The organism is Phytohabitans houttuyneae, assembly GCF_011764425.1.
Classification (GTDB): domain Bacteria; phylum Actinomycetota; class Actinomycetes; order Mycobacteriales; family Micromonosporaceae; genus Phytohabitans; species Phytohabitans houttuyneae.
In genome coordinates this window covers 227289-284153 of the sequence record NZ_BLPF01000003.1, presented here as the reverse complement: position 1 = coordinate 284153, position 56865 = coordinate 227289, and the positions used below count along the sequence as shown (strand labels likewise).

At 73.1% G+C, this 56865-nt stretch carries 54 protein-coding genes and 1 pseudogene (2 of these 55 running past the window's edge); 27 read left to right on the top strand and 28 right to left on the bottom strand.

Annotation, left to right across the window (positions count from 1 at the left end; translation table 11 throughout):
• The 8 genes and pseudogenes from Phou_RS36310 to Phou_RS36275 form a co-directional block, all read right to left on the bottom strand.
• A protein-coding gene (locus tag Phou_RS36310; protein WP_173065730.1) for an FAD-dependent oxidoreductase crosses the window boundary here: on the bottom strand, positions 1 to 650 show its 5' end (the start). 1066 nt of this gene lie to the left of the window's left edge; 650 of the gene's 1716 nt are visible here — the first part of the coding sequence; the start codon lies at positions 648 to 650; its stop codon lies off the left edge, out of view.
• Positions 647 to 1981: an NtaA/DmoA family FMN-dependent monooxygenase gene (locus tag Phou_RS36305; protein ID WP_173065727.1), complete on the bottom strand. Its 1335-nt coding sequence runs from the start codon at positions 1979 to 1981 to the stop codon at positions 647 to 649. Before Phou_RS36305 ends, Phou_RS36310 begins: the two co-directional genes overlap by 4 nt.
• Positions 1978 to 2796 carry an ABC transporter ATP-binding protein gene (locus Phou_RS36300; protein ID WP_173065725.1) on the bottom strand — a complete coding sequence of 273 codons (819 nt, stop codon included), beginning with the start codon at positions 2794 to 2796 and terminating at the stop codon, positions 1978 to 1980. The genes Phou_RS36305 and Phou_RS36300 overlap by 4 nt, the downstream gene beginning before the upstream one ends.
• Positions 2786 to 3556: pseudogene (locus Phou_RS36295) on the bottom strand (ABC transporter ATP-binding protein); the annotation flags it as partial. The gene Phou_RS36300 and the pseudogene Phou_RS36295, both read right to left, overlap by 11 nt.
• Before the next feature lie 99 nt (positions 3557 to 3655).
• A complete protein-coding gene (locus Phou_RS36290) occupies positions 3656 to 4519 on the bottom strand; it encodes an ABC transporter permease (protein ID WP_173065721.1) in 864 nt (287 codons plus the stop codon).
• A gap of 1 nt (position 4520) precedes the next feature.
• Entirely contained in the window at positions 4521 to 5477 is a 957-nt protein-coding gene (locus tag Phou_RS36285) for an ABC transporter permease (RefSeq protein ID WP_173065718.1), read from the bottom strand.
• Entirely contained in the window at positions 5474 to 6976 is a 1503-nt protein-coding gene (locus tag Phou_RS36280; RefSeq protein ID WP_173065714.1) for an ABC transporter substrate-binding protein, read from the bottom strand. Before Phou_RS36280 ends, Phou_RS36285 begins: the two co-directional genes overlap by 4 nt.
• A 13-nt stretch (positions 6977 to 6989) precedes the next feature.
• Positions 6990 to 8318: an LLM class flavin-dependent oxidoreductase gene (locus tag Phou_RS36275; protein WP_246274130.1), complete on the bottom strand. Its 1329-nt coding sequence runs from the start codon at positions 8316 to 8318 to the stop codon at positions 6990 to 6992.
• Positions 8319 to 8590: 272 nt separating this feature from the next.
• On the opposite strand from Phou_RS36275, the gene Phou_RS36270 reads away from it, so the two are divergent.
• Genes Phou_RS36270 through Phou_RS36260 form a run of 3 tightly spaced genes read left to right on the top strand, consistent with a single transcriptional unit; the run spans position 8591 to position 10481 of the window.
• Entirely contained in the window at positions 8591 to 9481 is an 891-nt protein-coding gene (locus tag Phou_RS36270; RefSeq protein WP_173065711.1) for a LysR substrate-binding domain-containing protein, read from the top strand.
• The gene (locus tag Phou_RS36265; protein ID WP_173065708.1) at positions 9481 to 9978 is read left to right on the top strand and encodes a cupin domain-containing protein; all 498 of its coding nucleotides are present in this window, start codon (positions 9481 to 9483) and stop codon (positions 9976 to 9978) included. Before Phou_RS36270 ends, Phou_RS36265 begins: the two co-directional genes overlap by 1 nt.
• A gap of 20 nt (positions 9979 to 9998) precedes the next feature.
• Positions 9999 to 10481, top strand: a complete 483-nt coding sequence (locus tag Phou_RS36260) for a GNAT family N-acetyltransferase (RefSeq protein ID WP_173065705.1) — start codon at positions 9999 to 10001, stop codon at positions 10479 to 10481.
• A 442-nt stretch (positions 10482 to 10923) separates the two neighbouring features.
• On the opposite strand, the gene Phou_RS36255 is transcribed toward Phou_RS36260, so the two are convergent.
• Positions 10924 to 11127 (bottom strand): hypothetical protein, encoded by a 204-nt coding sequence (locus Phou_RS36255; RefSeq protein ID WP_173065702.1) that lies wholly within the window; start codon positions 11125 to 11127, stop codon positions 10924 to 10926.
• A 26-nt stretch (positions 11128 to 11153) separates the two neighbouring features.
• Positions 11154 to 11507, bottom strand: a complete 354-nt coding sequence (locus Phou_RS36250; RefSeq protein ID WP_173065699.1) for an MFS transporter — start codon at positions 11505 to 11507, stop codon at positions 11154 to 11156.
• 203 nt (positions 11508 to 11710) lie between these two features.
• Here Phou_RS36250 and Phou_RS36245 point away from each other — a divergent pair, with 203 nt between their 5' ends.
• On the top strand, positions 11711 to 12046 hold the full coding sequence (locus Phou_RS36245) for a hypothetical protein (RefSeq protein WP_173065696.1): 336 nt from the start codon (positions 11711 to 11713) through the stop codon (positions 12044 to 12046).
• Here the strand turns inward: Phou_RS36245 and Phou_RS36240 are convergent.
• Complete coding sequence (locus Phou_RS36240) at positions 11979 to 13133, bottom strand: acyltransferase family protein (protein ID WP_173065693.1); 1155 nt, start codon at positions 13131 to 13133, stop codon at positions 11979 to 11981. The two genes, Phou_RS36245 and Phou_RS36240, sit on opposite strands and share 68 nt — an antisense overlap.
• A 108-nt stretch (positions 13134 to 13241) precedes the next feature.
• Here Phou_RS36240 and Phou_RS36235 point away from each other — a divergent pair, with 108 nt between their 5' ends.
• Positions 13242 to 14402, top strand: coding sequence for a hypothetical protein (locus Phou_RS36235; RefSeq protein ID WP_173065690.1), 1161 nt, complete (start codon positions 13242 to 13244; stop codon positions 14400 to 14402).
• Positions 14403 to 14416: 14 nt separating this feature from the next.
• On the opposite strand, the gene Phou_RS36230 is transcribed toward Phou_RS36235, so the two are convergent.
• Positions 14417 to 15085 carry an endonuclease/exonuclease/phosphatase family protein gene (locus Phou_RS36230; RefSeq protein ID WP_173065687.1) on the bottom strand — a complete coding sequence of 223 codons (669 nt, stop codon included), beginning with the start codon at positions 15083 to 15085 and terminating at the stop codon, positions 14417 to 14419.
• A 206-nt stretch (positions 15086 to 15291) separates the two neighbouring features.
• Between Phou_RS36230 and Phou_RS36225 the strand changes: the two genes are divergently transcribed.
• Positions 15292 to 15726 (top strand): hypothetical protein, encoded by a 435-nt coding sequence (locus Phou_RS36225; RefSeq protein ID WP_173065684.1) that lies wholly within the window; start codon positions 15292 to 15294, stop codon positions 15724 to 15726.
• Positions 15727 to 15781: 55 nt separating this feature from the next.
• On the opposite strand, the gene Phou_RS36220 is transcribed toward Phou_RS36225, so the two are convergent.
• Positions 15782 to 16369 (bottom strand): TetR/AcrR family transcriptional regulator, encoded by a 588-nt coding sequence (locus Phou_RS36220; protein WP_173065681.1) that lies wholly within the window; start codon positions 16367 to 16369, stop codon positions 15782 to 15784.
• Between the two features lie 81 nt (positions 16370 to 16450).
• Between Phou_RS36220 and Phou_RS36215 the strand changes: the two genes are divergently transcribed.
• Complete coding sequence (locus Phou_RS36215; protein WP_173065678.1) at positions 16451 to 17260, top strand: class I SAM-dependent methyltransferase; 810 nt, start codon at positions 16451 to 16453, stop codon at positions 17258 to 17260.
• 15 nt (positions 17261 to 17275) lie between these two features.
• Here Phou_RS36215 and Phou_RS36210 read toward each other — a convergent pair whose 3' ends face one another.
• From Phou_RS36210 to Phou_RS36200, 3 genes are read right to left on the bottom strand one after another with little or no spacing between them, the layout of a single operon-like run.
• Positions 17276 to 17839, bottom strand: coding sequence for a hypothetical protein (locus tag Phou_RS36210; protein ID WP_173065675.1), 564 nt, complete (start codon positions 17837 to 17839; stop codon positions 17276 to 17278).
• A gap of 18 nt (positions 17840 to 17857) precedes the next feature.
• Complete coding sequence (gene ligD / locus Phou_RS36205) at positions 17858 to 18823, bottom strand: non-homologous end-joining DNA ligase (protein WP_246274129.1); 966 nt, start codon at positions 18821 to 18823, stop codon at positions 17858 to 17860.
• A 31-nt stretch (positions 18824 to 18854) separates the two neighbouring features.
• Positions 18855 to 19316 carry an ATP-binding protein gene (locus tag Phou_RS36200; protein WP_173065672.1) on the bottom strand — a complete coding sequence of 154 codons (462 nt, stop codon included), beginning with the start codon at positions 19314 to 19316 and terminating at the stop codon, positions 18855 to 18857.
• 222 nt (positions 19317 to 19538) lie between these two features.
• Between Phou_RS36200 and Phou_RS36195 the strand changes: the two genes are divergently transcribed.
• Positions 19539 to 20105 (top strand): hypothetical protein, encoded by a 567-nt coding sequence (locus Phou_RS36195; RefSeq protein ID WP_173065670.1) that lies wholly within the window; start codon positions 19539 to 19541, stop codon positions 20103 to 20105.
• Between the two features lie 48 nt (positions 20106 to 20153).
• Here Phou_RS36195 and Phou_RS36190 read toward each other — a convergent pair whose 3' ends face one another.
• The 4 genes from Phou_RS36190 to Phou_RS36175 form a co-directional block, all read right to left on the bottom strand.
• Positions 20154 to 21197: a chymotrypsin family serine protease gene (locus Phou_RS36190; RefSeq protein WP_173065667.1), complete on the bottom strand. Its 1044-nt coding sequence runs from the start codon at positions 21195 to 21197 to the stop codon at positions 20154 to 20156.
• Positions 21198 to 21336: 139 nt separating this feature from the next.
• Positions 21337 to 22356: a zinc-dependent alcohol dehydrogenase gene (locus Phou_RS36185; protein WP_173065664.1), complete on the bottom strand. Its 1020-nt coding sequence runs from the start codon at positions 22354 to 22356 to the stop codon at positions 21337 to 21339.
• 7 nt (positions 22357 to 22363) lie between these two features.
• On the bottom strand, positions 22364 to 23002 hold the full coding sequence (locus Phou_RS36180) for a response regulator transcription factor (RefSeq protein WP_173065659.1): 639 nt from the start codon (positions 23000 to 23002) through the stop codon (positions 22364 to 22366).
• Positions 22999 to 24162, bottom strand: coding sequence for a sensor histidine kinase (locus tag Phou_RS36175; RefSeq protein WP_173065656.1), 1164 nt, complete (start codon positions 24160 to 24162; stop codon positions 22999 to 23001). Before Phou_RS36175 ends, Phou_RS36180 begins: the two co-directional genes overlap by 4 nt.
• A gap of 131 nt (positions 24163 to 24293) precedes the next feature.
• Here Phou_RS36175 and Phou_RS36170 point away from each other — a divergent pair, with 131 nt between their 5' ends.
• From Phou_RS36170 to Phou_RS36160, 3 genes are all read left to right on the top strand, one after another.
• The gene (locus tag Phou_RS36170) at positions 24294 to 26375 is read left to right on the top strand and encodes an MMPL family transporter (RefSeq protein ID WP_173065653.1); all 2082 of its coding nucleotides are present in this window, start codon (positions 24294 to 24296) and stop codon (positions 26373 to 26375) included.
• A 177-nt stretch (positions 26376 to 26552) separates the two neighbouring features.
• A complete protein-coding gene (locus Phou_RS36165; protein ID WP_173065650.1) occupies positions 26553 to 27140 on the top strand; it encodes a hypothetical protein in 588 nt (195 codons plus the stop codon).
• The gene (locus tag Phou_RS36160; protein WP_173065647.1) at positions 27137 to 28138 is read left to right on the top strand and encodes a helix-turn-helix transcriptional regulator; all 1002 of its coding nucleotides are present in this window, start codon (positions 27137 to 27139) and stop codon (positions 28136 to 28138) included. Before Phou_RS36165 ends, Phou_RS36160 begins: the two co-directional genes overlap by 4 nt.
• On the opposite strand, the gene Phou_RS36155 is transcribed toward Phou_RS36160, so the two are convergent.
• On the bottom strand, positions 28041 to 29288 hold the full coding sequence (locus Phou_RS36155; RefSeq protein ID WP_218579423.1) for an MFS transporter: 1248 nt from the start codon (positions 29286 to 29288) through the stop codon (positions 28041 to 28043). The genes Phou_RS36160 and Phou_RS36155 overlap by 98 nt on opposite strands.
• Before the next feature lie 95 nt (positions 29289 to 29383).
• Between Phou_RS36155 and Phou_RS36150 the strand changes: the two genes are divergently transcribed.
• On the top strand, positions 29384 to 30835 hold the full coding sequence (locus Phou_RS36150; RefSeq protein WP_173065644.1) for a basic amino acid/polyamine antiporter: 1452 nt from the start codon (positions 29384 to 29386) through the stop codon (positions 30833 to 30835).
• Positions 30836 to 30852: 17 nt separating this feature from the next.
• Positions 30853 to 32097 carry an arginine deiminase gene (locus Phou_RS36145; RefSeq protein ID WP_173065641.1) on the top strand — a complete coding sequence of 415 codons (1245 nt, stop codon included), beginning with the start codon at positions 30853 to 30855 and terminating at the stop codon, positions 32095 to 32097.
• On the opposite strand, the gene Phou_RS36140 is transcribed toward Phou_RS36145, so the two are convergent.
• Both Phou_RS36140 and Phou_RS36135 read right to left on the bottom strand, forming a co-directional pair.
• The gene (locus Phou_RS36140) at positions 32091 to 33713 is read right to left on the bottom strand and encodes a hypothetical protein (protein WP_173065638.1); all 1623 of its coding nucleotides are present in this window, start codon (positions 33711 to 33713) and stop codon (positions 32091 to 32093) included. The two genes, Phou_RS36145 and Phou_RS36140, sit on opposite strands and share 7 nt — an antisense overlap.
• Before the next feature lie 26 nt (positions 33714 to 33739).
• Positions 33740 to 34621: a hypothetical protein gene (locus Phou_RS36135; RefSeq protein WP_173065635.1), complete on the bottom strand. Its 882-nt coding sequence runs from the start codon at positions 34619 to 34621 to the stop codon at positions 33740 to 33742.
• A gap of 108 nt (positions 34622 to 34729) precedes the next feature.
• Between Phou_RS36135 and Phou_RS36130 the strand changes: the two genes are divergently transcribed.
• From Phou_RS36130 to Phou_RS36095, 9 genes are all read left to right on the top strand, one after another.
• Positions 34730 to 35890, top strand: coding sequence for a CapA family protein (locus Phou_RS36130; RefSeq protein WP_246274128.1), 1161 nt, complete (start codon positions 34730 to 34732; stop codon positions 35888 to 35890).
• A gap of 729 nt (positions 35891 to 36619) precedes the next feature.
• Positions 36620 to 38188 carry a DUF2892 domain-containing protein gene (locus Phou_RS36125; protein WP_173065629.1) on the top strand — a complete coding sequence of 523 codons (1569 nt, stop codon included), beginning with the start codon at positions 36620 to 36622 and terminating at the stop codon, positions 38186 to 38188.
• Positions 38188 to 38685, top strand: coding sequence for a GNAT family N-acetyltransferase (locus Phou_RS36120; RefSeq protein ID WP_173065626.1), 498 nt, complete (start codon positions 38188 to 38190; stop codon positions 38683 to 38685). The genes Phou_RS36125 and Phou_RS36120 overlap by 1 nt, the downstream gene beginning before the upstream one ends.
• A 41-nt stretch (positions 38686 to 38726) precedes the next feature.
• Positions 38727 to 39269 (top strand): RNA polymerase sigma factor, encoded by a 543-nt coding sequence (locus Phou_RS36115; protein ID WP_173065623.1) that lies wholly within the window; start codon positions 38727 to 38729, stop codon positions 39267 to 39269.
• A 20-nt stretch (positions 39270 to 39289) separates the two neighbouring features.
• Positions 39290 to 40105, top strand: coding sequence for a zf-HC2 domain-containing protein (locus tag Phou_RS36110; RefSeq protein ID WP_173065620.1), 816 nt, complete (start codon positions 39290 to 39292; stop codon positions 40103 to 40105).
• On the top strand, positions 40102 to 40296 hold the full coding sequence (locus Phou_RS53550) for a hypothetical protein (protein ID WP_246274127.1): 195 nt from the start codon (positions 40102 to 40104) through the stop codon (positions 40294 to 40296). Before Phou_RS36110 ends, Phou_RS53550 begins: the two co-directional genes overlap by 4 nt.
• A complete protein-coding gene (locus Phou_RS36105; protein WP_246274126.1) occupies positions 40260 to 40937 on the top strand; it encodes an ABC transporter ATP-binding protein in 678 nt (225 codons plus the stop codon). The genes Phou_RS53550 and Phou_RS36105 overlap by 37 nt, the downstream gene beginning before the upstream one ends.
• 34 nt (positions 40938 to 40971) lie before the next feature.
• A complete protein-coding gene (locus Phou_RS36100; RefSeq protein ID WP_173065617.1) occupies positions 40972 to 42579 on the top strand; it encodes a hypothetical protein in 1608 nt (535 codons plus the stop codon).
• Between the two features lie 166 nt (positions 42580 to 42745).
• Positions 42746 to 43279: a hypothetical protein gene (locus Phou_RS36095; protein WP_173065614.1), complete on the top strand. Its 534-nt coding sequence runs from the start codon at positions 42746 to 42748 to the stop codon at positions 43277 to 43279.
• A gap of 730 nt (positions 43280 to 44009) precedes the next feature.
• Here the strand turns inward: Phou_RS36095 and Phou_RS36090 are convergent.
• Entirely contained in the window at positions 44010 to 44741 is a 732-nt protein-coding gene (locus tag Phou_RS36090; protein ID WP_173065611.1) for a hypothetical protein, read from the bottom strand.
• Positions 44742 to 44819: 78 nt separating this feature from the next.
• Between Phou_RS36090 and sulP the strand changes: the two genes are divergently transcribed.
• The 5 genes from sulP to Phou_RS36065 all read left to right on the top strand — a co-directional run bounded on the left by sulP (position 44820) and on the right by Phou_RS36065 (position 54459).
• Complete coding sequence (gene sulP / locus Phou_RS36085) at positions 44820 to 46493, top strand: sulfate permease (RefSeq protein WP_173065608.1); 1674 nt, start codon at positions 44820 to 44822, stop codon at positions 46491 to 46493.
• A 305-nt stretch (positions 46494 to 46798) separates the two neighbouring features.
• Positions 46799 to 47323 (top strand): GNAT family N-acetyltransferase, encoded by a 525-nt coding sequence (locus Phou_RS36080; protein WP_173065605.1) that lies wholly within the window; start codon positions 46799 to 46801, stop codon positions 47321 to 47323.
• A 387-nt stretch (positions 47324 to 47710) separates the two neighbouring features.
• On the top strand, positions 47711 to 50995 hold the full coding sequence (locus Phou_RS36075) for a tetratricopeptide repeat protein (protein ID WP_173065602.1): 3285 nt from the start codon (positions 47711 to 47713) through the stop codon (positions 50993 to 50995).
• A gap of 390 nt (positions 50996 to 51385) precedes the next feature.
• Positions 51386 to 54130, top strand: coding sequence for a SpoIIE family protein phosphatase (locus Phou_RS36070; RefSeq protein WP_173065599.1), 2745 nt, complete (start codon positions 51386 to 51388; stop codon positions 54128 to 54130).
• Positions 54131 to 54273: 143 nt separating this feature from the next.
• Positions 54274 to 54459, top strand: a complete 186-nt coding sequence (locus tag Phou_RS36065; RefSeq protein WP_173065596.1) for a hypothetical protein — start codon at positions 54274 to 54276, stop codon at positions 54457 to 54459.
• 43 nt (positions 54460 to 54502) lie between these two features.
• On the opposite strand, the gene Phou_RS36060 is transcribed toward Phou_RS36065, so the two are convergent.
• From Phou_RS36060 to Phou_RS36045, 4 genes are all read right to left on the bottom strand, one after another.
• The gene (locus Phou_RS36060) at positions 54503 to 55183 is read right to left on the bottom strand and encodes a class F sortase (protein ID WP_173065593.1); all 681 of its coding nucleotides are present in this window, start codon (positions 55181 to 55183) and stop codon (positions 54503 to 54505) included.
• Positions 55173 to 55778 (bottom strand): hypothetical protein, encoded by a 606-nt coding sequence (locus Phou_RS36055; protein ID WP_173065590.1) that lies wholly within the window; start codon positions 55776 to 55778, stop codon positions 55173 to 55175. The genes Phou_RS36060 and Phou_RS36055 overlap by 11 nt, the downstream gene beginning before the upstream one ends.
• Positions 55779 to 55870: 92 nt before the next feature.
• Positions 55871 to 56176 (bottom strand): hypothetical protein, encoded by a 306-nt coding sequence (locus Phou_RS36050; RefSeq protein WP_173065588.1) that lies wholly within the window; start codon positions 56174 to 56176, stop codon positions 55871 to 55873.
• Positions 56177 to 56264: 88 nt separating this feature from the next.
• On the bottom strand, positions 56265 to 56865 hold the 3' portion of the coding sequence (locus Phou_RS36045; RefSeq protein ID WP_173065585.1) for an LPXTG cell wall anchor domain-containing protein. 104 nt of this gene lie beyond the right edge of the window; only the last 601 of its 705 coding nucleotides appear in the window; the start codon falls outside the window, past its right edge — the gene reads right to left on this strand; it ends in the stop codon at positions 56265 to 56267.

Sequence of the window (56865 nt, the reverse complement as noted above, 5' to 3'; positions counted from 1 at the left end):
GTGCGCACCACGAGGCGGAACATCTTCTCCTCCGCGTGGTCGCCTTCGCGGTGGATGCCGGCCAGGTGGCGCACGGTGCTGCTGCCCCCGTCGGCCCCGATCACGTACGCCGAGCGGATGACCCGGGTGGCGCCGGACGCGCGGGACACCACGGTGGTCTCCACCGCGTCGCCGGTGTCCCGCAGCGCCTCGACGAACCATCCCCCGGCGACCGTGACGCCCCGTTCGCCGAGGTGGTCCAGGAACACCTGCTGCAGCGCCGTCTGCGGCCGCCGGATCGGCGGGTGCAGTGAGTGCCGGCGGGCGCCGCGCTCGCCGAAGCCGCGGACCTGCCGGGAGCCGAGGTCGTGCCCGACGAGGGAGGTGACGACGCGGATGCCGCGGTTCCACTCCGGCGGGAAGGTCCACGCCTCGCGCACCCGCTGCAGCACGCCCCAGCGGCGGAAGTGCTCGACCACGCGGGGCGAGTGGCCCATCGCGCCGGCCCGCACCAGCGTGGCCCGGACGGCGGCGTCCACGACCGCGACGTCCACGCCGCGCCCGGCCAGCTCGACCGCCGCGGACAGCCCCACCGGCCCGGCGCCGACGACGAGCACGGAGACGTCCTCGGGCGGTACGGCGACCGGAAACTCCACGTCGCGCAGGCTCATCGCAGCGCCTCCGCCCTCGTCCAGCGGTTCTGCGGTACCGGCAGTCCGAGGTTGCCGCGCAGCGTGTCCGACTCATACTCGGTGCGGAACCGGCCGCGGGCCTGCAGCAGCGGGACCACGTCCGCGATGAACCGGTCCAGGTCCTCGTGGGTGCGGAAGCCGAGGTTGAGGCCGTCGAACGCGCCGGCCCCGAACCAGCTCTCGATGGTGTCCGCGACGGTGCGCGGGTCGCCGGTGAACGGGGACGGCCGGTACTCGGTGAACGCGAGGACCGTCTCGCGCAGCGTCAGACCGTCCTCGCGGGCCCGCCGCACGATCTCGGTGCCGCGGGTACGGCCGCTGCGCTCGGCGTGCGCGGCCACGTCGGGGAAGGGCGCGTCGAGGTCGTGCTGGGAGAAGTCGTACGCGCCGAAGGCCCGGCCGAACGCGGCCAGCTTGCGCGGGAAGTCGTTGTCCGCGTCGAAGATCTCCCGGGAGAGGCGGTGCGCCTCGGCGTCGGTACCGGCGATGACCGGCTGGGCGCCGAGGAAGATGAGGATGTGGTCGGGGTCGCGGCCGAGCGCGGCGGTGCGGCGCTTGATGTCGGCGTAGTAGTCGCGGGTCGACTCCAGCGTGCCGCCGGGCGCGTAGATGCCCTCGGCGACGTGCGCGGCCAGGTTGCGCCCCTCCTCGGAGACGCCGGCCTGGAAGATGACCGGCTGCCCCTGCGGGGAGCGGGAGATGTTCAGCGGCCCGGCCACCTTGAAGTGCTCGCCCTCGTGGTGCAGCGGGTGCAGCTTGGCCGGGTCGAGGAAGACGTCCCGCGCCACGTCGGCGGGAAACGCGTCGTCCTCGTAGGAGTCCCACAGTCCACGTACGACGGTGACGTGTTCCAGGGCCCGCCCGTACCGGGTCGCGTAGTCGAGGTGCTCGTCGAGGCCGTAGTTGCGGGAGGTGCCGGTGTCGAAGCTGGTGACGACGTTCCAGCCGGCCCGGCCGCGGCTGATGTGGTCGAGCGAGGCGAAGCGGCGGGCCACGTTGAACGGCGAGTTGTACGTGGAGCTGAGCGTGCCGACGAGCCCGATGTGTCGGGTGTGGACGGCCACCGCGGACAGCAGCGTCAGCGGCTCCAGGCGGTTGAGGTAGTGCGGCGGGTACGTCGCGTCGATGAACTGGCTGTCCACGATGAACAGCGCGTCGAACTTGGCGTGCTCGGCCGCCTTGGCCTGCGCGATGTACCAGTCGATGTCGATGCTCGCGTTCTTCGGGACGCGCGGGTCCTTCCACAGGCTGTGCTGCCCGGGTCCCCCGACGCCGTAGGCCCGCAACGCGAGCCGGATCTGGCGGGTCATGCTGGTCCTCCGATGGTTTTCAGCAGCTCGCGGAGCTCCTCGCGCTGGGCGCGGCTGGCCGCCGCGCTGCGCAGTGTCGGTGCGGAGCCGACGAGCAGCCGGGTGTACGGGTGCCGCGGCGCGTTGACGACCGCGCGGGCCTGGCCGGTCTCGACGATCTCGCCCTGGTAGAGCACGGCGATGCGGTCGGCGACCCCGGCCACCGAGCCGAGGTCGTGCGAGATGAACACGAGCGAGGTGCCCGCGTCGCGCAGCTCGTTGAAGAACTCCAGCGCCCGGACCCGGTTGGCCGCGTCGAGCGCGCTGACCGGCTCGTCCAGGATGATGACGCGCGGGTCGGTGACCAGCGCGCGGGCGACCGTGACCCGCTGCCGCTGGCCGCCGGACAGCTCGCCGGGCAGCCGGGACAGCAGCTCCTCGTCCAGGTGCACCCGGGCGGCCAGCTCGCGGGCCCGCGCGGCCGCCTCCCGCGGCGACCGGCCACGGATCAGCAGCGGCTCCACGATGGACTGTTCCACCGGCAGGTCCGGGTCGAGGCTGCGCAGCGGGTCCTGGAAGACGTACTGCACGACGCCGCGGCGGCGCAGCGACCGCCACTGGCCGGGCCGGTACCGGGTGAGGTCCTCGCCGGCGACGACGATCCGGCCGCGGTGCGGGCGGACGAGCCCGACGATCGCGCGGGCCAGTGTGGACTTTCCGGAGCCGGTCTCGCCGATGACGCCGACCGTCTCGCCCGGCGCCACCGAGAGGCTCGCCTGACGAAGGGCCTGGGTTCGGCCGTAGCGGACGTCCAGGCCGGACACCTCAAGCAACATGGTCCAGCTCCCGCTCAGTGCCTGCCTCGCTCCGCCGCTCGGCGCTCGTCCGCCGTCGTGGTTGCGGCCCGTAGCCTCCCGTCTCCCGCTCTATGAACCGGTCCAGGCCGTACCGCTCGTGCTGGTCGATGAGCAACCGGGTGTACTCGTGCCGCGGCTCGTAGAGGATCCGCTCCACCGGACCCTGCTCGACGACCTCGCCGGCCCGCAGGACGAGCACCTCGTCGCAGAGCTGGGCGACGACCGCGAGGTCGTGGGAGACCACGATGAGCGCCAGCCCGGTGCGCTCGCGCAGGTCGGCGAGCAGGTCGAGGATCTCGGCCTGCACGGTCACGTCGAGCGCGGTGGTCGCCTCGTCGGCGATCAGCAGCCGCGGGTCGGCCGCGATGGCGGTCGCGATGAGGACCCGCTGGAGCATGCCGCCGGACAGCTCGTGCGGGTACTGCCGGTACACCCGCTCGGGGTCGCGCAGCCGGACCGCGCCGAGCAGCTCGACCGCCCGCCGCCTCGCGTCGCGGCGGCTGGCGCCCTTCTTGACCCGGACCACCTCGGCGATCTGGGTGCCCACCTTGAGCGACGGGTTGAGGTACGAGGCGGGGTCCTGGAAGACCGCGCCGACGGTGGCGCCGCGCAGCGCGGTCCAGTCCCGCTGGGTGAGCCTGGCGGTGTCGCGGTCGTCGAGCTCGATCTCGCCGCCGGCGAGGCTGAAGTGTTCCGGCAGGATGCCGAGCACCGCGCGGCAGGTGAGGGTCTTGCCGCTGCCGGACTCCCCACGATGCCGACCGCCCGGCCCGGCGCGAGCGAGAAGGAGACGCCGTGCACGAGGTCCCGACCGCTGACGCCGTCGTGTATCCGTACGTCACGCAGCGACAGAAGAGCCATCAGACACCTTCCTTGAGTTGAGCAGCGCCCGCCCGGCCTCGCCGGTGACGTCGCGGATCGCGTCGGCGAGCAGGTTGCAGGCCCAGACGGTCGCCATGATCAGGGCGGTCGGTGCGAGCGGCGCCCACGGCTGGAAGCTCAGGTAGCCCAGCTCGGAGGCGAGCACGCCGCCCCAGGTCGGCGCCGGCGGCTGCACGCCGATGCCGAGGAACGTCAGGCTGGAGACCACGACGAACCCGACGCCGGTGGTGTTGGCGAGTGCCACCGCGATCGGCGGCAGCACCTTGACCCACACGTGCTTGCGCACCACCCAGCCGACCGAGGCGCCCGCGACGATCGCCGCCTCGACGTACTGGGAGCGGGCCACCGACAGCGTGGCGGCGCGGGCGACCCGGTAGAACAGCGGGGAGACCATCACGCCGACCACGAACATCGCCTGCGGGATGCCGTTGCCCAGCAGCGCGGTCACCGCGACCGCGAAGACCAGGAACGGCAGCGCGATGAGCGTGTCCGCCAGGCGCAGCGTCACCCACTCGAAGGCGCGTCCGAAGTAGACGGACAGGATGCCGGGGATGACGCCGACGACGAGCGCGATGAGCGCGACCTGTACCGCGCCGAGCATGCTGACCCGGGAGCCGTCGAGCAGCCGGCTGAGCACGTCCCGGCCGAGGTAGTCGGTGCCGAGCAGGTGCGCGCCGGACGGGTTGGCGAGGATGTCCGTGGTGCCTTCGAGCGGGTCGTACGGTGCCAGGATCGGGCCGAAGATCGCCAGGAGCGCGACGGCGGCGAGGATGCCGGCGGCGATCCGGCCGGAGGTCAGCGTCAGGACGCGGCGGACCATGTCACACACCTCTCGCCGAGGCCGGCGCCACCCGCGCGAGCACGACGTTGACCAGCAGGTTGAAGACGACGACGAGCACGATCGAGACGACCAGCACGCCCTGGACGGCCGGTACGTCGCCGCGCTGCGCGGAGTTGGCGGCGAACTGGCCGAAGCCCGGCATGCCGAAGATCGCCTCGGTGACGACCGCGCCGCCGAGCAGGTTCGGAAACTTCAGGCCGAGCACCGCGAGCGAGGGGCCGACGCCGTTGCGCAGCACGTGCCGGAAGAAGATCCGGCGCGGGCTGAGGCCGCGCACGACGGCGCCGGTCACGTAGTTCTCCCGGTACGCGGCGACGAGCCCGGCCCGCAGCTGCCGGGCGACGTCGGAGACGGTGTCGAAGCTGAGCGCGATCGCCGGCAGCGTGATGTGCGCGAGCCACACGCCGATCCCCCGCTCCGCCGGCGCGTAGCCGGCGGAGGGGAACCAGCCGAGCCCGACGGCGAAGATCCCGACGAGCACGATGCCGACCACGAACGACGGCATGACCGAGATGAACGTCATGAACCCGGTGATGGCGCGGTCCACCCACGTGGTGCGGCGCAGCGCCGCGAGGACGCCGAAGCCGAACCCGAACACCACGCCGATCACCAGCGCCAGCCCGGCGACGGAGAGGCTGATGACCGCCCCCTCGGCCAGCAGCCGGGAGATGTCCGCGCCGTTGTACCAGCTCTTGCCGAGGTCGCCGGCGAGCATGTCGCCGAACCAGTCGAGGTACTGGGTCAGGAACGGCCGCTCCAGCCCCCACTGCTGCTCGATCTGCGCGATGGCCTCGGGGGTTGCCGACTCGCCGAGCTGCAGGCTCGCCGGGCTCAGCCCGCTGAGGGCGCGCAGCGCGAACGTCACGAACGTGGCGACCAGGAAGACCGGTACGAAGATCGCGACCGAGCGGGCGAGGATGGACAGCGCCTTGCTCACGGCTCTACCTTCAGGCCGGTCCAGTGGATCTGACCCGGGATCGGGGTGAGCGCGGAGACCTTCTTGCTCTTGACGAAGATGTTCGGCTGCGAGTACGTGAACACCAGCGCCCTGCTCTCCAGCCCGGCCCGGGTGGCGGCCCGCAGGTTCGCCTCGTAGTCCGGCGACTCCAGCGGGGTGCTGCGGGCCAGCGACACCGCCTTCTCAAAGCCTTCCGGCTGGTAGGGCGAGCTGAGGTTGAGCGGGCCCTGCGGTCCGAAGTGGGCGGTGAGCGTCTGCACCGGCGACTCGCGGCCGGTCGTGCCGTACAGCGAGAGCGTCAGGTCCTTGGCGAAGAACGGCTTCTCCCAGTTGGGGTCCACCTTGATGGTGATGTCGAAGCCGACCGCGTTGAGCTGCGACTGGACGATCTCCGAGGCGGTCGCGTACGTCTGGCCGGCGATGACCAGGTCGAGCTTGATCTGGCCGGGCGCGTAGCCGGCCTCGGCGAGCAGCTGCCTGGCCTTGGCCGGGTCGTACGGGTACCGGTCGGCGGACTGCTTGTCGTAGGCGAGGTACTCGGGTGGGAACGGCTGGTCGGTCGCCTTCCCGTACCCAAAAGTGATCTTGTCGACGAACTCCTGGCGGTTTGTCGCGTGGCGCACCGCGTCGACGACCTTGGGGTTGGTGAACGGCGCCTTGTTGACGTTGATGCTGATGTTGGAGGCGTTGAAGCCGGGCTGGAAGACCACGTCGAGCCCGGCCGCCTGGGCCGCCTTGACCTGGCTGGCGGTGAGGTTCGCGAAGTCGTACACGCCGGTCTTGAGGCCGGAGACGATCGTGGCCGCGTCCGGCGTGGTCTGCAGCTCGACCCGGTCGATGTGGATGTTGGCGGCGTCCCAGTAGTCGGGGTTCTTCTTCAGGTACACGTGTGAGCCGGGCACCAGCTCGGTGACGACGAACGGGCCGGCGCCGACCGGCGACTGGTCCAGCTTGGCCGGGTCCAGGGCCGCCTTCGGGCTGGTGATCTGCGCGACGCGCTCGCCGAGCAGCAGCGGGATCTGGTAGTCGACCTGGGTCAGCTGGACGACCACGTCGAGGTCTCCCTGCGCGGTCACCGACTTGATCGAGGTGAGATCGCCGTCCAGGGCGGAGTTCTTCTGGGTCTTGGCGCGTTCGAGGTAGGCCTTGACGGCGGCGGCGTTGAGCGGCTCGCCGTCGCTGAACTTCAGGCCCGGCCGCAGGTGGAAGGTGACCTGGTCGCCCTTGTCGTTGTAGTCCCAGCTCTCCGCGAGGCTGGGTACCGCCTTGCCGTGCTCGTCGATCTCGGTGAGCGAGGCGTACGCGAGCGAGAGGATGCGGAACTGCGCGCCGCTGCCGCTGACCACCGGGTCCCAGTGCGCCGGCAGCGTCACCGCCCACCGCAGCGTCGACTCGCCGGCCGCGCCCGCGCTCTGGCCCGCGCAGGCGGAGAGCCCGAGGGCGATCGCGGCGAGCACGGCCAATGCCTTCCGTCTCATTTGGACACTCCTGTCAGGCGCGCGGCCGTGTGGATGTTCTCGGGATGGGCAGGCCGAGGTTGCCGCGGAGCGTGGTGGCCTCGTACTCGTCGCGGACCACACCGCGCTCGCGCAGGATCGGCAGTACGCCGCCGGTGAAGCGGGCGAACTCGCTGGGCGCGTTGACGGTGATGTTGACGCCGTCGAAGGCGCCGGCCTCGAACCAGCGCTGGATCTCGTCGGCGACCGTGCGGGGAGAGCCGACGAACGGCGAGCGGCGCGAGTCGAGCGTGTGCTGCACGACCTCGCGCAGCGTGTACCCGTTCTCCCGGGCCAGCTTCTTGATCCGCTCGGCCTGGGTGCGGAAGCTGCGGTCGCCGAGGTCGCCCAGTTCCGGGAAGGGCGCGTCGAGGTCGTACCGGGAGAAGTCGTGCCAGCCGAACGGGCGGCCGAGCTCCTTCAGCGCGCGGTGGAAGTCCTTGCCGCCGCGCACCGCGCGCTCCTTGTCACGCGCCTCCTCGTCGGTGTCGGCGATGATCGGGCTGATCCCGGGCACGATCAGCACGTGGTCGGGGTCGCGCCCCTTGGCCGCCGCGCGCGCCTTGATGTCCTGGGCGAACGCGCGGCCCTGCTCGACCGTCTGCGCGTGCGTGAAGATCGCTTCGGCGATCGTCGCGCCCAGGTCGCGCCCCTCCTCGGAGTCACCGGCCTGGAAGATGACCGGCTGGCCCTGCGGCGAGCGCTGGATGTTGAGCGGCCCGACGACCGAGAAGTGCTCACCGATGTGGTTCAGCGGGTGCTGCTTGGTCGGGTCGAAGAAGACACCCCGCTCCTTGTCCCGCGGGAACGCGTCGTCCTCGTACGAGTCCCACAGCCCCTGCACGACCCGCACGTGCTCCAGCGCCCGGCCGTACCGGGTCGCGTAGTCGTAGTGCTCGGCCCGGCCGTAGTTGCCGGCGGTGCCGCCGTCGCCGGTGGCCACGACGTTCCAGCCGGCGCGGCCGCCGCTGATCACGTCCAGCGACGCGAGGCGGCGGGCCACGTTGAACGGGTCGTTGTACGAGGTGGTGAGCGTGCCGACCAGCCCGATGTGCGTGGTGTGCACGGCCAGTGCCGACAGCAGGGTCAGCGGTTCGAGGCGGTTGAGGTAGTGGTGCGGCGAGTCCGGGGTGATGAACTGGCTGTCCACGATGAACACGTGGTCGAACTTGGCGGCCTCGGCCTCCTGCGCCCGGGCGATGTACCAGCGGATGTCGACGCTGGCGTCGCCGGGTATCTCCGGGTCCAGCCAGGTGTGGTGCTGGCCGGGCCCGCCCACGCCGAGGAGGACGGCGCCCAGCTTGAGTTGTCTACGGATAGTCACGGCAAAGCCGCCCTTCGTGGTCGATGAGGGTGCGCGACAGCCCCGTGACCTGGGGCGTGCCCGAGGTCACGGCAAGGAGATGAGGGATGCCGTCAGCGACAGAGGGTCGCGGCGATGCGGCCTTGGTCGAGCCAGCGGCGGCTGGTTAGCGTCACTGCGGGGCGCCGGCTCATGCCACTGAGTATGTGTGCGCCGGGGCGGCGGCGTCCAACGAGAGATCGTGATGTGGATCCATTAGCGCAGGTGATGTAATTCCTAGTAAACTGATAGGCATGACCAGGAATCTCGGCATCGTCCCGCTCCGGAGCTTCGTCGCCCTCGCGGACTGCGGCGGCTTCCAGCGCGCGGCCACCTCGCTGCACCTGACCCAGGGCGCGGTGAGCCAGCACGTGCGCCGGCTGGAGGAGTCGCTGGGCCGCACGCTGGTGGAGCGGCAGGGCCGGGGCTCCCGGTTCACCGCCGACGGCGAGGCGTTTCTGGGCCACGCGCGGCGCATCCTCAGCGTGCACGACGAGACGCTGCGCGAGTTCGGCGTCGAGCCCGGCCGCACGCTGGTCATCGGCTCGACCGAGCACGCCGCGGCCCAGCTGCTGCCCGAGCTGGCCTCGTCGCTGAACGACACGTTTCCGCACTGCCGCATCCGGTTCCGCATCGACCGGGGCGCCCAGCTGCGCTCCCGCCTCACCGACGGCCGCATCGACCTGGCGCTGCTGCTCGGCCCGGCCGAGGAGCCCGACGCGCGCACGGTCGGCGAGCTGGAGCTGACCTGGTACTCCGCGCCGGGCTGGACACCGCCGCCGCGCGGCGAGCCGGTGCCGCTGGTCGCCTTCGACGCGCCGTGCGCGCTGCGCACGCGGGCGCTGGACACCCTGGCCGCGCACGGCGTGGCCGCCGAGGTGGGCTGCGAGGCCGCGCACCTGGCCGGGGTACAGGCGGCGGTCCGCGCCGGCCTCGGCATCGGGCTGATGGCCACGCTGGGCAAGAGCCCCGAAGGGCTTGTCGCGCGCCACGACCTCCCGCTCGCCCAGCCGCTGCCGCTGTCGGTGACCCCGCGCCGGGGGCTGCCGGCCGACCTCGCCTCCGGCGCCGCCGAGTCGCTGACCCGCCTGCTCGCCACCGGGCCCGCCAGCTCCGGTCCGCTACCGCTGTTAGGAGCCGCCTGATGCCTCCCCTGCACGTGCCCGCGATCCGTACCCCCAGTGGGGTCCTGCTGCCCACGGACATCGACCCGTTTCACCGCCGGCTGCACCGCATCGCACCGGCCGGGCTCGTCGACCAGACCTCGCAGACCTCCGGCATGAGGCGCCGGGAGGCGATCAGCGGCAAGACGGTCGGCGCCCGCCACCTCTGGATGGGACAGACCCACGTGCCGGGCGCCACCAACTCCGGCAACCACCACCACGGCGCCTCGGAGACCGCCATTTTCGTGGTATCCGGCACGCCCGCGTTCGTCTTCGTCGACCTGGAGGGCGACGAGCCGGTGGAGACCCGGATACAGACCGGGCCGGGCGACTACATCTTCGTGCCGCCCTACGTGCCGCACCGCGAGGAAAACCCCGACCCGGACATCGAGGCGGTCGTGGTGATCGCCCGCACCACCCAGGAGGCGATCGTGGTCAACCTCGACGGCCTCGACTGGTCCGAGGTCACCCTCGACTGACCGGCGGGTACCGTCGCGGGGTGCGCCTTTCGCCGCTCACCGCCGGGCACCGGGACGCGGTGCTGGCCTTCGAGACCGCCAACCGGGCGTACTTCGCCGCCTCGGTGCCGGACCGCGGCGACGGCTTCTTCGCCGGCTACCCGGCCCGGCACGCGGCGCTGCTCGCGATGCAGGCGGCCGGCACCGACCGCTTCCACCTGCTGGTCACGGACGCGGGCGAGATCGCCGGCAGGTTCAACCTGACGAGCATCGCCGGCGGCGAGGCGGAGGTCGGCTACCGCGTGGCCGAGGCGTTCGCGGGGCGCGGCGCCGCCACCGATGGCGTGCGGCAGCTGTGCGAGCTGGCCCGCTCGGCGTACGGGCTGCGCCGCCTGCGCGCGGACACGTCACCGGACAACCACGCCTCCCGGGCGGTGCTGCTGCGCAACGACTTCACGTTCCTCGGCGAGAGCACCGTGGACGGCGTGCCCACCCACCGCTTCGCCCGCAACCTGACGTCCTAGACCCAGGGCCTAGAGACCGTTCGCGGTCGCTATGCCCGCGGTTGCCGCCTCACCCTCCGCGGTCGCCCAGCTCAACCCAGGAGCCCGCACCGGCAGATCTTGGCAAGTTAGCGTCGAAATATCGCGCAAACTCACCAAGATCTCGAAGCTCACACCGCCCGCACCTGATCGGCAGTCACAGACCGCGACGACGGCGCCGAACTGCGGGTAGAGGAAGATCAGAGGCTTCTGCGGCGCGGACACTGCGAGCTGGGAAGAGACCGGAAGCTGTCGCGCGGGAAGTAAACCCGACTCCGAAGTCGAGCGACGCTAGGTCTCCACGATCTGCGGGAGCGGGGTGAGCTGGGCGACCGCGGAGGGTGAGGCCGCGGGAGCAACGGTCCGGACCACGACGGGCGTCGCGGTAGCCCGGATCTGGTTCGGTTTGGGTCTTTTGAATCGGCTACCGGCGGGCTGGCACGTCGCCGTAGTCGCCGGCCACTGCGGCGAGTTCGGCGTTGGCCGAGGTGTCGAAGTCGGAGACCGGGCGCTCGTGTGCCCGGTCGTGCTTGTAGGCCACGCCGTGCACGAGCGCGATCGCCGCGGCCACCGCACCGCCGACGGCCACCACCGCGAACGACAGCGTGTACCCGTCGAGGCTCGGCACCTCGGTGCCGGCGATGACGTGGCTGGTCAGCAGCGAGGCGCGCCCATCACACCGCTGTATATCAGTACGTCGTATACGTGGCCGTTGGAGATCGTCAGGTACAGGAAGCTCGCCGCGACCAGCAGGGAGCCGATCGCCAGCGTGTACGCGGTGCCGAGGCGGCGCTCGAAACGGCCGGCGAGCGTGGAGAACAGCATCATGCCGAACGTGCTGGGCAGCAGGTACAGGCCGACGTCGAGGACCGAGCCGCTCAGCCCGTACCCGACCTGGTCCTTGGGGGTCTGCACGAAGTTGGAGATCAGCTCGACGAGCACCCACACCGCGCAGAGCGCGGCCGCGGCGGCGAACAGGCCGACGTGCGGCCCGAGCCCCAGCCCCACGAGCTGCCCTCGCTGATCGCCAGCAGCAGGCAGACGAGCCAGGCGGCGAGCACGACCGCGCCGAGCACGTCGGGCCGGCCGCCACGCTCTTCGACCGCATGGTCGACGACTTCCGGCACGCCGCCGAGCGCGGGATCCTGCCGAAGTAGCGTTACCCTGTCCCTGGCCGGCGGGTCGCAGCCCCTTCACGCGGAGGGTCGCCGATGACCGGAAAAGATCCCCACATCCACGTCGAGCGCCGGGTGGCGCGTTCCGGCGGTGCGGTGCGCGGGCTGCTCGCGTCCACGTTCGGCCTGGTGGCTGACTCGCCGAGCACGGTGACGACGGGTTGCGGCATCGACGTGCCGTACGCGATGACCTCCCAGCGCCCGGAAAGCGTGACGTGCCTTGCCTGCCGGGAGCACGCGCACCGCGAGCACCTGCGCTTCGCCGAGCAGATCGAGATGTTGAGCGGCATGCCCGGCTCCCCCGTCACCGCCGCCCAGGCAGCGCGGGCGGCTGAGCAGCACCGCGACCTGGCGGCCCGTTACGCCCGCTGAGGCCCGACGGGGCCGGGACGGTGCGCACCGCCGCGTCCGCCGAGCGGATGCGCGCGAAGCTGGCGGACAGGCCGTCCCGCAGCGCCCGGGCCAGCGGCCGCTCGACAAGGCGGTGCACGGCGTGGCTCGCGAGCAGGACACCGGCCACCACGGCGGCGAGCAGGACCCACGGCGGCATCCGGCCGGCCAGGCGGGCGATCGCGCGCAGGCCGATCTCGTGGTGCAGCAGGTACACCGGGTAGGTGAGCGCGCCGACCGTCACCATGCCGCGCCAGCGCAGCCACGAGAAACCGCCCAGCGCCACCGCCACCATCACCGCGAAGAAGGCGAGCATGACGGCCACGCTGGCCGGGTACGAGGCGGCGCCCTGCCGGACCGCGTCCCGCTGCGCCAGGCACACCATGGAGATCGCCACCGAGGCGGCGAGCATCCCCCACAGCAGCAGGTCGGGCCCGAAACGGTGGATCAGATAGAGCGTGATGCCCGCGACGAACAGCGGCGCGTAGGACGGCTCCACCACCGCGCGGAGAAAACCCGATCCGGTGTACATCGCGAACAGCGCGACCACCGTCCACACCAGACAGAAGAGCACCACCCGCCGGTACGTCACGCCGAAGTACACGACGATCGCGAACAGCAGGTAGAACTTCAGCTCGACGAAGAGCGTCCAGTACACGCTGTCGACCGGCGGTACGTTCAGGAACTGCTGGAGCATGGTCAGGTTGATCAGCACGTGCGAGGGCTGCGGCCGCTCCCGGGCCAGCGGTTCGAGGCTGACCGCGGCCGCCGTTAGCAGGACCGCGCACATGTAGGCGGGCATGAGCCGGCTGACGCGCGAGACGAAGAACCGGGACAGGGAACGGCCCCAGCTGCTCATGCAGATCACGAAACCGCTGATCACGAAGAATGCCTCGACGCCCAGCCAGGCGTACTGGAGCGGGTCCGCAACGACCTCGAAGGCCGAGCTGTCGCCGCTCCAGACCTCGGGGTGGGTCGGGATGAAGTGGTACCCGACGATCGCCATCGCCGCCGCGAAGCGCAGCAGGTCCAAAACGTACAGCCGTCCGGCGCTCTGCTCGATCCCCACCGTTTCCTCAGACCTCCGTGATCCCCACGGGAGGATACGGGACAGGGCGCCGGTGCTCATTTATGCTTGTCGACTGACCGTGCGTAGCTGACGCCCGTGGAGGCGACGATGCCGGCTCCCAGCGAAACACCGGACCAGGCCGAGCCGCGGCCGGCGACCGTGACGGCGTACCAGCAGACGTTCGACCTCGGTGCCGACCCGGCCGCGCTGGAGGCGGCGGCCGACGCGGTGCGCGCGTTGGGCGCGGAGGCCGGGACGGCGCGGGAGACGCTGGACACCGCCGCCGGCCAGATCGAGACCGAGGGCGCGTGGCTGGGCGAGACCGCGGATGCGTTCCAGGCCCGCCGCCGCAAGCTCGGCGGCGACCTCGGCCTGGTGTCGGACGCGACCGGACGAGCCGCCGAGACACTCGACTACGTCGCGGCCATCCTGCGGCTCGGCCAGGCTCAGCTCGACGAGCAGCGGGCGAGGCTGTCGGCGGTCACCCACACCGAGCATGAGGCGACCTCGTGGCATCCGTCCGTGCCCGAGGGACCGAGGCTTGTCTTCGAGCCCGCCGACGAGACGGAGGCGGCGCTGGTGTCCGACGCGATGCGCGCCGCCGGCGACATCCGTACCAGCGTGGATGAGCAGCTGCAGGCGCAGGCCGCCGCCCTGCGGCGGATCCTGACCGGCTCGGCCGTCCCAGATCCGCTCGTCGGCAACGACCCGGGCCTGTCCGCGATCAGCGACACCTGGCGCCCGCAGGCGGTCCGGGTCCTCAACCTCAACGTGGGCCAGGGCTTCGGAAACGTGCCGTGGGGCTCCCCGTTCGGCGACGAGGAGGCCGGCGACGGCACCGACCCCGGCGACATCGACGAGATCGGGCAGATCATCGCGGACACTGACGCTAACGTGATCACGCTTCAGGAGATGTTCAAAGGCAACGCGGAAGATCTGCAAAAGTGGCTGAACGAAAACACCGACGGCCAGTGGCAGATGCACTTCGAGAAGGCCGAGCACAAGATGCAGTTCGACGACTCCCCCAATCCGTGGCGGAATGAGAGCGGCATGAACGACTTCGGCAACGTCGTGCTTGTCCGCGAGGGCGGCGGAGTGGGCGAGGCGATACCGCGCGAACCGACCGAGCTGCAGGAGCCCGGCTGGGGCGACTACGTCGACGTGACCGGGCACCGAAACCCGCACGGTCCGCCGACCTACGACGTCGACGTCGGCTCGCATCCGGAAGGGCGCGTGCTGCAGCACACCGAGGTGCCGATCGAGGAGTAGCCCGGCCCGCCCGCCTACGGCCAGGCGGGAGCGATGGCGAGGTTTACGACGATGCCGTCGTGGTCCGAGGGGCCGCCGTCGACCTCCTCGGCGGGGCCGGTGGCCACCACGCCCGGGCTGGCGTAGACCTTGTCGATCGCGTTGTCGTGGGACGAGGTGGCGAGCGGGTTGCCGTCCGCGTCGACGGAGACCTCGACCCAGCCCATGCCGGTCAGCCGGTCGAGCTCCGGTGGGGTCTCGGTGTTGAAGTCGCCCGCGAAGATGGTCGGGCCGAGGGCCGGCTCGATGGCGTTGACGGCGTCCTCGGCCTGCTCCTGGCGCCGATCGCCGGACTTGGAGTCCAGGTGCGTGTTGAAGACGTCCAGCGAGCCGGAGCGCAGGCCGGTCGCGCAGATCTCGTCGGCCGACTCCGCGTCCATCTGCTCGAACGTGTGCAGCACGACGCCGAGCCGGCTCCAGTCGGCCTCCAGCGACGTGCGCAGGAAGCCGGTCGCGGTGCTCGCCTCGGTCGCCGTCTCCTGCCAGGCGGTGTGGCAGAAGGAGCCGCTCGCGGTGTTGCCGAACGCGCTGGCCGCGACCGAACCCGACTCGTCGCTCGCGCCGCGACTGCCGTTGATGGCGTTAGCCGCGACGCCGACCTGGCCGATCAGCCAGCGAACGCGCTCGACGTCGATGTGCGTCACAGTGATGACGCTACCCGCTCCGGAGCAGGAAGTCACTCGCCGATAATTGTTACTCGAAAATTGGTAAACAATGGCTCGACTTCGTTATCGCGCATATGCAGCTACAGATTTACGCAGCCACTCTATCGTTAATAGCACACACCCAAGAAAGGCGCATCAGTCGAACGAACCTGTCGACAGGAATTGACATCCATCACACTGTCGCCATGAATTCAAGAAGCAGCGCCCTCCGGCGCCTCCTTCTCGTCGCCACAGCCGCCGTCGCCGGCGCGCTGATGGGGCTGGCCCCGGCGGCGACGGCGAACGCCGCGACGGCGACGTTCCAGCCGGGCGTCAGGGCCCAGATCCCCGTGCTGACCTTCGTGGTCACCAACGACACCAGCGAGCCCGACTACGACTGGCGGGTGGAGTTCGACCTGCCGGCGGACACGTGGCCGGGACCGTGGCCGTCCCCGCAGGTGCGGATCGCCATCGTGAACACCGCGACCGGCCGCCACATCACGGTCAGCCGGGCGTCCAGCGACCCGTACCCGATCCGGCCTGGAGCGTCCTTCCAGTTCACCCTTCCCATGCGCGGCACGGGCCTGCCCACCAACTGTCTGGTGGACGGCACGGTCCCGTGCACGCAGATCACGCCGTAACGCGCACAACCGTGGTGCCCGGCCGGGCCGGGCTGGCCGGGCACCACGCGAGCCGTCAGCGGATGGCGCCGGCCAGGACCGTAGTGACGACCTTGCGGACGGCACCGGTCTCCGGCGCGCTGCCCTTCCACTCGGTGAAGAGCAGGTGCGCGGCGCCGATCAGGGTGGGCGCGAGCGCGTCGACGTCGGCGTCGGCCGCGATCCGGCCCAGGCCGCGCTCGGCGGTCAGGTAGTCGGCGATCATGGCGGTGCCCTCGCCGACCAGGGGGAACCGGGCGGTGCCGGCCCGCCGCAGCCGGGCGCGCAGCTCGTCCCGCGCGACGACAAGGACCACGATGCCCACCATCACCGGCTCGAGCAGGGTGATCAGCGCGTCGGTCAGGTTGTCGACGACGGCGCCGGTGCCGGCCGCGTTTCGCAGCGCGGTGGCCTGCGCGCCGACCCGCGCGATGCGGTCGAGCACGAGCTCGGCGAGAAAGTCGTCGAAGTCGGCGAAGTGCCGGTGCAGCACGCCCTTGGCGACTCCCGCCTCCTCGGTGACCGCGCGGCTGGTCAGCCCGGCGGCCCCGGCGCGCAGCAGCACCCGCTCGGCGGCGTCGAAGAGCCGCTGGCGCGGGTCACGCAGCGCCACCCCGGTCGGCACGGCCTCTCCTTCCCACGCCTGACGGCCACCGCGAAACACTAGCCCCTATCCTAGTGGGCGCTTGCCCACTAGAGTGGGCACATGCCCACTGCACCCGCGTCCCGCCCCGAACCGCACCGGCACCGGCGCATGGCGGAGTCCTTCGGCGTCGACCCCGAGCGTTATGACCGCACCCGCCGGCCGTACCCGGCCGCGATGGTCGAGCGCATCCTGGCCGCCGCACCGGGCCCGGACTTTCTCGACGTCGGCTGCGGCACCGGCATCGTGGCCCGCCAGCTCGCCGCGGCCGGCCGCACGGTGCTCGGCGTCGAGCCCGACGCCCGGATGGCGCGGTTCGCGCGGCGCGGCGGCGTCCAGGTCGAGGTGGCGACGTTCGAGCAGTGGGATCCGGCCGGCCGCGGCTTCGACGGGGTCGTCGCCGGCACCGCGTGGCACTGGATCGACCCGGTGGCCGGCGCCGCGAAGGCCGCACGCGTGCTGCGGCCCGGCGGCGTGCTGGCGCCGTTCGGCCACGCCTTCGCGCTTCCGTCCACTGTGGCTCAGGCACTGGCCGAGGCGTACCGGCGGGTGGCACCCGACTCCCCCGTCAACTTCGCCGGCCAGTCTGGACAGTCCATCTTGGACGGCTATCGCGCGCTCTACGCGCGGGCGGCGGACGGGATCCGCGAGGCGGGCAGCTTCACCGAGCCGGAGCTGTGGCGGTACGACTGGGCGCGGGCGTACACCCGCGACGAGCTGCTCGACCTGGTGCCCACCTCGGGCGGCCTCACCAGCCTGCCGCCGGACGGGCTGGCCGAGGTGATGGCGGCCGTGTCGGCGGCGGTCGACGGGCTGGGTGGCACCGTCACCGTGCCGTACGCGACGTGGGGCGTGACCGCCGTCCGCACCTGAACCGGACGCGCCACCTCAGCCGAGGTCGAGCCGGCGCAGGTCGAGGTCGAGGCTTGTCTCGTCGAGTGGCCGGCCCGCGTCGCGCTGGTTGCCGGTGACCCACTCCGGGACGCTGTCGAGGCCGCCGACCGGCACCCCGTAGCGCTCGCGGAGCATCCGCTTGGCGGCGTCGAGCGCGACCTCGTCCGGCCAGAGCGCGTCGGGCAGGGCGATGCGCACGATCTCGGCCCGCTCGGCACGCACGCCGCGCATGTCGACGAAGACGCGGCCGCTGCAGGCGATCTCGGCGTACGCCCACATGTCGCCGTCGTGCGCGGTGTCGAGCAGGTACCCGGGAAGCGAGTCGAGGGTGCCCGGCACCGCGGCGTAGATGCCGCAGCGGCAGCCCGCCGCCGGCGCGGGGTGGCCTTCGGAGCAGGTGGCGACGCTGCCGACCGCCGGCCAGGGCGGCGGGCCGGGGTCGTGGTACATCGGCGAGGAGAGCACCAGGCCCGCGCCGGACGCGCGCACCCGGAACAGCCGCCACGCGCGCAGGGGCGAGTCGGGCGCGTAGTGCAGCTCGCGCTCCTCGATACCCATCGAGTCAGATGGTAGGCACTACGGCGTGTTCACCTGATGGGGCTCCTTGTCGGAGCGCAGGCCGCGCCACGCCGGGTGGCGCAGGCGGCCGTCCGGGCTGACCGTGCGGTACGCGACGTCGCCGACCAGCGCGGGCTCGACCCAGGTCGCGTCGCGGGCGTCGGGTCGGGGCACCGGGCCGTCGAACGGCGGGTCGTCGCGGCGCAACCGGTCCAGCCGCTCGCCGAGGTCGACGAGCATCCGGTGGGTGAAGCCGGTGCCCACCTTGCCGATGTAGACAAGGCGGCGGTCGGCGTCGTACGCGCCCAGCAGCAGCGCGCCGATGACGCCCGAGCGGCGGCCCGAGCCCGGCGTCCAGCCGCAGACGACGACCTCGGTGGTCGCGTTGCGCGGCGTCTTGATCCACAGGCGGGAGCGGGCGCCCGGCTGGTACGGCGAGTCCAGCCGCTTGGCGACCACGCCTTCCAGGCCCTGGTCTGCGGCGGCCGCCATCAGGTCGGTGCCGCTGTCGCCGGCCCAGTACGGCGGCGTGCGCACCAGATCGTCCTGCAGCCCCAGCCCGTCGAGCAGTTCGCGGCGCCGCTGGTACGGCTGCTTGACCGTCGAGCGCCGGCCCAGATGGAGCAGGTCGAACACGTACAGCTTGATCGGCACACGCCGCAGCAGTGCCGGCGCCGGCTCGCGTACGTGCATGCGCTGCTGCAGTCGCGCGAAACTCGGCGCGCCCGACTCGTCCAGCGCGACGATCTCGCCGTCGAGGACCACCGGCCCGGCCGGCAGGCGCTCGGGCAGGACGCCCAGCTCGGGGTAGCTGGCGGCGACGTCGCGGTCGTTGCGGGACAGCACGCGCACCTGGCCGCCCTCGACGTAGACGATCGCGCGGACACCGTCCCACTTGAACTCGTACGACCACCCGCCGCCGGCCGGCAGCTCCCCCAGCGTGGCCAGCATCGGACGCAGCAGCGGGAGCGAACCGACCCCCATGATCACACCATGGCACCCTCGCGGGCCCAGGTCAGGCGAACGGCTCCTCCGGTCGCGGCAGCGGCGTGCGGATGCGCACGACCGTGCCGGACGGCCCGCTCTCGATCGTCATCTCGCCGGTCATCCGTTGCGTAATCCACAGGCCCATGCCGCCGTCGGCCGAAGGCACCGGGCGGGCCCGCGGTGCCAGGTACGGCCCAGCGGTGAACCCGGCACCCCGGTCGCGGACCTCGCAGAACAGGTCGCCGTCGCGCCAGACGCGCAGCAGGCCGGCCCCGCCGCCGTGGCGGATCGCGTTGGCCATCAGCTCGTTGACGGCGATCACCCAGTCGTACGCCTCGTCGACCGTGAGGCCGCACGCGCGCGCGACAGTGTCCAGCCGTTGGCGGACGGCGGGCAGCTCACCCTCGGCGAACGAGGTCTCCAGCAGCGGCTCGACAGCACGGGCGAGGCGGTCTTCCGGATGCCGCCCGACCACCACGACCTCTCCCATCCCCCGTGCGCTGCGATGTGCACCCGAAATGTACCCGCCGCGAGCGCGGCAAACCTCCGAACACGCCTTCGTGTGAGACGAGGTGAGAGTTTTTCGGCATTGCGAATGAGAAGAATTGTCACCGACCTTTTCGAGGTATTGAATGAGATCGAGCGGAACCGGTGCCGCGCGGCCGCGTCCAATAACGTAGCCTCGCTCGATACGCCGGGAGGAATGATGGTCATGGCAGATCGCCGAAAATACGCCGGGCTCGCGGCGACCGTGCTGCTCGCCGCGATTGTCGCGACCGCCGCCGGCTGCGGTGACGGCGACAGCGGTGGCACACCGCCGCCGGACAGTTCGCCCGGACCGACGCCGACCGCCGCCCCGCCGGCCACGAGCGGCTCGCTCGCCCTGACCTGCGGCGCGGACTTCACGCCGCCGACCGGCGGTGGGCTCTACCTGACCGGCCGGTTCCCGGCGACCGCGGCGGTCTCGGCCGGCACGGTCGCCGGCACCGTCGAGGTCAAGAGCCCGCGCCCGGTGCGCGGCGTGGTCGGCCGCAACGCCGAGATCATTCTGGTACGGGACGGGCGGATCGCCACCGTGCCGGGGGTTCAGGACTCGGCCGGCGTCCTGCTCGACCTCAAGCCCAGCGCGGCGCACGAGATGCCCGGCACCGCCGACCTGACCTCGTGCGAGACGCTCACACCGGGCACCTACCAGGTGTACGCGCGGGTGGGTTTCATACCCGACGGCGGTGCGCGCGCCGACTCGTACGGCGGCCCGTGGCCCATTGAGCTGACATAGCGGCAGGCCGGGGACCGTCGCGGCGGTCCCCGGCTCCCGAACCAGGTGTCAGCCGAGCACGATGCTCACGCCGTACGCCGGGGCCAGCACGGTCCACGGCGTCACGTACCCGGTGGTGCTGCTGCTCGCGATCACGTGGCCGCGGATCCAGGCGCCGGAGGCGTCCTTGACGTAGAACGAGCCGCCCGAGTCACCGCCCTGCTGGATCGTGCCGCCGGTGTAGGCGATGACCGGCGACTTGCAGCCGGTGGCGGTGCAGACCTGGGCGGTGGTGCTTGTCGCGGTGTGGCCGCACTGCTCGCCGGTGGTCCGTCCACTGTGGCAGTAGTTGGTGAACCCGACCACCGCACCGCCGGCCGAGACGACCGGGACGCTGGAGCTGCTGGTCACGCCGCCGGTGAAGACGCGACCGGCGTACGACTGGCCGCCGATCAGCTCCATGTCCTGCGCGTGCCCGGTGACGGTGGGCAGCCGCCGGTTGGAGACCGTGCCGTACGTGTACCGCCCGGACTCGGTCAGGACGGTCGCGCCGTTGGCGTAGCAGTGACCGGCGGTGACCGCAAACCGTGTACCGGCGGAGTTCTGCACGGCGAAGCCGGACGAGCACAGGCCGCCGCCCTGGTAGAGCCCGCCGCCGCCGTAGAAGGGCGGCGAGTCGTCGCGGCGGTGGAACACGTCCTTGGTGGCCGCCCGCCGCACCAGCGCCTGCCCGGCCACCTGCCGCTCCGCCGCACCCGCGCCGGCCAGGCCGGTCAGCGACGAGACGACGTCGGCCGGCGCGTCGGTGTCCAGCACGATCCGGCCGGTCCGGGGATCGAGATAGCTGCCGAAGCTGTACGCCGTGCCGTGGTCGGCCACCCAGCCCGCGATCCGGTTCTGCAGCGCGGCCAGCGCCTTCGTCGCGGCGAGCGGGGTGACCACCTTGCCACCGCCGGCCAGCCGGTCCGGGGCGCGGCTCTCGTCGGCCGCCGCGCGGCGGGCGGGTTCGTCGCCCTTGTCCGGACCGGCCTGGGCGGGCCCGCCGCCGAGCACCGTGAGCGCGGCGACCGCCGCGACGATCCCGGCGACCAATGCGCCTTTCATCTTTGCCATGTGCGATTTCCTCCCCTGTCCGCCACGCCTGAATTCCGTGGCCCCGCACCAATGAGAAATGCAAAGGGAATTGACGCACAACTGCATGTCCAATTTGCGACGGCACATTACGCCCAATGGTTATTGAAGATGAGTGATTTCATTCACCCAGGCGCGGGTCGACGTGGACCTTGGGCCCGGCACCGGCGCCGCGCGGGCGCTTCCCGGACAGGACCGGGCCCACCTCGTCGAGCCCGACGGTCGCCGCGACGAGCGGCCGGGGGTCGACGGCGCCGCTCGCGTACGCGGCGATCGTGGCGTCCAGCGCCGGCGAGGCGGACAGGACGCCGACCGCGGTGACGTCCTTGAGCACCAGCGTGCGGGTGTCGACGTGGCTGGGCTCGCCGGCCAGCCCGATGTACGCCAGCCGGCCGCCCGGCTCGACGAGGTCGAGGGCGAGCGCGGGCAGCCGCACCGCGTTGGTGGCGTCGACCACGGCGTCGAACGGCAGGTCGGGCAGGGTCGCCTCGGTCCAGGCGCGGTCGAAGCCGAGCCCGCGGACGAACCCGAGCGCCTCCTCGGACGGTCCGAGCAGGTGCACCTCGGCGCCGGCCGCCCGCAGGAACAGCGCCGCCAGCGAGCCGATCGTGCCGGGGCCGAGCACCAGCGCCCGCTCCCCCGGCCCGACGGCGGCGGCCTGCGCGACCCGCAGCGCGTTGCCGCCCGGCTCGACCAGCGCGCCGAGCTCGGCGTCCACGCCGTCCGGCAGGGCGCGCAGCGAGGCGGCCGGTACCGCGAGCCGCTCGGCCAGCGCGCCGGCCCGGCCGCCCCGGATGCCGACCTCCTGCCGTGCCGCGCACAGGTGCTGGCGGCCGCGGCGGCAGCGGTGGCAGGTGCCGTCGCCGAGCATCGTGTCGCCGGTGACCCGGCGGCCGAGCCAGCCGGCGTCGACACCCGCGCCGGTCGCGCGGACGGTGCCGGCCCACTCGTGGCCGAGGCGCATCGGGTACGCGGCGTGGCCCTGGCGCAGGTACGCCATCTCGCCGGTGAAGAACTCGACGTCGGTACCGCACACGCCGACCCGCTCGACGTCGACGACCACCTCGCCCGGCGCCGGTTCCGGGGATGGCACCTCGTCCACCGTGTACTCGCCCGGCCCGGTCAGGATGAACGCCCGCACCGTCCGATCATGGCACCAACCCCGCGTCGTACGCGTGGATGATCGCCGCCGTCCGGTCGCGCGCGCCGAGCTTGAGGAAGATCGCGGACACGTGCCCCTTGACTGTCCGTTCACTCAGGTGGAGGGCGGCGGCGACCTCGGCGTTGTTGGCGCCCGAGGCGATCAGGCGGAGCACCTCCCGCTCCCGGCCGGTGAGCGAGTCCAGTGACGGGCGGGGTCCGGTGGCCCGGCGGCGGACGGTGTCCAGGACCCGGTCGGCCACGCGCGGGTCCAGCCACGAGCCGCCCCGCGCGGTGACCCGGATGGCGCCGACCAGGTCGGCGGCGGGCGCGTCCTTGAGCACGAAACCGGCGGCACCCGCCTCGATCGCGCCCCACAGCACCTCGTCGTCCTGAAACGTGGTGAGCGCGAGCACCGGCGGCGGTGCGGGCTCGCGCCGCAGCTGGCGGGTGGCCTCGACGCCGTCGAGGACCGGCATGCGGATGTCCATGAGCACGACGTCGGGCCGCAGTGCGCGGGCGGCGGCGAGGCCGGCCCGCCCGTCGCCCGCCTCGCCGGCGATGGCTAGGTCGTCGTGCGGCGCGAGGATCAGGCGGAGGCCGGCGCGCACCAGCTCCTGGTCGTCCACGAGCAGGACGCGGATCACCCGTCCACCTCCGCGGCCGCCGCCCGGCGCAGGGGCAGGGTCGCCTCCACCCGCCAGCCGTCGCCGTCCGGGCCGGCCGTCACGGTGCCGCCCAGGCCCGCCACGCGCTGGCGCATCCCGTGCAGGCCGGTGCCGCCGCCACGGCCGGACGGGGCGGCCCGGCGGGCGGCGCCGTTGCGCACGAGGATCACCAGGCGGTCGCCGTCCCGGCCGACGCGCACCAGCGTCTCCGCGCCCGGCGCGTGATGCTCCACATTGGATAGCGCTTCCTGTACGACCCGGAACGCGGCGAGCCCGGTGTAGGTGTCCACTGTCGACAGCTCGTCGGCGAGGTCGGCGCGTACCGCCATGCCGGACGCCGCGACCGTCTCCAGCAGGCCCGCGATGTCGGCAGCGACCGGTGGTGGCGGCTGGGCGGCGGTCCGCTCGCCGCCGCCCGGCTCGCGCAGCAGGCCCACGATGCCGCGCACCGACTCCAGGCTCTCCCGCCCCACCCGCTCGGCCCGCTCCAGCGCCTCCGCGGCGGCCGGCGGGTCACGGTCGATGACCTGCCGAGCGCCGACCACGTTGAGGAGCACCACGCTGAGCCCGTGCCCGACGGCGTCGTGCACGTCCAGCGCGATCCGGCGGCGCTCGGCGGCGGCCGCGGCGGCGTCGAGGCGGCCCTGCGCCTCGGTGAGCGCGGCGACGAGCAGCCGCTCGCGGCGCAGGATCCGCCCGACCAGCCAGGTCAGCAGCGCGCCGGTGCCGAAGAAGACCGCGGCCGGGTAGTCCTCCCGCCATTGCCCGTGCCGGGTCACGTACGCGACGGGGATCAGCACCGCACCGCCGAGCGCGACCGCCTCCGCGGCCGCCGACTGCCCCATCGCGGCGATCCAGGCCACCGCGAGCAGCGCCAGGAAGATCGCGCCGGCCGCCTTGTACCCGACGCTGGCGAGCGCGGGCATGCCGATGCCGGCCACCACCATTACCCACGGCCCGACCCGCACCTGGCCGGCCAGCAGCGCCCACGGGACGAGCGCGACGACCAGCGCGCCCACCAGGCCGGCCGAGACGCCCGTGGTCGCGAAGACCAGCAGGGCCGCGGCGAGCGCCGCGACCGGGAAGGCAAGGCCGGTGGTGAACGCGCCGCCCCACGACCGCAGCCCCGTCCGGTCCACGACCGCAGGGTACCGCCGGGCGGCGCCGCCCCGCCCCGTACCGTGGTACGGGTCGGTCCCGACCCCCGGTACGCCACACGACCGGCCGCGGTCCGATGTGGCCGGTGGGGTGCGGCACGCAGATTCAGTGCATGTTCGCGACGATCGGTCACCTCACCGTCCGGCGGCGCCGCCTCGTGCTCGCGCTGACCGTCCTGTTCGTCCTCGGCGCCGGTGGGGCGGGCTCCGGCCTGTTCGCCCGGCTCGGCGACGGCGGCCTCACCGACCCGGACGCCGAGTCGGCCCGCGCGGCCGCCTTCGTCACCGCCGCCGGGCAGCCCGCGCCCGAACTGGTACTGCTTGTCGAGGCCGGCGCCGGCGTCGACGACCCGGTCGCGGCCGCCGCCGGGCGGGACCTGACCGCCGCCGTGGCAGCCGAGCCCGGCGTCGCGAGCGCGGTCTCCTACTGGACGGGCGGCGGCCAACCGGCCCTGCGCGCGAGCGACGGCAGGTCCGCTCTCCTCGTCGTCGACGTGTCCGGTGGTGCGGGGGCCGGGCAGCCGGACGACGAGGCAGCCCGGATAGCCGGCACCTACGCCGGCGCCCGCGGGCCGCTGACCGTGCGGGTGGGCGGGGCGCACGCCATCGACACCGCGATCGGCGAGCAGCTGGAGCGGGACCTGATCCGGGCCGAGGCGATCGCCGTCCCGCTCACGCTGCTCCTGCTGCTGCTCGTCTTCCGCGGCCTCGTCGCGGCGGCGCTGCCCCTGGTCGTGGCGGCGGTCGCGGTCGCCGGGGCACTGCTGGCCCTCGCCGGCGTCGCCCGGCTGACCGACGTCTCCGTCTACTCGATCAACCTGATGACCGGGCTCGGCTTCGGCCTGGCGATCGACTACTCGCTGTTCATGCTGACCCGCTTCCGCGAGGAGCTGGCGAACGGGCGGGACACCGGCGCGGCCGTCGTGCGGACCGTGGCGACGGCCGGGCGGTCGGTGGCGTTCTCCGCGCTGACCGTGGCGGTGTCGCTGTCCGCGCTGCTGGTCTTCCCGCTGTCGTTCCTGCGGTCGTTCGCGTACGCCGGCGCCGCCGTGGTGCTCGCGGCCGCGGCCGCCTCGCTGCTCACTCTCCCGGCGCTGCTGGCCGTGATCGGCCATCGGGTCACCGCCCGCCGTGCCGCCGCCGGTGGGTCGGCGGGGCGCTGGGAGCGGCTGGCCCGCGCGGTCATGCGGCGCCCCCTGCCGGTCGCGGCCGGTGTGGTCCTCGTGCTGCTCGCGCTGGGCAGCCCGTTCCTGCGGGTGGATCCGGGGCTGCCGTCCTACCGGTCACTGCCGCCGTCGAGCGAGGCCCGCCAGGTCGCCGAGTCGCTGGACAGCGGGTTTTCCGGCAACCAGGCCGGCGAGTTCGCGGTCGTGCTGCCGGGGGTGCACGACGGCGCGGCGGTGGCGAGGTTCGCCGCGCGGGTGCGCGAGGTCGGCGGCGTCGCCGAGGTGTCGGTGCGGCAGGCGGCGGCCGGCTCGTGGCTGCGCGTGGTGCCGTCCGTGGCGCCGCGCTCGCCGGCCGGTGAGCGGCTGGTCCGGGACCTCCGCGCGCTGGACGCGCCGTTCGGGTACGCGGTCGGCGGCGACGCGGCCGAACTCGTCGACGCCAAGGCGGCCATCGCGGGGCGGCTGCCCCTGGCGCTGGCGATCATCGCGCTCGCGACGGCGGTACTGCTGTTCGCGGCGTTCGGCAGCGTGCTCGTGCCGGTCAAGGCGATCCTGCTGAACCTGCTGTCCCTCACCGCGACGTTCGGCGCGATGGTGTGGATCTTCCAGGACGGTCACCTGTCCGGGCTGCTGGGCTTCACGGCGACCGGACAGCTGGACGTGACGATGCCGATCCTCATGTTCTGCGTGGCGTTCGGGCTGTCGATGGACTACGAGGTCTTCCTGCTGTCGCGGATCAAGGAGGAGTACGACCGCACCGGCGACAACGAGCGCGCCATCGCGACCGGTCTCGGCCGTACCGGCGGTCTGATCACGGCGGCCGCCCTGCTGCTGGCGGTCTCGTTCGCGGCGTTCGGCGCGAGCGGGATGAGCTTCCTCAAGCTGATGGGGATCGGGCTGGCGCTGGCCGTCCTGATGGACGCGACGGTGATCCGTGGCCTGCTCGTGCCGGCGTTCATGCGCCTGGCCGGCGACGCGAACTGGTGGGCGCCGGCCCCGCTGCGCCGCCTCCGCCCGGGGCGTCGGTAGCGCCGCACGGACCTGGCGGCGGCGCGGACGTGGGCGGCGCCGGCACGGGCCGCCGGGATCGGCCACGCCCGGACTGCGTGATTACGCAGCCTCGGACACGAATCCGCAACGCCCGGTGACGCGCCTTGCGGTGGGTTGCTTGCATGGGACGCGACGGAACGAAATGGAGGCTTTTCAATGGCTAGTTCCGGCCGCGCGCGGTTGGCGGCGATCGGGGCCGCCGTCCTGCTGCTCCTGGCCCTCGCGGTCGCGGCGCGACCGGCGGGAGCGGGCCTGCCGGTGCCTCTGCCGACCCCGATCGTCACCGGGACGGTCACGTGGCCGGACGTCTGGGTCCAGCTGCCGTGCGCCACCGGCGCGATCACCGGGCACCAGGTGGGTCGCGACGAACGTGGCGCGCCGACGCTGCGGATACAGGGCTGGATCCAGCCGTGTGCGGGCGCGGAGCGGTCCACCGGCTTCGCCGTCGTCCGGTACTTCCCGGACAGCGGCCTGCGCAGCCGGCGCATCGAGCCGTACGCGTCGATGTCCGCGCCGACCCCGTTCGACTTCCAGGTCGACGCGCCGGGCGGCGACGGGCTGCGCGGCCCGGTCCGGGCGCTCTGCGTCGCGTACGCCTTCGACGGGCGCGCCGCGTGCGTGGGGCTCGACCCCGGCGACCCGCTGTCCGTCACCGCCATCCCGCCTAGCCACCCGCGAGTGCTGGTCAACGTGGGTGTGGAGGGCGTGTACAACACCAACCCGACCTGCGGGACATGTGTATGACGGCACCGGTGCCGTCGCTGATCGGCTTGGGTGCCTCGCCCACGGCCGACCTCGTGTACCGCCGGCTCGTCACGTTCGGCCGGGCGACCGCGGGTGAGCTGCTGCACGAGCTGGGCATGTCCCGCCGGCGGGTCACCGAGGCCCTCGACGAGCTGGCCAGCCTCGGCGCCGCCGCACCCCGCCGGGCGGCCGGGCAGGGCGCGGTCGTGTGGGTGCCGCGCCGGGACGTGCCGGTACCGCCGCCGCGCACCCCGCCCGCCGACCGGGACCGCCACCTCGCCGCCGTGCTGTCGGTGGTGCCCGACGTGGTGCCGCACGCCACCGAGCTCGGCGACGGGCTGCGGCACCTGCGCACCCGCGCGGCGACCCGGGCGCGGCTGGCCGAGCTCGTCGCCGTCGCCGGCCAGGAGCACCTGGCGATGAACCCGGAGCCGTCCTTCGACGCCGAGGCCGCGCGCCCGGCCGTCGCCATGGACCGCACGCTGCTGCTGCGCGGTGTGCGGATGCGGGTGCTCGGCGTGCAGGCGGCCAGCCCCGACCCGATGTCCCGGTACGGGCGCACGACCGACGACCCTCGGCCGGCGTACCGGGAGGCGGAGTCGGTACCGATGAAGCTTTTCGTGGTGGACCGCAAGGTGGCGCTGTTTCCGGTGGCGCCCGGCGACGTCGAACGCGGCTACCTCGAAGTCACGCAAACCCCGGTCGTGGCCGCGCTGCACGCGCTCTTCGAGCGGCATTGGGACGGCGGCCGTTCCGCACAGGAGCAGAACATGATCCGCATCGCCCTCGAACCACGCGAGCTCGCACTGGTGGAGCTGCTGGCCAAGGGCCACACCGACTCGTCGGCCGCGCGCGAGCTGAGGGTCAGCACCCGCACCGTCTCCTCGATCGTCCGGTCCCTCATGGACCGGTGCGGGGTGGACAACCGCTTCCAGCTCGGTCTGGCCCTGGGGGTTCGGCACGTGGTGGCGCCGCCGGACCCCGGCGAGACGCGGTAGGCCCGGTCCGGTCCGGCGGTTCCGCGCCCGCGGGATTGGCTCGCCGGTCCCGCCGGCCGGTAAGGGCGGTGGCCAGCAGCGCGGCGGCGGCCAGCCCCGCGGCGGCGAGGAAGACGGCCGGCGGGCGGTCCAGCGGGCCGAAGGCGAGCGGCGCCGCGAACTGGCCGGCGAACCCGGCCGTCGCCAGCAGCGCGGTCGCCTGCCCGCGCCGGCCGGGCGGGGCGAGGTCGCCGGTGAGCACGGTGAGGGCGGGCACGGCCACGCCCATGCCGGCGCCGAAGAGGACAGCCGCGGCGAGCGGCACGGCCGCGGTGCCGCCGGCGGCGAGGGCGAGCAGCGCGAGCGTCCAGGCGGCGAACGCGAGCCGCAGCAGTCCACTGTGGCCGAAGCGGGCGCGCAGCCGGGGGTAGGCGAGGCCGGCGGCGCTCATGGCGAGCGACAGGGCGGCGCTGAAGAGCGCGACCGCGAGGGTGCTGGTGACGCCGAGGCCGGCCAGGCGCGCGGGCAGGAAGACGAGCACGGCGTAGAGCAGCGCGGTGGCGGCGCACTGCAGCGCGTAGACGCCCAGCAGCGCCGGGTTCCACACCGGCCGGCCGCTCCCCCGGCCCGCGGGCGGGCGGTGCGGGTGGTCGCCGGGCAGGCGCCAGGCGAGGAGGGCGAGGGGGACGCCGAGCAGGTACACGGCGAACGGCGCGTGCCAGGACAGCGCGCCCAGCGCCCCGCCGGCCAGCGGCCACACCACGCCGCCGAGGCTGATCGCGGTGGAGCGCCACCCCATCACCCGGTCCCGGCGCGGGCCGTCGTAGCGGTCGAGGAGGGCCACGGTGGTGCCGGTGAACACGAACGCGGCGCCGACGCCGAACGCGAGCCGGGTGGCGATCAGCAGCGGGTACGCCTCGACGACGAGCCCCGCGCCGCCGGCCACACCGTAGAGCAGCAGGCCGGCGGCGAGCGGCCGGCGGGTGCCCCAGCGGTCGAACGCGCGGCCCACGAGCGGGCCGGCGAGCGCGAGGGACGCGCCGTGGACGGTCACGACCAGCCCGGCGGCGGTGGCGCTCAGCCCGAGCTGGACCCGGAGCAGCTCGACGACGGGTGACAGCACGGCGCCGGCCATCACGGTGAGGGTGGAGGCGAACAGGAGGACCTTCACCACGGCAGCGTCGGAGCTGAAGCGAGGTTGAGGTCAAGCCCCAACTTTGCGAATTTACCTCAATTATGGACAAACCAGCGGCTAACGTGTTGGCGATGACGACCGGCACCAGCAGGCCCGAGCAGGACACGGTCGGCTCGCCGCAGGCCGCAAAGCTGACGTTCTGGACGATGACCGCGATGGTCGTCGGCTCGATGGTCGGCGCCGGCGTGTTCTCGCTGCCCCGCCGGTTCGCCACCGAGACCGGCGTCGCCGGCGCGCTGATCGCCTGGGTCGTGGCCGGTACCGGCATGCTGATGCTGGCGTTCGTCTTCCAGACGCTCGCGATGCGCCGGCCGCACCTGGACGCGGGCGTCTACGCGTACGCCAAGGCCGGCTTCGGCGAGTACCCCGGCTTCTTCGCCGCCTTCGGCTACTGGGCCAGCGCCTGCGTCGGCAACGTGACCTACTGGGTGCTGATCATGTCGACGGTCGGCGCCATCGCACCGGCTCTCGGCGACGGCGACACCGTGCTCGCGATCGTGCTCTCCTCGGTCGGGCTGTGGGCGTTCTTCCTCCTGATCAGCCGCGGGATCAAGGAGGCCACCGCGATCAACCGGATCGTCACCGTGGCCAAGCTCGTGCCGATCCTTGTCTTCATCCTGATCGCGGTCTTCTACCTCGACCCGGGCGTGTTCGCGGACAACTTCTGGGGCGCCGACTACGCAGGATCGCTGTTCAACCAGGTGCGCGGCACGATGCTCGCCACCGTCTTCGTCTTCCTCGGCGTCGAGGGCGCCAGCGTGTACTCCCGGCACGCCAAGCGCCGCGAGGACGTCGGGCGCGCGACGATCCTCGGCTTCCTGAGCGTCTTCGCCATCTTCGCCTCGGTGACGATCGTGTCGTACGGCGTCATGCCGATGGCCGAGATCGCCGAGCTGCGCCAGCCGTCGATGGCCGGCGTGCTCGAAGAGGCCGTGGGCACCTGGGGCAAGGTGTTCGTGAGCGTCGGGCTGATCGTGTCGGTGCTCGGCGCGTACCTGGCGTGGACGCTGATGGCCGCCGAGGTGCTCTTCGTCGCCGCCAAGGACGACGACATGCCGCGCTTCCTGCGCCGGCAGACGGCCGCCGACGTGCCGATCGCCGCGCTGGTGCTGACCACCGCGCTCGCCCAGGTGTTCCTGGTGGTGACGCTCTTCTCCGACGACGCGTTCAACTTCGCGCTCGACATGACCAGCGCGCTCACGCTGATCCCGTTCCTGCTCGCCGCCGGGTACGCGGTCAAGGTCGCGCTCGGCGAGCCCGGCCGGGACCGGGGCAACCGGCGCGAGCTGGTGGTCGCGCTGGTCGCCACCGCGTACACCGCGTTCCTGCTCTACGCGGCCGGCCTGAAGTACGTGCTCGTCTCGTTCATCGTCTACGCACCGGCCACCATCCTGTTCGTGATGGTCCGGCGCGAGCAGGGCCGCCGCCTCTTCTCCCCCGGTGAGGCCGTGCTGCTCGCCATCTCGATCGCCGGCGCGCTGCTCGGTGTGGTCGCACTCGCGGCCGGTTGGATCAGCCTCTAGTCACGGGGAGTACTGACATGACGGTTGCCAGCTACGGCGTCCACTCCGAGGTCGGGCGGCTGCGCAAGGTGCTGGTCTGCGCGCCCGGCCTGGCGCACCGCCGGCTCACCCCGAGCAACGCCGACGACCTGCTCTTCGACGACGTGATGTGGGTGGAGAACGCGCAGCGCGACCACGCCGACTTCGTCAACAAGCTGCGCGAGCGGGGCGTCGAGGTGGTCGAGCTGCACGACCTGCTCGCCGCGACGGTGGCGATGCCGGAGGCCCGCTCGTGGCTGCTCGACCGCAAGATCGTCCCGAACGAGGTCGGCGTCGGCCTGGTCGACGACACCCGCGCCTTCCTCGAAGGGCTGCCGCCCCGCCAGCTCGCCGAGTTCCTCATCGGCGGGCTCGCGACCACCGACCTACCGGACGAGTTCCGTCCGGACTACGTGGCCCTGGCCCGCGAGTCGACCGGCATCCGGCAGTACCTGATGCCGCCGCTGCCCAACACGCTCTACACCCGCGACACCACCTGCTGGCTGTACGGCGGGCTCACCCTCAACCCGCTGTACTGGCCGGCTCGGCACGACGAGACCACGCTGATGAAGGCGATCTACACGTTCCACCCGGACTACGTCGGGTCCACGGTGTGGTGGGGTGACCCGGACGAGGACTGGGGGCAGGCGACGTTCGAGGGCGGCGACATCATGCCGGTCGGCAACGGCGTGGTGCTGATGGGGATGAGCGAGCGCACGTCGCGGCAGGCGATCGGGCAGGTCGCGCAGGCCCTGTTCACGAACGGCGCGGCCGACCACGTCGTGGTCGCCGGCATGCCCAAGCTCCGCTCGGCGATGCACCTGGACACGGTCTTCACGTTCGCCGACCGGGACGTGGTCACGCTCTATCCGTCCATCATGGACGGCGTGCACGCGTTCTCCATCCACCCCACGGACCGGGCGCCGGGCATCGCGGTGACCGACCACGGCAGCCGGTCGTTCGTGGACGTGGTGGCGGAGGCGCTGGGCCTGCCGGGCCTTCAGGTGATCGAGACCGGCGGCGACGTGTACGCCTCCGAGCGCCAGCAGTGGGACAGCGGCAACAACGCCGTGGCGCTGGAGCCGGGCGTGGTCTTCACGTACGACCGCAACACGCAGACCAACACCCTGCTGCGCAAGGCCGGCATCGAGGTGATCACGATCGTCGGCGCCGAGCTGGGCCGCGGCCGCGGCGGCGGGCACTGCATGACCTGCCCGATCATCCGGGAGCCGGTCTCCTACTGACGGCCGCCCGCCGGCGCCGGGGTGACCAGGCCGAGCAGCTCCGGTCCGACCGGTATCCACTCCACCGGCCGGTCGCGCAGCGCCTCCTGCCACCCGGCGAGCTCGAAGAACTCCAGGTGGGTGCGGACCAGCCAGATCCGGCCGCCCGGCGCGAGCAGCGACTCCGCGCGGGCCAGCGCGTCCGCGAGTGCCGGCTCGTCGCGCTCGGCGGCCACGACGATCCGGGCGCTGTCGCGGTACCCGGCGGCCCAGCCGTTGCCGAAGTCGGTGTCGCGCACGAAGGTGGGCGCGTCCGGCCGCCAGTAGTACGCGAACCCGAAGTTGCCCCACGAGTTGACCAGCACGACGTCGCCGGGGCGGCGGTGCGCCTCCACGTACCGGACCTGGTCGCGGATGTCGTAGCGCAGGTAGCCGGCGGCGAACGCGTCCGGCTGGCGCGGGTAGATCCCGGGCGGCGCGTAGTACCGGAACCAGCCCGCGTTGGCCAGCGCGAACGCGGTCACCGCCGCGGCCGCCACGGCGGCGGTGACACCGGGCCGCCGGCGCTGGAGCAGGCTGGCGGCCAGCCGGGCCGCGCCCACCACTCCGATGCCCGCGCTGACCGCCGACGCGACCAGCAGGAAGTGCGAGGTGCGCTGGTCGAGCACCGGGTACGCCCGCAGGTACCCGGCCACGACCACGCCGGCCGGCAGGGCGGCCATCGTCGCGGCGGCCACGGGACGGCCGGTCTTCGCCATCGTCGCCACGCCGGCGGCGGCCAGCAGCGCGAACACCGGCCACGGCAGGCCGAACAGGTCGCCGAGCTCGTCCAGGCGCGCCCCGAGGTAGCTCGGCAGGCTCGGCCCGCTGGTGAAGCTCAGGAAGTAGTCGTCCCAGTACGTCTCGAGGCTCTCGATCTGGCCGCGGCGCGAGACGGTGAGATAGCAGGCGGCCATCACGAGCCACCCGGCCGCCGCGACGCGCAGCGCCACGCGCAGGTCGTCGCGGGCGCGCCGGTGCAGGGCGACGAGCACGAACGCGCCGAGCCCGGCGCCGCCGACCAGCAGCGCCGGATGGCTGAAGAACATCGCCGCCACGGCACAGCCGGCGAAGACGGCGAGCCGGCGGTAGCTCCACCGCGACTCGGCCCACGCGGCGAGCGCCAGCAGCGCGACCGCAATGGCGCCGTCCGCCGTGTACTGCTTGAGGTCGTGCCGCACCTGCTGGGCCGGCAGCAGCAGCGCGCCCGCGGCGCCGGTGAGCCCGGCCAGCACCGCGTACGCCCGGCGTTCCCAGCCGAGCAGGCGACCCAGCGCGTACCCGGCCGGGACGGAAGCGGCCAGGAAGAGGAACGGCAGCCAGCGCAGGCGCTCCGGCCCGTCGCCGGGAATCGCCCGCATCAGCAGCGTCCAGCCGACCGGCGTGGGCCCGGTCAGGTCGAGGGCCTGCCGCAGCGAGCCCCGCGCGGACATCGCCACCCACGCCTCGTCCAGCCAGAAGGGCGCGCGCAGCATCGGCCCGACGCGGTGTACGACCGGCACCAGCGCCAGCAGGATCAGGACCGCCGCGCCGTCGACGAGCCACGCCCGCCGCGTCCGCACGCCGGTGGCGCCGGTCGGCGCGGGGCGGTAGAGCACACGACGATGTTAGGGCCCGAACCCGGTCAAACCAGGCCGACCTTCCGGAGCGCGACCGCGACGAACCCGCGCAGCGCCCGGTCCCACCCGCGCACGTCCGGCAGCGAGTCCCGGCCGGCCGCCTCGACAAGAGTGGTCAGCGCGGCGTCCGGCAGCTCAGGTCCGGCGCGGTAGGCGAGGGCGACCGCCGCGGTGACCGCGGTCGCCTCCCGCTCCGCGGCCAGCAGCGTTTCCAGGGCGCTGTCCGCGGGACTGTGCCGGCCGCGCCCGCTGTCCGGCAGGTGGGCAAGTGCCAGGTTCACGCTGGGCCGGGCCGGTCCATCGGGTACCGCGAGGAGGGCGGCCACCGTGGGCGGGCTCCCGCCGAACCACACCACCAGCTCCGCCGCGAGCGCCGCGACCTCGGCGTCGGGGTCGGCGAGCCAGCGCCGGTACGCCTGGACGTGCCCGGCCGCCGCGTCGAACGCCCGCGCCGCCCACCACACCACCACCGCGTCGGCGAGCTCGACGAGGTCGCCGTCCTCGTCGTCGAGGCCGTCGCCGTCGAAGAGCCCGCGCGCGATCATGTCGGCGTCGGCGGCGGTGACCCCGGCCGCGTCGCGGAAGGCCACCTCCGGCGCGAACGGCAGCTGGTCGTCGCGGAGGTCGCCGATCGCCACGCCGCGCAGCAGGTCGAGCGCCCAGGCCCGGTCCGGCGTGGCCGGGTCGTCGACGAGGTCGACAAGCGCGGGTACCGCGTACGCGCTCGCCGGCCACCGGGTGCCCTGGTGGTAGATCGAGCCGGACAGCGACTGCCGCGCCGCGCGCCTGGCCTCGGGGTCGGGGTCGCGCAGCGCGGCGAGCCAGGCGGGCACCTCGGTCGCCGGCCCGTACGCGTGGTGCAGCCGGTCCCACGGCGGCGTGGTCACCGGGCGCCCCTATATCCCGCTCGGGCGCGCCGAGGAGCGCTTTCACCGATCTGGCCCGCGAGCCGCCACAGTGCACCCACAATGCCGGGTATGCGAGGTAAGTCCTGCGTGATCGGTTCCATCGCCGTCATCCTGCTCCTCCCCGCCTGCGGCGACGGCACGCGGGAGGCCGGCACCGCAGAGCCGACGGCCTCGCCCACCCCGGCACGGCCGACGCGGCTGACCGTGGCGGCGGCGGGCGACCTGTTCGTCCAGCCGGCGCTGGTCGCGCAGGCGAAGGCGGACGCGCGGGCGGCGGGCGAGTCCGGGTACGACTTCGGGCAGATCATGGCGGCGATCGTGCCGCCGATCCAGGCAGCGGACCTCGCGGTGTGCCACGTCGAGCAGCCACTCGGGCCGGAGCAGGGCCCGTTCACCGGCTTTCCGATCTTCAACTCGCCGGTGGAGCTCGCCGACGCCGCGGCCGCGACCGGCTTCGACACCTGCTCCACCGCCTCCAACCACACGCTCGACTACGGGGCCGAGGGCGTCGCCCGCACGCTCGACCACCTCGACCGGGTGGGACTGCGCCACACCGGCTCGGCCCGCTCGGCCCGGGAGTCGAGCATGCCGAACGTGTTCGACGTGCGCGGTGTCACGGTCGCGCAGCTGTCGTACACGTTCAGCTTCAACGGCATCGACCGCCCACCCGGACAGGCCTGGATCGCCAACCTCATCGACCCGAAGGCCATCCTGGCCGAGGCGAAGCGCGCCCGCGCCGCGGGCGCGGAGATCGTCATCGCGTCGCTGCACTGGGGCACCGAGTACATGAACGAGGCGGACATCGGCCAGCTCGGGCTCGCCAAGAAGCTGCTGGCCAGCCCGGACATCGACCTGATCATCGGGATGCACGCCCACGTGGTGCAGCCGTTCGAGAAGATCGGCGACAAGTGGGTGGCGTACGGGCTCGGCAACCTCCTGGTCCGCTTCCAGGACGGCTCGCCGGAGAACACCGCCGACTCGGTGCTGCCCACCTTCACGTTCACCGAGGTGGCGCCCCGCAGCTGGAAGGTCACCGCGGTCGAGGTGCGGCCGATCTTCATGGACTACTACCCGGCGGTGCGGCTGGTCGACCTGACCACGGCCAAAAACGGCGGCGGCGACCGCGCGGACGACTACGCCCGCATCCACCGCCGCATCGCCGGCTACGTGAACATGCGCGGCGCCGCGACCGACGGCCTTCGGGTCACGGACGGCCTCGCCGCGGTAGCCACCGCTCCCGCCCGCTAGACCTTTCGACGCCAGGCCGGCGTGACCGTTTCAAGGACACAACCCAAACCAGATCCGGGCTACCGCGACGCCCGTCGTGGTCCGGACCGTTGCTCCCGCGGCCTCACCCCCCGCGGTGGGCGAGCTCAACCCGGGTCCCGTTGAAATCGTGGTCGTTTGCTGCCCCTGTAGGGGCAGCAAACGACCACGATCTGCTCTGTGCAGGCCTTGTTGACGCCGATCAAGGAGCCGGTGTGGTCCAGACCGTCCGTGGTCGCCCAGATCGGCCCCGGCGGATCTGTAGAGACTTCGGGGTGAGAGGTTGTCGCGGGTGCCGCCTTCCCGGGTCGCCGCCCCGCTCTGTTGCGGGACGGAATCGCCCACCTCAACTCCAAAGCTCTCTATGGATGTCTCGGAAGCAGGTGGTTCCGGTTGCCGGCTCTGATTGATCGCCGCCGTTCCAACCGGCGGCCACGCGCTGGCTGCTCGATCAGCGTCGACACCGGCACCATCAATCAGATCGTGGTGGAGCCTGGTGACCCTGGTCTCCCAGCCGCCGCCCTGTGCCAGCTGGGCGCAGCGCCCACCGGGCAGGCTTGAAACCGCGGCCAGGCGCGGGGGGTGAGGCCGCGGGAGCAACGGTCCGGACCACCGCGGACATCGCGGTAGCTCGCATCTGCTTTTGGGCTGGATCCTTTGAGAAGCGGGGATCTCAGTTGCCGCTGGACACGGCCTCCTATGGTGATCGCCGTGACCGACGGGAGCGCCTTCACGGACTGGCTGGCGTCCGACAACTGGCAGGACTACCGGCAGCAGCGGGCGATCCGCGAGCTGGGTGACGAGGTCTCCTCGCTGAGCTACTCCCTGCACAGCCAGCAGCGCGAGAGCACCCGCCTGCGCTCCGAGCTGAGCAAGCTGCAGGGCTCGGTCGAGATGCGGCTGGACCGGCTGATGCGCTCGTTCGACGCGTTCGTCGAGCTGAGTGACCTGCGGATGACCCTCGCGATGTTCGACCCGCCGGCGCTGGTGCGGCACCGTACCCGCCAGGTCGTCGCCGCGGTCAGCCAGGCACAGGCGCCGCCGCCCGCCGACTTCGCGGACGTGGCCGGCTACTGGCTGGCGCCGGCCACCACCGCGCTCGTGGCGCTGCTGCGCGACGAGGACGCGACCGCGCCGCTCGCCCTGGCCGCCGAGCGCGACGAGGCGCGGACCGCGCTGCTTGTCACGCTCACCGCGGCCGTCGCGCGGCGCACCGACCTGAGCGCGCGGTGGCTGCCGAAGGCGTTCGGGCCGCTGCCGGCAACCGAGCCGGTCACCCGCGCTGTCCGTACACTGTGGACGGAAGCGGCGGCCGGGCGGTTCGGGCCGGACGGGGTGGCACTGCTGGGTGAGCGGCTGGCGGCCTTCTCCGGCGGGCTCGACGAGGCGGCCGGCGGCGGGTGGCGGGCGCGGGTCGACGGGCTGCCGGGCACCCTCCCCCGGCCACAGTCCATCCTGGACCCGGTCGCCGAGGCGGAGGAGGCGTTCGCCGCCGGCGCGCGGCTCCACGCGCTCCGCGAGCTGTGCGGGCGGCCGCCGGCCGAGCCGGCACCCCTCGACGCGGATCCGCTCGCCGGCATCCTGCGGGCGCTCGTCGACGAGGGGTCGGCCGAGGAGGCGCCGCTGCTGCGCCGGGCCGCCGAGCTGCGCGCGGTGATCGAGGACAAGCCGTACACGGCGGACGAGCAGTGGGAGGCGCCGGCCGGTACCGCGCTGGAGCTGCTGCTCGCCGACGCGTTCCAGCCGGACGGTACGCCGCTGGCCCGGGCCGCCCGCGCCGCCGGTGCCCGCTGGCTGCTGCCGAACGCGGAGCGGCTGGCCGGCGACGCCGCCACCGACCCGCCGCGCGAGGCGACCACGTCCGTCGAGCACCTGCCGGTCCAGGTCCGCGCGGGCGCGGCGCCCGACCCCGACGGCATGGCCGCGGTCCAGCAAAAGATCGATTCGCGGTACCCCGAGGAGCGCGTGCCCACCAGGACGACCATCGCCCTGGGCGTGGCCGGCGCGCTTCTCTGCCTCTCGGTTGTCGCCTGGCCCAACGGGCTCGCCATCTTCACCACGCTCGCCGGCGCCGGCCTGCTGCTCACCGCCGCCGTGCGGTGGCGCCGCGAGGGGCGGCAGCGCGCCGAGCGCCAGGAACGGCACGCCGCGTCCCTCGCCGCCGCACGGGAACGGGCCGCGCGCGCGACCCGCGAGCTGGACGAACTGCGCGACCGGCTGGTGCTCACCGGGCAGCGGGCCGCCGACGACCTCGCGGCGGTCAAAGCTAGCCTCGGCTGATGAGCATCCTGCGCGGCGCGCGCGTCACACTGCGGCCCGCCATGGCCGACGACGTCGACGCCCTCCTCGCCATCCGCACCACGCCCGAGGTGCGCCGGTGGTGGGGCGACGAGGAGGACTACCGCGCCTCGATCGTGGAGGAGCTGCCCCAGACGTACGCGATCGTCGTCGACGGCGAGATCGCCGGTGCCATCCAGTGGTACGAGGAGGGCGACCCGCAGTACCGCCACGCCGGCATGGACATCTACCTGCACGCCGACCGGGCCGGCCAGGGGCTGGGCACCGACGCGGTGCGCACGCTCGCGCGGCACCTCATCGACGAGCGGGGCCACCACCGCCTGGTCATCGACCCGGCCGCGGACAACGCCGCGGCCATCCGCGCGTACGAGAAGGTGGGCTTCCGGCCGGTCGGCGTGATGCGGCGGTACGAACGCGGCCAGGACGGCACCTTCCACGACGGCCTCCTGATGGACCTGCTGGCCGACGAGCTCACCTGAACGCGTGAACCGTTTGCGGGGTCCGGCGCGATGAAGGGGATGTGACCCGGACGGACGGTGACGCCGAGCTGCTGGCGGCCATTGCGCGCGGCGACCGGAGCGCCTTCGAGGTGTTCTACCGGCGCCACGCGGCGTGGCTGCAGCTGCGGCTTCGCTACCGCTGCGCCGACCGCACGGTGGTCGACGACGTGGTGCAGGAGACGTTCCTGGCGGTGTGGCGGGGCAGCGCCCGCCTCCGCGACCCCTCCGGCGACGTGGCCGGCTGGCTGTGGCGCATCGGCTCCCGGCGGCTGATCGACTCGCTGCGCGGGCAGAGCGCCGGGCAGCGGCTGCTGGGCCGGCTGGCCCGGCGGCGGCATCCGGACGCGCCGTCCGCGGAGGAGCAGGTGCTGCTCGGCGTCGAGCACGGCGACCTGGCCGGCGCGCTGAGCCGCCTCTCGCCCGAGTTGCGCGCCGTGGTGCAGGCGACCGTCATCGACGGGCTGACCACGTCCGAGGCGGCGGTGCTGCTCGGCATCCCGCCCGGCACGGTCAAGACCCGGGCGATGCGGGCCCGCCACCAGCTGCGGCAGGACCTGGCGTGAGCGCGGGACAGGAGGCGGAGATGAAAGATTGGCACCTGCCCGACGACGACATCCGGCGGTATGCGGCACTTGGACTCGCCCCGCCGGTGCTGTGGTCGGCCGACGCGCACCTGGCCGCCTGCGCGGCGTGCCGCGAGCGGCTCACCGCGGCGGCACCGCCCGACCTTGTCGGCGACGGCTGGGCCCGGCTCGACGCCGAGCTCGACGCGCCGCTGCCCGGGCCGGTCGAGCGCCTTCTTGTGCGGGTCGGCGTGCCCGACCACACGGCCCGCCTGCTCGCCGCGACGCCGACGCTGCGCCGCTCCTGGCTCGCGGCGGTCGTCCTGACGCTCGCGCTGACCGCGCTGCTGGCCAACCTCGCCCACCCGGCGGTGTTCCTCGTGGTCGCGCCGCTGCTGCCGCTGACCGGGGTGGCGCTGTCGTTCGGGCCGCGGGTCGACCCGACGTTCGAGATCGCGCTCGTCGCACCGATGCACACGTTCCGGCTGGTGCTGCTGCGCTGCGCGGCGGTGCTGGCCACGACCACCGCGCTCAGCGGGCTGGCCAGCCTCGCCATGCCCGACCTCGGGCTGGCCGCACTCGGCTGGTTCCTGCCCTCGCTGGCCCTGACCGTGACCAGCCTGGCCCTCTCGCCCCGGTTCGGCCCGGTCACCGCAGCGGCGCTGGTCGGCGCCGGCTGGCTGGCGCTTGTCGCCGCCACGTTCGGCGCCGGGGGCGGCCGCCCGGCGGTGTTCGTGCCGGCCGGACAGCTCCTGCTCGCCCTGACCACGGCCGCCGCGGCGGCCGTCCTCGCCCGGCACCACCGGGCGTTCGAGACCCCGAGGAGGATCCGGTGACCATCGCGGCGACCGTTCCGGCCGTGCACGCGACCGGCCTTTCCCTGCGCTACGGGCGCACCCACGCGCTCCGCGACGTCGACTTCACGCTGGACGCGGGCGTGACGGCGCTGCTGGGCCCAACGGCGCGGGAAAGACCACGCTGCTGCGGATCGTGGCCACCGCGCTGGCGCCGGACAGCGGCGAGCTGACCGTGCTCGGTGCCGACCCGCGCACCGGCGCCGGCCGGCTGTCGGTGCGCCGCCGGATGGGCTACCTGCCGCAGGATCCGGGCTTCCATCCGGGTTTCACCGCGTTCGAGTTCGTCGACTACGTGGCGATCCTCAAAGAGCTGACCGACCGGCGGGCGCGCCACGGGGAGGTCCGCCGGGTGCTGGCGGCGGTCGGCATGCAGGCGCAGCGGGGGCGGCGGATCCGGGCCCTGTCCGGCGGCATGCGGCAGCGGGTCGCGCTGGCCGCGGCGCTGGTCGGCGACCCGGAGCTGCTGGTCCTCGACGAGCCGACGGTGGGTCTCGACCCCGAGCAGCGGCTGCGCTTCCGCGAGATGATCGCCGAGCTCGGCGAAGGGCGCACAGTCCTGCTGTCCACCCACCAGACCGAGGAGGCGATGGCACTGTGCCAGCGGGTGATCGTGCTCGACCACGGCCTCGTGCGGTTTGCGGGCACGCCGGTCGACCTCGCCGCGCTGGCGCGGGCAGGGTGTGGACCAGCGGCACCCGCGAGCCGCGCGCCCTCGCGTCGTGGCGCACCGGCTCCGGGCTGTACCGGCACGTCGGTGACCCACCGCCCGGCGCCGACCTGCTCGACCCCACGGTCGAAGACGGCTACCTGATGCTCGTCGACGTCGCGGCCAGCGAGGTGGCGGCGTGAGCGCGGCGGCGGTCGACACCCGACCGGCCGCGACGCACGCGCCGGTGCCCGGGACGCCGCGGCGGGCGATGCTCGCTCTGGCCCGCTTCGAAGCGACCCGCCTGCTCCGGCACCCGCTGGTGATCCTGGCGGCCCTGCTGTTCATCGGCCCGTGGGCCGCCGGCCAGCTGACCGGCACCGGCGACCGCCACCCGGTGCTCCAGGACGCCGACACCTCCCCGCAGCTCGTCGCGATGCTGCTGCTCGGCGGCGCGGCGATGGTCGCGGCCAACCTCGCCGTCCTGCGCGCCCACCGCCACCACGCCGACGCGCTGCTCGACGTGCTGGTGCTGCCCGACCCGTGGCGCACCGGCGGGTTCCTGCTGGCGGTGCTGCCGCTGGGCGCGGTGGCCGCCGCGCTGGCCGGCCTGCGGATCGCGGTGCTCGCCGCCGCTCCCGCCGCCGCCGGCCGGCCCAGCCCTTGGGAGCTGCTGCTCTACCCGGCGGTGGTGTTGCTGCTCGGCGCGGCCGGCGTCCTGCTCGCCCGGCTCGTCCGCTCGGTCATCTTCGCGCCGCTCGCGCTTCTCGGCCTCGCCGTCGCGTCGTTCGGGCTGCTCCTGCCCACCACACCGGGTCAGTCCTGGCTGCGGTGGCTGCTGCCGGTCGCGGCCGAGCCGGAGCCGCTGCGCCTCCCCGTCGACCTGATGTCCCGCCCGGCCGGCCGCCACCTCGCATACGTGTGCGGCCTTGCCGTCCTCGCCGCCGTGTCCGCGCTCGCCGCCAGCGGGGCCCGCAGCCGCCGGCTCACCGCCGTCGCGGCGGCCGGCCTGTCGGTCGCCGTCCTGGCCGGCTCGGCGCAGCTGCTCCCCCACGACGCGGCCGACAAGGCACGCACCGCCGCCGTCGAGCGGCCCGCCGAGTTTCAGACGTGCCGCCGGCTCGACACGGTCACCTACTGCGCCTTCCCCGACTTCACACCCTGGATCGGCGCGTGGGACACGGTGGTGCGCGGGGTCCTCCGGCGGGTGCCTGAGGACCTGGCACGGCAGCCGTTCGCGGTGCGGCAGCGGATCGCCGGCGAGCGGCCGTGGGAGGCCGGGGGCACGACCAGCAGCCGCGAGGAGCGCGCGGCACTGGCCGAGTCGTGGCGGCGGGCGGACGCGGCCGCCGGCACCCCACGCGCGGTGGTCGTGGGCACGAGCTGGGGCGACGGCCGCTCCGAGATCAGCTTCGCCGGCTCTGTGGCGTACGAGGTGGTCACCCACGCCGGCGCCGCCGCGGACGGTGTCGTCTGCGGCGCCCGCGCGGTACTGGTCGGCTGGCTCGCCGGTCAGTCCACAGTGGAGACCACCGCAGGGCTGCGCGAGGTCGACGCCAACAGCTCGGGCGGCGTGAGCTTCGGCGACCCGCGGTTCGGGACGCCGGGCATGACCGTGCCCGACCGCGAGATGGCGGTGGTCCGCGCGCTCTTGCGCCGCCCGGGCGACCAGGTTGCCGCCACCGTGCTGGCCTCCTGGGCCGAGCTGAGCGCGGCCACCACACCGACCGAGCGGGTCGGCGACCTCTTCGGCGTGGCCGTGCCGCCGCCGGTGCCCGAGCACGAGCGCATGGTGTGCACCGCATGATGGCGCGCACCGTGCCCGCCCTGGTCGCGCCGACCGCAAGGGCGATGCCGTGGCACCTGTTCCTGGCCGCGGCCGGCCTCGGCCTGCTGGCCGTCGCCCTCCCGGCCGCCTCCACCATCTCGCTGCGCGACGTCGACCTGGTCGCCCTGCTCCGCCTCGCGGCCACGTGCGGCGCCGTCGGCGTGGCGTTCCTGCTGGACGACCCGCCACCCGCAGCCTGGCCACACTCCCCACACCGCGCTGGACCCGGCAGCTCGTCCGCGCCACCCTGGCGACGGCCGCCGCCGGCACCTGGTGGGCGGCGCTGCTGACCATCACCGTCGCCGGCGCCCAGGACGGCGCCGCCGACACCCTCTCCCTGCCCGGCCTCACGCTGGAGGCCGCCACCCTCGCCGCGGTGGCCCTAGCGCTCGCCGCCACCCGCCTACGCACCAGCACCGACGGCGCCGCCGGCGTCGTCGCCGCCCCGGCCGTGCTGGTCCTGGCCCTCGCGGCCACCATGCTGCCGGCCCGGTGGGCGCTGTTCGTCAAGCCAGGCGACCCACGCTGGCCCGCGGCGCACGACCGCTGGGCACTGCTGCTGGCGGCCGCCCTGGCCGCGCTGCTGTGGGCGACCCGCGACCGTCAGCGCGGCCCGGCCCGGCCCGCATTGCGCCGCCGCCCATCACCCGTCCGCCAGTCACCGCGCACCCACACCTGAGCCCACGACGCCCGCCGCCCCGGCCTGCACGCGTGCGAGCTTGCCCATTCCGTGCGGTCCGCCTTTCTCACCGCCGACCCACACGAGCCCGGCCACATGCTCCCGAAGTCCGGCTCCGACCCGCGGACCACAGACCGGACTCGCGCCCCGCGGCCTCATCTTGGCAGCTCAACCGGCCAGCACGGGGCCGACTCCACGCTCAAGCTGCCGCGCACGTGTCTGGCCCGGACACCGGCTTGGGCGCCCCATCCACGGCCGACGCGGACCGGGCTGGGGCGCCCTCGGCCTCGTCGCCGAAGAGCGGCCAGCACCGGCCGGACTCACACTCACGCGCGACACCCCGATCAGGCGGCCACCGGACCGGGCATGCGCTCCCGCACAGCCTCACGCCCGACCTGCCAGCCACCAAGACCGGATTGGGCTCCCGCAGCTTCACCCCGGCGGCCGCCAACCGCCCACACAGACAGATCGGGCTCTGGCGCCCACCGCCTCGTCGCCCGGGCAGCGGGCCAGCCTGCCGACGCCGGCCGGCTTCACGCTCACGACGCTCCAATCGAATGCGTCGCCCGCACGGCGCCACCCCTGAGCAGCCGGCCGCGTGCCGACCGCTCGCACCGGGCCAGCGCTCACGCGCGCCACCGCCGCGAGCCGGCCGCGCGGGCTGGGCCACGCTCCTGTGGCTTCAATCCCAAACGCGGGTCTGCGCGGATGGGCTTGCGCTCCCGCGGGCCTACGCCCGGGCGGCGGGGCAGGTTGGGCTTGGTCCGCGGACTTGGCAGCGGAGGGCGGGGAAGTCGGCGAGCCCTGGCGAGCCGCCGGCCGGAGCGGTGCCCGCGGGAGCATGCGGTCCGCAACTGGCGCGGACCGGGGCATATCCGCCGGGGAAAGCGTCACGACGGCGCGGGAGCGGGCCGCGGAGGTCTCCTGGCTCAGCGGGCGTCGGGTGGGGGTCGACCCACTTGGCCGCGCGCACCGGGGCCCACCGGGTCCGGTAGAGGGCGAGGGCGGCGCTGAGGGCGAGGATCGAGCCAGTCAGGAGCAGGAGGAACACGGCGACGAGTGCCAGCTTCGGGCCGGTGGCGCCGTCGGCGCCGGTGTCGACGATGCGGTCGGCCTGGGAGAGCAGCACCAGGGTCGGCGCGATCACGATGGCGGGGACGAGCAGCCAGCAGAAGGCGTAGGTGCGGACGATCTCCGTCCAGCGGCGGCGGGACTGGCCGTCGATCTGGTAGCGGGCGGCGCTGTGCAGGCGGAATCCCCGGGCCGCGGTAGTGAAGGCGCGGTCTTCGCGCAGGTAGCAGCGGGAGACCGGGACGATCGGCATGCCGAAGGCGACCACCCAGCAGGTGGCGAAGCGGTGGCCGCTCTCGTCGGGGCGGGTGAAGCCCTTCAGCTCCCGCCCGAAGCCGTTTCGGCTCGAGGTCGGGCGCGGGTGAGAGGTGCGCCACACCGCGTCGGGCATCCCGCGATCGTAACCAGCCGGCGCAACACGGCTGCGCGACGCGCCGCGGGCCGGCCACCGCGATGCGACGATGCCTGGGTGATCAGAGTCCTGCCGGGGCTGGAGTGGATCCGCGGGTACCGACGCGGGTGGCTGCGCGGCGACCTGCTGGCCGGGCTGACCGTGGCGGCGTACCTGGTGCCGCAGGTCATGGCGTACGCGGGCCTGGCCGGGCTGCCGCCGGTCACCGGGCTGTGGGCGATCCTGCTGCCGCTCGCCGTGTACGCGCTGCTCGGCTCCTCCCGCCACCTCTCGATAGGTCCCGAGTCGACCACCGCTCTGATGACCGCGACGGTCGTGGCGCCTCTCGCGGCTGGCGACCCGGCGCGGTACGCGACGCTCGCCGCCACCCTCGCCGTCGTCGTCGGCGGGCTCGCCCTCGTGGCGTGGGCGACGCGGCTGGGATTCCTCGCCGACCTGCTGTCGCGGCCGATTCTGGTGGGGTACATGGCCGGCGTCGCGCTCATCATGATGGCGGGGCAGTTGGGCAAACTCACCGGTGTGCCCGTGGACGGCGACACGTTCTTCGGGCAGGTGGCCTCGTTCTTCCGCGGCATGGACGACGCGCACGGCGGCACGCTGCTGTTCGCGATCGCCGTGCTGGCCTTCCTCTTCGTCGTGCAGTGGCGGCTGCCCGGGCTGCCCGGCCCGCTGCTGGCCGTGCTGCTCGCGACCGCGGCGGTGGCCCTTTTCGACCTCGAGGCGCGCGGCATCGGCGTGGTCGGTGACGTGCCGTCCGGCCTGCCCACGCCGATCCTGCCCGACCTCGGCGACCTGTCCGATCTGCTGCTGCCCGCGGTCGGCGTGCTCGTGGTCGGCTACACCGACACCGTGCTGACCGCCCGTTCCTTCGCCGACCGGGCCGGCTACCGCGTCGACGCCAACCAGGAGCTGCTCGCGCTCGGCACCGCCAACATCGGCGCCGGCCTGCTGCGCGGCTTTCCGATCAGCAGCAGCGGCAGCCGCACGGCGCTGGGCGCTGCGGCTGGCAGCCGCTCCCAGGCGTACTCGCTCGTCGCCCTCGCGGTCGTCGTCGGCGTGCTGCTGTTTCTCGGCCCGCTCCTGGAACGCTTCCCGTCCGCGGCTCTCGGCGCGATCATCGTGTACGCCGCCGTGCGCCTCATCGACGTGCCCGGCTTCCGGCGGCTGGCCGCTTTTCGCAACACCGAGTTCGCGCTCGCGCTGGCCGCCTGTGCTGGCGTGCTGATCTTCGACATCCTGTACGGCATCCTCGTGGCCGTGGGCCTCTCGGTCGCCGAGACGCTGTACCGGGTCGCCCGCCCGCACGACGCGGTGCAGGGCTTCGTGCCGGGTCTCGCCGGCATGCATGACATCGACGACTATCCGCAGGCGGAGACGGTGCCCGGGCTGGTGGTGTACAGGTACGACTCGCCGCTGTTCTTCGCCAACGCCGGGGACTTTCGCCGCCGGGCGCTGGCCGCCGTGGAGGGGCAGGAGGGGCCGGTGGACTGGTTCGTGCTCAATGCCGAGGCGAACGTCGAGGTCGACTCCACCGCTCTTGACGCGGTGGAGCAGCTGCGCAAGGAGCTGACGGGGCGGGGGGTGGTGTTCGCGCTGGCGCGGGTGAAGCAGGATCTGCGCGACGATCTGGATAGGTTTGGGCTCAGTGCGGCGGTCGGGGAGGATCTGATCTTTCCGACGCTTCCGACGGCTGTCGAGGCGTACAAGGCGTGGCGCGAGAGCCGTACGTAGGTCGTGTATTGGTCATTTCTTTGCGGGCGAGTCGGCAGGCTCGTGGGGTGCCTGAGTCCAGGCTCGCCTTGACAAATGCTTCAAGACGGCGCCTACCCTTCCGGGAAGCGCCCTGTCCGCGCCCGCGCGGCGTTGCCCGAGTCGCGGCCGGCCTGCGGGAGACCGGGGGATTCGTTGATCGTGTGGCTGGGCGGATGGCTCGCAGAAAAGCCTCCGGACGATGTCAGGCTTGGTCGTCCAGATGTGCGTTCCCGATGCAGGTCAAGAGCTGACGACCGTGCGATCTGGACCAGTACCGTCGCGCCATGCCTGAACTGATCGTCCCCGCGGTCCGCCTCCACGCCGCTTGGATCGAGGCCCGTGACGAGTGGGGTGTCGGCGTCCACCAGGACGGTTCCGGGCTGGAGCCGTTCGACGATGTAGAGTCGCCGGCTGGGTTCGCGGCATGGGTTTCCCGGCTGGTTGACCAGGCAGATCCAACCAAGCCCCTGGACGCCGACCGAGTGCGTTGTACGCACCGCTGGATCGTCGAGGGCGACCGGGTGCTCGGCGCGATCGCATTGCGGCACGACCTCAACGACTTTCTGCACCGAATCGGCGGCCATATCGGATACAGCATCCGGCCGTCGGCGCGCCGACGCGGGCTGGCTACCTGGGCGCTTGGCCAGATGCTCGACGAGGCACGAGGGCTCGGCCTCGACCAGGTGCTGATCATTTGCGCCGTGGACAACATCGCCTCGGCGAGGACGATTGAGCACCACGGCGGCGTCCTGGAAGACATCCGAGACACCGAACGAGGGACCATCCGCCGTTACTGGATCACACTCTAGCCGCGAACCGTTACTGCCCGCGCTGCCGTGGGTCGGGCCCGTGGTACCCGGCGCGCCCCGGTGCCGACGGCTGTGCAGGTCGCCGCGCGGATGGCTCATGAAGCGGGGCTGCCAGATCCGGCTGCACGAGGGTGTTTCCAGATGAATGGACACGGCATCCGACGCCACTAGACTGGTCCGCTACGGTCAGGTGAATCCAGGGGCCCTCGACGCCATGTGTGAATATCTGAACGACGAGCGCGCTGCGGTGCTGCGGCACTACCCCAGGTTGTTGCTGGTCGTCAGCGTCGCCGGCCGGCGGGCACCGGCACAGGCCCAGCGTTGGACGCTCGACCCAATGGGCGCGTTCCCGACCCCGATATCCCTAGCCGACCCATCGGAGGCCTTGTGACGCGGCTGCGGCCGCGGCGAGCCGTTGCCCCCGGTGTCGCAGGCGTGTTACTGGCCGCCGCGGTCGCCCTGCTCCAGCTCGACACGTTGCCGCCGTGGCTGGCCTGGTGCCCGCCCTGGCTCGCCGCGTCCGCTGCCGCCGGGCTCGGGGTCTGCGTGGTGAGCGTGGACCGCTGGCGGGCCCGTCGGCACGCCGAAGCCGACCGGGAACAGGCGGTCATCGACCGGCTCCGCCGGCACGCGGGCCGGCAGCGGATCATTTTGCCCAGGATTGGCCAGGCGCCCGCCACAGCGCTCGCGCTGCGGGTGCATCCCGCCACCGACAGCCCGCCCTCACCTGTCGCGACCGAAGCACCGCCCGGCTGGTTGAGCCGGCTACTTGCCCCGCGTCGCGTTCGGCGCCGCACCGATCTGCCCGATCTTGACCTGCCGCTGTTCGTCGACCGCACTGCGGGGCCACAGGTCCGTCAGTGGATGCGCCGCGCCCGCACCGACGGCGGGTTCCTCCTGCTGGTCGGCGATTCCTGCGTCGGCAAGACCCGCCTGCTGTATGAGGCCGCCCGCCAGGAGCTTCCTGACTTCGCCGTCCTGGCACCCGACTTGGGTGACGGCGACCTGGTCAACACCATCGCCCAAGCCACCTTCGAGTTGCCGCGTCTCATCATTTGGCTCGACGAGCTGCAACGCTTTCTGCCCGGCCCGTACCTCACCGACGGCTCGGTAGCAATCACCGCAGCCACGATCCGCCGGCTCCTCGACTCGCCCACCCCGGTGGTTGTCGCCGGCACCCTGTGGCCGGCGTATGCGGCGTCGCTACGCGCTTACGACGTCGACCCCGACAACCCTGACATCCAACGACCGCGTTACCCCGCGGCCGTCGACATCCTTACTGACCGGCGGATCCAGGAGATCCGGATCGACTCCTTCACCCAGGAGGAAGTCGCCGCCGCCGCCCAGCTCGCCACTCGCGACCCTCGCCTCGCCACCGCGATCGCCGATCCCGACCACAACGTCACCGAGGCTCTGGCTGGTGCCCGCGAACTCACCGATCGCTACGAACGCGCCACCCACACCCAGCGGGCCGTCCTGCACGCCGCCATCGACGCCCGCAGGGTCGGGATCGAATCTCCGCTCACCGAAGACCTGCTTCGCGAGGCGGCCCGTGCCTACCTAAGAGCGCCGTACCCCGACGACGCCTGGTTTTCCCCGGCGATGAACGAGCTGACCACCCGGCACCGCCCCCAGGACAAGACGACCGCCCCACTGGTCCGGCCGTCCCCCAGTCCGGGCCAGCGCGCCATGATCGGGTACACGGTGACCGACTACCTGCTGCAGCACCTCAGTACCCGACGTCGAACCGAACCCATTCCCACCCTCGCCTGGCAAGGTTTCAGTGCGCACGCTGCGGTCCGGGACGATCTTCTACGCCTGGCCGACCACGCCGAACGCCGGTTGCGCTACGACCAGGCACTGCCGATCTACCAACGCCTCTGCGACGCCGGTGACGAAGTTGCCGCGTACGGGCTGGTCCACGTCTTAGCAAGGCAGCACAACGTGCGCGAGCTGCGCGATCGGGCCAATAGCGGCGACAAGCACGCGGCCGAGGAGCTGGCAAGGCTACTGGTCAAGCTGGACCGAGTCGACGAGCTGCGTGATTGCGCCGATAGCGGCGACAAGCACGCCGCCGAGGAGCTGGCGAGGCTCCTGCGCAGGCAGGGGCATGTCGGCGAACTGCGGGCGCGGGCTGACGCCGACGACGCGGCTGCCGCCAAGGAGCTGCTCAGCTTGCTACAAAAGGAGGGGCGCGTCGGGGAGCTTCGTGAATGGGCCGACGCGGGCAACGAGGCCGCCGCCAAGGAGCTGGCGAAGCTGCTACGCAAGAAGGGCCAGCTCGATGAGCTCCGCGAATGGGCCGACACGGGCAACCACGCCGCCGCCAAAGAGCTGGCGAAGCTGCTACGCAAGAAGGGCCAGCTCGATGAGCTCCGCCAATGGGCCGACACGGGCAACCACACCGCCGCCAAAGAGCTGGCGAAGCTGCTAGGCAAGAAGGGCCGGATCAACGAGCTTCGTGATCTGGCCGGTCGCGGTGACGCATTCGCCGCCGTGACGTTGGCCGACATACTGGTCGAGCAAGGCCACATCGACGAAGCGATGGATCTGTTCCGCAGTGCCGCCGCGGCCGGAAGCGAGTACGCCGCTGACACGCTGGCCTGGTTACTGTCCACCCAGGACCGTCTCGATGAGGCGATCTCCCTGCTCCGAGGCCAGTTCAGCACACGGCAGGAAGATATCCGGCAGCCGCTCGCAGAGCTGCTGGCCAGACAAGGCCACCTCGACGAAGCGCTCGGCATACTGCGCGACGCGGTCGACGCTGGTAACCAGCTAGCCGTCATAGAATCAGCGCAGCTGCTGGCCGAATATGACCGCGTCGACGAGGCGCTCGGCATGCTGCACGAGGCCGTTGAAGCCAACAACCCCTATGCCGTGGGGCAACTCGTGAAAGTACTGGTCAAACACGATCGTGTCGACGAAGCGCTCGACATGCTCCGGACCCGATCGGCCGCCGGCGACGAGCACGTCGCTTCTGACCTGGCACGCCTGCTGGCAGCCCAGGACCGAGTCGGCGAACTGCGAGACTGGGCTGACACCGGCGACTACCACGCCCAGTACGAACTTGCGGAGCTGTTGGCCGCGCGAAACCGCCTGGACGAGTTGCGGACTCGAGCCGATACCGGCGACAGCTCCGCCGCGCACGCACTGGCAAAGTTGCTGATATCCCAGGGCCGCATCGACGAACTCCGCCTCTGGGCCGACGCCGGAAACGAATACGCCGCCAGGAAGCTGGTCGCCCTGCTGTTCGATCAGGGCAGAACCGAAGAACTGCGCAGCCGGGCCGAAGCCGGCGACTCGTGGGCCAACACTCATCTCCAGCTGCTCCTTGCCAAGCACGGGCGCCTCCTCGAGGCGCAGTTGATGGTCCTCCAGGAGCGGTACGCCGACGAGGGGTTCCTCGCCCGCGAACAAGCCGAGTCACTAGCCGGCGCCGGCTACATCGACGACGCGATCAACCTGCTCCGCAATAGGGTCGAGGCCGGCGACCAGGGCAGTAACAGGCCCCTCTTCGACCTACTGCGGCAGCATGGCCGCACCGACGAACTTCGCGCGGAAGTCTGGGCGGGTACTCACGGTGCAGCGGAGGCGTGGCTCGCGATGCTCATCGAGCACGGCCAGGCCGACCTGGCCGACCAGATACGTCGACACGGCCTCACACCGGACTAGGGCCTGTATCAAAGCCAGAACCATTCGTTGATCGCGGCGATGTGGAAGGTGGCTTCGTAGCGGACGGCGAGTCGTACCTGATGGCGACGGCGCGGCGGCGTTCGACTCGGTTGATGCCGCACTCGCCGGCGTGGCGCTGCTTGTAGATCTGCGGGTCGCAGGCGGGTGGTCGGCCGCCCTTGGCGCCGAGCTTGCGGCGGGTGGCGTCCTGGTCGGCCTTGCTCGGAATGGTCGGCGGACAACACCCCCACGCGGTCGGCGGGCCGCCGAGGGCCGCGGTACCCGCGGGAGCAAACGTCCACCAGCTAGCGCGGACCGGGAAATATGCGTCCTATTTAGGCAGGCCCCTCGGGGCGGACGCGCTTGGCGCGGGATGCGAGGCTGTGCGTCATGAGACCCGCCGCCGACGACCGGGCCCGCCAGCGATGGGCGCCCGTGTGGATCGTCGGGGCCGTCGCGGGTGGGTACGCGCTGGGCTCGGGGTGCGCGTGGCTGCTGTTCCACGCGTCGGACGTGGGCGCGGTGTTCTTCCCGCCGGCCGGCGTGACGCTCGGCGCGCTGCTGCTGGCCCGGCGCCGGCACTGGGGGTGGGTGCTCGGCGCGGCCGGTGTGGTGGAGCTGAGCGTCAACCTGTGGCAGGGGCTGCCGCTCGGCGCGGCGTGCGGGTTTGTGCTCACGAACACCGTCGAGCCGCTGGTCGGGGCAACGCTGGTGCGGTTGTTCCTGCCGGGGCGGATCGACCTGACCAGGGTGCGCGACGCGGCCGTCTTCCTGGCCTGCGCGGTCGGGCTGGGGCCTCTCGCCGGCGGGTTCATCGGTGCGACCACCAGCGCGTGGACGTCCGGGGCGGGGTGGTGGACCGCGCTGGCGCAGTTTTGGGCGGGGGACGGGCTCGCGGTGCTCACGCTGGGCTCCGCGGTGGTCGGCCTCGGCACGCTCCGGCTCGGCTCGCGCACACCCGACGCCGGACCGGCGGACACGCTCCGCCTCCACCCAAACACGCTCCACCCCGACCCAGGCAAACTCCAGACCGAGCCGAGCACAGCACACACCGACCCGGGCATGCTCCAGACCGATCCGAGCCCAGCCGAGACCCAGACAAGCGCAGGCCAGACCAGCGCGAGCACAGCCCAGACCCACACGAGCGCAACCCGCACCGGGGGCGGCGCGCGGCGACTCGGGCGAGCGGCCCTCGTGCTGTCGGCCACCGCGGCGCTGACCGCCATCGGGTTCTGGCCGCAGGACGTGCCACTCATGTACCTGCCGGTGCCGCTCCTGCTCGCCGCCGGGTTCGGCGGGCGGATCGCGACGGTCGGTGCGGCCGGGTTCGTGATGGCGTTCGTGGCCAACTGGCAGAGCGCGGCCGGCCGCGGGCCGTGGGCGGCGCTCGCCGACCAGCCGGACCTGGAGGCGGCCACGCTCCAGGTGTACCTGGCTTTCGTCGTGCTGGGCGCGTGGGTGCTGGCCATCGCCGTGGCCGAGCGGGACCGGGCGCGGGCGCAGTCGCGGCGGGAGGTGGCGGCGCGGCTGCGGCTGGAGACGTTGCAGGAGGTGTCGGCCGGGCTGGCCGTGGCGGCGACCGCCGACCAGGTGGTGCACGTGCTTGTCGAAAAGGGCGTGGGCGTGGTGGCCGACCACGGGTACGTGACGCTGCTCGACCGCGACGGCGTCCACCTGCGGATCTACCCGACCAGCACGGCGCAGGCGGCGATCGTGGGGCGGGTGGCCGAGGTACGGGTGGGCGACCTGGGGCGGCTGCCGGTGGTGGACGTGCTGCAGAGCGGGCAGCCGGTCACGCTCGGCTCCGCGGCCGAGATCGTCGAGCGGTACCCGGCGATTTCCGCGGTCGACGCGGAGGCTGACACGCGCGGCGTGCTCGTGGTGCCGGTGCGGGTGGCCGAGCGGACGCTGGGCGCGCTGGCGTTCGCGTTCCACCGGGACGGTGCGGTCACGCCGGAGGTGGCCTCGCTCGCGCAGACCATCGCCGACCTGGCCGGGCAGGCCGTCGACCGGGCCGAGCGTTACGAGGCCGAGTACACCGCCGCGCACGAGCTGCAGCGCTCGCTGCTGCCGCGGATCTCCGGGCACCTGCCGGGGGTGCGGGCGCGCGCCGCGTACCAGCCGGCCGAGCGGGGCAACGACGTCGGCGGCGACTGGTACGACGTCTTCGAGCTGCCCGGCAGCCGCGTGGCCATCGCGGTCGGCGACGTCGTGGGGCACGGCCTGGCCGCGGCCGCCGCGATGGGCCGGCTGCAGCAGGTGCTCCGCTCCACCGCGCTCGCCGGCGGGTCGCCGGCCGAGGTGCTGGAGAGCCTCGACGCCGCCTCGACCACGATCGACGGCGCCGCGTACGCCACGGTCGGCTACGCCGAGTACGACCCGATCGACCGCACCCTCACCTACGCCAGCGCCGGCCACCCACCTCCGCTGCTCGCCGCCGGCAACGCCGTGAGCTACCTGACCGACGCCCGCTCGCAGCCGCTCCAGCTCGCCAGCCGGCCGCGCGCCGAGGCCACCATCGCGGTGCCGGACGGCGCGATGCTCGTCTGGTACTCCGACGGCCTCCTCGAACGCCGCGACGAGGTGATCGACGTCGGCCTCGACCGGCTCGCCAAGACCGCCGAGTCGCTGCACGGCGCCGAGCCGCAGGTGTGGTGCGACCGCATCATGACCGCGATGACCGAAGGCGCGGCGACCACCGACGACGTCGTGGTGAGCTGCCTGCTGCTGGCCGGCCTGGCCGCGAGCGACAACGAGGCCGGCGTACTGCGCCTCACGCTCAACTCGGTCAGGGACCTGCCGTCGACACGCCGGGCGCTGCGGGCCTGGTCGGTGACGCACGAGCTCTCCGCCGACCAGACCGACGCGCTGCTGATGACCGCCAACGAGGCGCTCATCAACTCCCTCGAGCACGCCTACCACGGCCGCCCGACCGGCCCCGTGACGCTCACCGCCATCCGCGGCCGGCGCCGCGAGGTCCGCGTCGAGGTCGACGACCGCGGCCGCTGGCGCGCCAGCTCCCCCGACGGCGAGCGCGGCCGCGGACTCGACCTCATCAACCAGATGGCCCGCCGCGTCGTGGTCAACCTCAGCCGCCACGGCACCCGCGTGACCATCACGGTTCCGGAGACATAGATCCGGGCTACCGCGACCTCCGTCGTGGTCCGGACGTTGCGCGGGGCCCCCGGGGAAACGTGGAGCGCAACGGAGCGTTTTCTTGGGGTGCGTTCCCGCGGCCTCACGCGCCGCGGGACCGCCCCGCCTCCGCGGCGGCGGCGGTGAAGCTCTCGTACGTGCGGGTGCTGGCTTCCACCGGTTACGCGGCGGTGTTCGCGTCGGTCGCCGCCACCGCGTACGCCGGGCGGTCCTGGACCTCGCCCACCGCGGGCATGGCGCTGCTCGCGCTCGCCGGCGCGGCCGCGGTGGTCGTGCTCGCCTACCGCGCCGGCCCGATGACCCGCTGACCACCGCGCCGCCGCACCTGGCGGCGCCCGACCCGCGGACGGGTCAGGCGACGCCGGTCAGGGTGGCGAAGACGACGATGTTCGACGGGTAGTCGGCGCGGATCGGGTCCCACTTGCCGCCGCAGGTGACCAGCCGCAGCAGGGGCGCGTCCGAGTCGGCGTAGACGCGGTCGGTCGGAAACGCGGCCTTCGGAAACTCCTCGATCGACGTCACCGTGAACAGCGCCGTGCGCCCGTCCTCGCGGCTCACCTGGATCTCGTCGCCCGGCACGATCCGGGTGAGGTACCAGAAGACGGCGACCGCCTTCTTGGAGTCGACGTGGCCGACGAGCACGGCCGCGCCCCGCTCCCCCGGCGCCGGCCCCAGGCGGTACCAGGCGGCCCGGTGCGCCCGCTCGTACGGCGGGGTCTCGATCGTGCCGTCGGGCAGCAGCCCCACCGTGTCCAGCCCGGCGCGCAGGTTGATCGACGGGATCACGATCTTCGTCGGTGCCGAACGGTCGAGCGCCGCCGGCCGCCGCCCCAGCACCGCCCGGAGTTGGCGGGCGGACGGCGACGGAGACGGCGAGGGCGCGACGGCGACGAGCGGCGGCGGCCCCTCCGGCGCCGCGCTGGCCGCCCGCACCTGCTGGACGCCCCAGGCCGCCATCAGCACGGTGGCGGCGCACCCCGCCCACCAGCCGAGCTGGAGGGCGGGATGCGAGCGGGATCGGTCAGGCCGCACGGCGGCGCGAGCGCACCAGCGCGAGACCGAGACCGCTCACGCCGGCCACGGCAAGGGCTCCGATGCCGAGCGCCATGCCGCCGTTCGTGCTCCCGCCACCGCCACCGGTGGCCGCCGGCCCGCTCGGGCGCGCACTCGGACCGGTGCTGGGAACGCCACCCTCAGGGCAGGTGTGGGTGAGGTTGAACTTGTCGGCCGTACCGCTGATCTCGGCCGTGGCGCCTTCCATGGTCCATCCGGCGTCCGTCACGATCCACGCCTTCGAGGTGCTGGGGCCGCCGTTGTCGAAGTTGTCGGGGTCGCCGGCCGCGGTGATCGTGACCGACCCGTTCACGCCGAAGTCGGCGGTCACCGAGATGAAGTCGCCGGTCGTGTTGTGGTTGCCGGGCAGGACGAAGACCCAGATGTCCTTGCCGTCGATGGGGCCGCCGCCCTGGTTGGGGTCGCATTTCTTGTTCTTGAAGCCCGCGGCCGTGGTGGGCACGTTGCCCGGGTTGATGTCGATGGTCATTGCCGCCGTTGCCGCGGTCGACGGCCACAGCGCGAGGAATCCGGCGGCGGCCAGCACAGCCAGCCGCGTCCCGAAGCGTTTCATCCTAATACCCCCGTATCCGGACAAGCTCGACAGGAGCCTACGTCCACGGGGCGAAGTACCAGGTCAGCGCCCGGCGTGTCGAACGGGGAAGCTCAGGCCGCCGCTTGCCAGCTGGTGCGCGGCAGCACGCGTACCACGCCGGCCGTCACCAGCACGATGTCGCAGTCAGCCCGGTCGGTGACCGTGCCGGCCTGCAGGAGGCGGTAGATGGACGCGCCGTCGAGCTGGACCAGCTCGCGGGCGTCGACAAGCAGCTTGCGCGGGGCGAACCCGCCGATCGCCAGCTGCATGATGCGGCGCAGCCGGCGGGCGGCGGGTCCGTCCAGGTAGCCGTCGAGGGCGAGCCAGGCGAGGTGGCGGTTCCGGTCGTAGCTGAAGGTGAAGCTGAACTCGGTCATCGCCACCGCCCCGCGTCCCGCCGGTGATCATCCGGCCCTTTGCGGGAAGGGCGCCGGCGGCGGCCCCGGTGTTACACCCCGCCGCCGGTCACCCCCGGTCGCCGTCCCCGTCCGTGTCGGCGGCCGCGAAGGCGTGGGACTCCGCCTTGCGCCGGCGCACCGCGAGGAGGGCGACTCCGCCGACCACCAAGGCGGCGCCCACGACCGCCGTCGACACGGTGGCCGCGCCCGTGACTGGAAGCCCACCGGCGCCAGAACCGCCGGCCGGGCCGGTGAGGGACGCGCCCGGCGAACCCGGAGCGGTCGTGGTGGGCGTGGTCGGTGTCTCCGACGGGCCGGGCGTGGGCGTCTCGTTGCCGCCGCCGCCGGCCGGGCACGTGTGCGTGAGGTTGAACTTGTCCGCGGTACCGGTGATCTGGGCCGTCGCGCCGGTCAGCGTCCAGCCGGCCGGAGTGGTGATCCACGCCTTGCTGGTGCCCTTGTCCGTCACGATGCCGCCGCCGTCGGTCGGGATCGTCAGCGAACCGTTCGCCCCGAACACCGCGGTGACCGAGACGAAGTCACCCACCTCGTCGTGGTTTCCGGGCAGGACGAACACCCACACGTCCTTGCTCGCGAACGGGCCGCCGCCGATGTCGCAGCCGTGGTCGTCGTGGTCCTCCGCCGTCGTCGGGACGTTGCCGGGGTTG

What these genes read in the sequence shown, in the direction of transcription:
- Phou_RS36265 (WP_173065708.1), top strand. Translation starts at nt 9,481, where the DNA reads ATGCCTCCCCTGCACGTGCCCGCGATCCGTACCCCCAGTGGGGTCCTG.
- Phou_RS36150 (WP_173065644.1), top strand. Translation starts at nt 29,384, where the DNA reads ATGACGACCGGCACCAGCAGGCCCGAGCAGGACACGGTCGGCTCGCCG.
- Phou_RS36210 (WP_173065675.1), bottom strand. Translation starts at nt 17,839, where the DNA reads ATGGGTATCGAGGAGCGCGAGCTGCACTACGCGCCCGACTCGCCCCTG.
- Phou_RS36305 (WP_173065727.1), bottom strand. Translation starts at nt 1,981, where the DNA reads ATGACCCGCCAGATCCGGCTCGCGTTGCGGGCCTACGGCGTCGGGGGA.
- Phou_RS36145 (WP_173065641.1), top strand. Translation starts at nt 30,853, where the DNA reads ATGACGGTTGCCAGCTACGGCGTCCACTCCGAGGTCGGGCGGCTGCGC.
- Phou_RS36170 (WP_173065653.1), top strand. Translation starts at nt 24,294, where the DNA reads ATGTTCGCGACGATCGGTCACCTCACCGTCCGGCGGCGCCGCCTCGTG.
- Phou_RS36245 (WP_173065696.1), top strand. Translation starts at nt 11,711, where the DNA reads ATGACCGGAAAAGATCCCCACATCCACGTCGAGCGCCGGGTGGCGCGT.
- Phou_RS36050 (WP_173065588.1), bottom strand. Translation starts at nt 56,176, where the DNA reads ATGACCGAGTTCAGCTTCACCTTCAGCTACGACCGGAACCGCCACCTC.
- Phou_RS36090 (WP_173065611.1), bottom strand. Translation starts at nt 44,741, where the DNA reads ATGCCCGACGCGGTGTGGCGCACCTCTCACCCGCGCCCGACCTCGAGC.
- Phou_RS36190 (WP_173065667.1), bottom strand. Translation starts at nt 21,197, where the DNA reads ATGGCAAAGATGAAAGGCGCATTGGTCGCCGGGATCGTCGCGGCGGTC.
- Phou_RS36225 (WP_173065684.1), top strand. Translation starts at nt 15,292, where the DNA reads ATGAATTCAAGAAGCAGCGCCCTCCGGCGCCTCCTTCTCGTCGCCACA.
- Phou_RS36110 (WP_173065620.1), top strand. Translation starts at nt 39,290, where the DNA reads ATGAAAGATTGGCACCTGCCCGACGACGACATCCGGCGGTATGCGGCA.
- Phou_RS36120 (WP_173065626.1), top strand. Translation starts at nt 38,188, where the DNA reads ATGAGCATCCTGCGCGGCGCGCGCGTCACACTGCGGCCCGCCATGGCC.
- Phou_RS36215 (WP_173065678.1), top strand. Translation starts at nt 16,451, where the DNA reads ATGCCCACTGCACCCGCGTCCCGCCCCGAACCGCACCGGCACCGGCGC.
- Phou_RS36055 (WP_173065590.1), bottom strand. Translation starts at nt 55,778, where the DNA reads ATGAAACGCTTCGGGACGCGGCTGGCTGTGCTGGCCGCCGCCGGATTC.
- Phou_RS36160 (WP_173065647.1), top strand. Translation starts at nt 27,137, where the DNA reads ATGACGGCACCGGTGCCGTCGCTGATCGGCTTGGGTGCCTCGCCCACG.
- Phou_RS36270 (WP_173065711.1), top strand. Translation starts at nt 8,591, where the DNA reads ATGACCAGGAATCTCGGCATCGTCCCGCTCCGGAGCTTCGTCGCCCTC.
- Phou_RS36070 (WP_173065599.1), top strand. Translation starts at nt 51,386, where the DNA reads ATGAGACCCGCCGCCGACGACCGGGCCCGCCAGCGATGGGCGCCCGTG.
- Phou_RS36300 (WP_173065725.1), bottom strand. Translation starts at nt 2,796, where the DNA reads ATGTTGCTTGAGGTGTCCGGCCTGGACGTCCGCTACGGCCGAACCCAG.
- ligD (WP_246274129.1), bottom strand. Translation starts at nt 18,823, where the DNA reads ATGGGGGTCGGTTCGCTCCCGCTGCTGCGTCCGATGCTGGCCACGCTG.
- Phou_RS36290 (WP_173065721.1), bottom strand. Translation starts at nt 4,519, where the DNA reads ATGGTCCGCCGCGTCCTGACGCTGACCTCCGGCCGGATCGCCGCCGGC.
- Phou_RS36235 (WP_173065690.1), top strand. Translation starts at nt 13,242, where the DNA reads ATGCCGGCTCCCAGCGAAACACCGGACCAGGCCGAGCCGCGGCCGGCG.
- Phou_RS36165 (WP_173065650.1), top strand. Translation starts at nt 26,553, where the DNA reads ATGGCTAGTTCCGGCCGCGCGCGGTTGGCGGCGATCGGGGCCGCCGTC.
- Phou_RS36280 (WP_173065714.1), bottom strand. Translation starts at nt 6,976, where the DNA reads ATGAGACGGAAGGCATTGGCCGTGCTCGCCGCGATCGCCCTCGGGCTC.
- Phou_RS36200 (WP_173065672.1), bottom strand. Translation starts at nt 19,316, where the DNA reads ATGGGAGAGGTCGTGGTGGTCGGGCGGCATCCGGAAGACCGCCTCGCC.
- Phou_RS36080 (WP_173065605.1), top strand. Translation starts at nt 46,799, where the DNA reads ATGCCTGAACTGATCGTCCCCGCGGTCCGCCTCCACGCCGCTTGGATC.
- Phou_RS36195 (WP_173065670.1), top strand. Translation starts at nt 19,539, where the DNA reads ATGGCAGATCGCCGAAAATACGCCGGGCTCGCGGCGACCGTGCTGCTC.